This is a genomic window from Alteromonas sp. MmMcT2-5 (genome assembly GCF_022348315.1).
Lineage (GTDB): Bacteria > Pseudomonadota > Gammaproteobacteria > Enterobacterales > Alteromonadaceae > Alteromonas > Alteromonas macleodii.
This window is the reverse complement of sequence record NZ_JAKRFB010000002.1, coordinates 1-57,671: the sequence shown is the minus strand read 5'-3', so window position 1 is coordinate 57,671 and position 57,671 is coordinate 1. Positions and strand designations below refer to the sequence as shown.

The window sequence follows — 57,671 nt, the reverse complement described above, 5'->3', positions numbered from 1 at the left end:
AGTTAATAAGTGCGATAAACGTTCAAAAGAGAATAAAGAAATTCAGTTATGCGCCTTTATTGTGAACACTGTGGATATCCTCAAAAAACCTGTATTTGCTCTCACATTAACACAGTAGATACATCGTTAGAGATTGTGATAATTCAACACGAAAAAGAAGCACTTCACGCCAAGAATACGGCGCGCTTAGTTTCATTGTGTATTCCTTCGACGCGAATCATACTTGCTAATGATGTCGTCGCTATGCAATCCCTATCCGAACACTGCTCACGTCGACATTCAGTGCTTGTTTACCCAAGTGAATGCAGTACACCGATAGAAAATGTCGATGCCGTTGCACGTTCTGAGATCACAACGCTAATTCTAATAGATGGAAGTTGGAAACAAGCATTTGGTTTAGTTAAACAGAACCCATGGTTAACAAAGTTACCAGCGTTTCACTTCATTTCTGCACCCACTTCTAACTATGCTATTCGTCATACAACATTAAGCAATGCACTTTCCACGCTAGAAGCAACAGCTTATGCACTACAGTGCTTAAATCAAATCGACGTTTCTGAGCTTTACAGAGCACAGACAGCCTTACAAGATAAGTGGCAAGGCCCTATGTCACATAGAAGGCATTTGTAGCGTAGAACTTCGTTTAGCGCACATTACGCGTTCATGGGAATGAAGCCCTTTTGATCTTTGACTAAACTTATCCAATTTCGAATGGCAGGATAGGCGGAAAGGTCAAACCCGCCCTCGTGGGCAACGTGGGTATACGCAAACAATGAAATATCCGCAAGAGTTAACATGTCACCTAGCAAAAACGGCGTAGTTTTAAGTTGATGCTCCATGACAGCTAGTGCGCGATATCCACCCGCTTGTTTAGATTCGTACTCCGCTTTCCTGTCCTCGGGTAGCCCTAAATAAACATTGATGTAACGAGCAACGGCGATATAAGGCTCGTGACTGTATTGTTCGAAAAACTGCCACTGTAAAAGCTGCGAGAAACTATAGGGAGAAGAGGGGATTAAAGGAGTGTTAGATGCTAGATAGTGCATGATGGCATTGGATTCTGACAACACCCTGCCGTCGTCTAGTTCAAGCAACGGAATTTTCCCATTAGGGGTCTTTTCTAGGAAAGAAGGAGCCCGTGTTTCTCCTTTCATAATGTCCACATCAATCCATTCGCAGGTTTTACCTAACAAAGAAAGAAGCAGTTGGAGCTTGTAACAGTTTCCTGAACGCGTGTCGCCGTATATTCGCACAAGATGAGTTCCTTAAATGTAGAGATTTAAGTAGCCATAGCTTTTAATCATTTTGACTTTTTGCTAAGTGTCAAACGAGTAAAATGCACTACGCTTCGCTAAAAATTCCAAAATGGATTTGTATCACAGAATGTTTCTTTTACGTACAATAGCCTTTCAATTTCTTTGCTTTTTTCTGCTACCAAGCTCTGTTTAATTAACTCTGCTATTCTTTCATCGATCTCTTCCGATAATGTGTGCTTTATCTTTCTGATTTGATGATAAAAATATATTAGTGGAGTGAACAGAAACACCGCAAAAAATACAAACAGGCTGCAAATAAAAATCAAATCAAAAAGGTGAATTGGCTGGTTTATCCAAAAAATAGGAATGACCAAAAAAACTATAGACGTAGTCATTAGTGTTGTTACGGTAAGGCTTATTACGTACTTATAAAGCTTTAATTTCCCCATAGCATCAACAGTATCGTTAGACAAAAACTTCCATAAATACCTGTTTACTGTCGTCAACTGCATGACAAAAAGAGATAGGAGCAACCAAAAAGGTATCGCGCTCATTGCAACAATAAACACTTCTTTCTCGTCGATCCGTTCTATAACACCTTCCGAGATCATGTATAGCAAAGGCATCATAAATCCTACAGATATCGCCCATACCAGTTGCTTTTTAAACTGCTCAGACAAGATTCTTCTATGCAAGCCAAATTCATTGTGTTTTTTAATAGTATTAAGAATTAATAGAAGGTTATTAGCCACTTTTTGTTGAAGTACTCTGATTGCTAACAGAAAGACTCCGCTAAGCAGAGATGTCCCTATGGCTGTATTTAGATCTCGTTGCGCATCACTAGATTCTACGGGGAATTGAATAGTGCCAGAAAAGCAATGCAAAACAATCATGAAAAGGATTAGCAGTACTGGGTACATCAGGTTGTCGAATAAAACATTGTGTTTCATATGTTTAAACGTATTAGCTTGCTCATGGTTACCTATCAAACTTAGGAAACAAAAAGCGCTAAACTCCACATTATTGTTATGAAGGATAGGCAAGCAGCTAGCCTTACTTTATCCCGCCTTTCGAATAGCCTCATTGAAAGAATACTTAGCCTTTCCAGCTCTTGATCACATCTTTCATATTGCTCTAGCTTATCAGACGAAATCTTACATTCCATTTCTTCTAGAAGTTTACTGCTTACATTCGACTTCTCCTTTAACCACTGAGACTTCAGCCTCACGACAGGAAAAAAGAGATAAACACCGATTACTAGCGAAAATAAAAGCGTCATCAAAATGTCGTAGATAGGTATGTTTTTTCCTAACCAAAAAATGGGGAATAGTGAAATAGCCCCTAGTGAGAGGGTAGCATTCACTAAGGAGAGTCTTGCTAAAGAAGAAAGAGAGTTTAAGTGGTCGTAATAGTTCTCGGTTTGGATAAGTACATGATCTTTTAAGTAACTAACATTCGACGAGGATTGCGCTAAGAAAAGAAAAAACAAAAACCAAAATAAAACAGCACTAATCGTTATTATATATTGGTAAAACTGTACGTCATTAAGAAGAAGGTTCTCAACAAGAACATATACAACGGTATTTAAGATGGCGATAAATAGGCAATTGGCTGATTGTAGTTGAAATTTGCTTGATAACTTTTGCCTGTGCTTATTCAAATGACTCAACTGACTTGTTTTTACAAGAATTGAGATCAAAGTACTTACTACATTTTTATGATTTAGCTGAATACAAAACCAAAAATAGCCTGATAGTAAACTCATAGCTATTGCAGTGTTGAAATCTCTTAAGCCCCCCTCTTTAATGGGTAAAACTAATGCTCCCGAGAAGTAATGCACCATAAGGAGTACAGCAACCAACAATGCTGGATACAGTCCTATAAATGCACCGTTGTGTACATTAGCGTAGGGATTGAGCTTCATTAATAATATTTTTACTAGCAGATAAAGTAGAGCACCTAAGCCGTATTTCTGACTCAGTGCACTAGTGTACTTTAGATCAAAGAAAACCTTACAACCTTAAGCGCTAATAACGATGTAAGCAATAAAAATAAACGTAAGAGAATGTGAACGACCACTTTTCGTTCGGCAATAAAAAACCCGCCATTTGGCGGGTTTTTTCAAAGCTGTGCTTTTTACTTGCGTAACTTCTGAATAAGACGAAGTTGAGCAATAGCTTCTGCAAGCTCGTGAGCTGCTTCAGCGTAGTTAAAGTCAGCGCCTGGGTTGGCGATGTGCTCTTCTGCACGTCGTTTGGCTTCTTCTGCTGCCTGCTCGTCAAGATCTTCAGCTCGAACCGCGGTATCAGCCAGTACGGTAACATTGCCAGGTTGTACTTCTAGTACACCACCAGCAACATAGATTACTTCTTCTTCACCGTGCTGTTTAACCAAACGCACCATACCAGGTTTAATAGCAGAGATAAGTGGCGCGTGCCCTGGGTGAATACCCAGCTCACCTTCGCTACCTGTCACTTGAATCGTTTCAACAAGACCCGAGAAAATTTGTTTCTCAGCGCTTACTACGTCCAAATGTACTGTCATTGCCATGTGAACCTCCTGATTAGGTACGTTAGCATGATGCTAGGCTAGCCACTGCTAGCCTCGTCATTATGCTTTCTTGGCTTTCTCTAGCGCTTCTTCGATAGAACCAACCATGTAGAAGGCTTGCTCTGGAAGGTGATCGTACTCACCGTCTAGAATGCCTTTGAAGCCACTGATTGTGTCTTTTAGCGATACATATTTACCAGGTGCACCAGTAAATACTTCTGCTACGAAGAACGGCTGAGATAGGAAACGCTGAATCTTACGAGCACGTGATACCACTTGCTTGTCTTCTTCAGATAGTTCGTCCATACCTAGGATCGCGATGATGTCTTTCAGCTCTTTATAGCGCTGAAGAACAGTCTGTACGCCACGTGCTACGTCATAGTGCTCTTGACCGATTACTAACGGGTCTAGCTGACGAGACGTTGAATCTAGTGGGTCTACCGCTGGGTAGATACCAAGAGACGCGATATCACGAGAAAGTACAACCGTTGCATCCAAGTGAGCAAAGGTTGTCGCTGGAGATGGGTCAGTCAAGTCATCCGCAGGTACGTATACCGCTTGGATTGAAGTGATTGAACCTGTCTTCGTTGACGTAATACGTTCCTGAAGTACACCCATCTCTTCTGCAAGAGTAGGCTGGTAACCTACCGCAGATGGCATACGACCTAGAAGTGCTGATACTTCAGTACCTGCTAGGGTATAACGATAGATGTTATCTACGAAGAATAGAACGTCACGGCCTTCGTCACGGAACTTCTCAGCCATTGTTAGACCGGTAAGTGCAACACGTAGACGGTTACCCGGTGGCTCGTTCATCTGACCGTATACAAGCGATACTTTATCAAGTACGTTTGAATCATTCATTTCGTGATAGAAGTCATTACCCTCACGCGTACGCTCACCAACACCAGCGAATACTGAGAAACCGCTGTGCTCGATTGCGATGTTACGGATAAGTTCCATCATGTTTACGGTTTTACCTACACCCGCACCACCGAATAGACCAACTTTACCACCTTTAGCGAATGGACAAACCAAGTCGATTACTTTGATACCAGTTTCTAGTAGTTCTACCGAGCTAGACTGTTCTTCGTAGCTAGGCGCTTCACGGTGAATAGACATACGCTCTTCTTCACCAATTGGGCCTGCTTCGTCGATTGGGTTACCCAATACGTCCATGATACGACCAAGTGTCTTCGTACCAACTGGAACCATGATTGGGTTACCGGTATTTTCCACTGTAAGACCACGTTTTAGTCCGTCAGTAGTACCTAGTGCGATGCCACGAACAACACCGCCACCTAATTGCTGTTGCACTTCCAGGGTTAGACCTGACAAGTCACCTTCGGTAACTCGTAGTGCGTCATAAACTCTTGGTACCGCATCTTGTGGAAACTCAATATCCACAACGGCGCCAATGATTTGGACGACCTTACCTTGACTCATAATTTGTCCTCGTTATCTCTTTTAAACCTTTGCCTACACCGCTGCGGCACCGCTCACAATCTCACTGATTTCTTGTGTGATTGCAGCCTGACGCGCTTTGTTATATACCAGTTGTAACTCATCAATAAGGTTACCGGCGTTGTCGGTTGCTGCCTTCATGGCAACCATTCGCGCAGCTTGTTCTGACGCCGCGTTTTCTACAACACCCTGATACACCTGAGACTCAATGTAACGAACCATTAGTGCTTCCAAAATTTCTTTTGGATCTGGCTCGTAAATGTAGTCCCAACGATGTTGATATTCTTCGTCTTCTGACTTTGGCAAAGGCAATAACTGATTGATCACAGGTTTCTGTGTCATGGTGTTAACGAAGTCATTGAATACCAAGAATACTCGGTCAATTTGTCCTTCGTCGTACGCTTTAAGCATAACGCGTACAACACCTACAACATCGCTCACAGACGGCTTGTCACCTAAACCAGATTCAGCAGCAAGCAACTTGCCACCAAAGCGGTTGAAGAAACTGCACGCCTTAGAACCTAATGCAGCGAAATCCACTTCTACACCCTGTTCACGCCATTTTTTGACGTCTTGGGTGACGAGCTTAAATTCATTGGTGTTCAAGCCACCACATAAGCCTCGGTCAGTGGAAATCACAATGTAACCGACGCGCTTGACTTCACGCTCTTCCAAATAAGGATGGCGATATTCAAGGTTACCGTTTGCAATGTGACCAATCACTTTAAGCATATTTTGTGCATATGGACGGCCAGAAGCCATGCGTTCCTGCGCCTTTTTCATTTTAGACGCAGCAACCATTTCCATCGCACTGGTAATCTTCTGAGTATTTTTGATACTCCCAATCTTACCTTTTATTTCTTTACCGCTGGCCATGACTATCTCTCCGATTACTCAACGAATTGCGCTGGTGGTTAAACACCAGCACCATTGATTACCAAGTTTGTGTCGCTTTAAAGCTTGTTAAAGCGTCGTTCAACTTAGAGGCAATCTCGTCGTTGTAGTTACCTGATTCGTTGATAGTCTTCATAAGGTCAGCGTGTTCGCTGTTCATGTAAGAGTGAAGAGCGGCTTCAAAATCTAGGATTTTATTAAGCTCAATACCCTTAAGGAAACCTTTTTCTACCGCGAACAGAGATACACCCATGTTAGCAATTGATAGTGGAGCGTACTGCTTCTGCTTCATTAGCTCAGTTACGCGCTCACCGTGCTCAAGTTGCTCACGAGTTGCATCATCAAGGTCAGAAGCAAACTGCGAGAACGCCGCAAGTTCACGATACTGAGCTAGGGCTAGACGGATACCGCCACCCAACTTCTTGATGATTTTAGTCTGTGCAGCACCACCAACACGAGATACCGAGATACCAGCGTTAACCGCCGGACGGATACCTGCGTTAAACAAGTCAGTTTCTAGGAAGATCTGACCGTCGGTAATTGAGATTACGTTAGTTGGTACGAATGCAGAAACGTCACCAGCTTGCGTTTCGATAATTGGAAGCGCAGTCAATGAACCTGTCTTACCTTTCACTTCGCCGTTTGTGTAACGCTCAACGTATTGTTCGTTTACACGTGCAGCACGTTCTAGTAGACGTGAGTGAAGGTAGAATACGTCACCTGGGTAAGCTTCACGGCCTGGTGGACGCTTAAGTAGTAGTGAGATTTGACGGTAAGCAACAGCTTGCTTAGACAAATCATCATATACGATTAGCGCGTCTTCACCGCGGTCACGGAAGTATTCACCCATAGTACAACCAGAGTAAGGCGCTAGGTATTGAAGCGCTGCAGACTCAGAAGCAGATGCTGCTACCACGATAGTGTGGTCAAGGGCACCGTGCTCTTCTAGTTTACGTACTACGTTAGCGATAGTAGACGCTTTCTGACCAACCGCTACGTACACACACTTAATGCCTGTACCTTTTTGGTTGATGATAGCGTCAACAGCCATTGCTGTTTTACCACACTGACGGTCACCGATGATAAGCTCACGCTGACCACGACCTACTGGGATCATGGCATCAACTGACTTATAACCAGTTTGTACAGGCTGGTCTACTGATTGACGTTCAATTACGCCAGGAGCAATTTTTTCAACTGGCTCGAAACCAGCTGCGTCGATTGCGCCTTTACCATCAATAGGCTCACCTAGTGTGTTTACAACACGACCAAGAAGTGCGTTACCTACTGGTACTTCAAGAATACGGCCAGTAGATTGTACTTTATCGCCTTCTTTCAGGTCCGCATAAGGACCCATAACAACTGCACCTACAGAGTCTCGCTCAAGGTTTAGTGCAATTGCGTAACGGCTTCCAGGAAGCTCGATCATTTCACCTTGCATTACATCTGCAAGGCCATGAATGCGGATAATACCGTCAGTTACTGCGACGATAGTACCTTCATTACGTGCTTCACTGCTTACATTGAACTGTTCAATTCTTTTCTTGATCAGTTCAGCAATTTCAGTGGAATTAAGTTGCATGCTCTTATCCCCGTTATGCTTGCAACGCGTCTGCTAGACGGTTCAATTTCGACTTTACGGAACCATCAATAACTGTATCGCCGGCATTAATTACCATTCCAGCGATCAGGGCAGGGTCCACGTTACAATTAAGCTTCACTTTACGTGCCAAACGTTTTTCCAAAGATGCAACCAACTCATTTTGTTGCGCATCAGTCAGCGTAGATGCTGAGGTTACGTCCACTTCTATTTCTTTGTCGTAATCTGCTTTAAATGCATCAAACAAAGTAGAAATTTCAGGCAACGCGGCTAAACGTTTATTCTCAGCCAAAACCTTAACCAGGTTTTGGCCGTGTTCGTCGAGTTGCTCACCACAAACATTGTTAAAAATGTCGGCAAGCGTGTCAGCGGCAACCGCACCAGACAAAAGCTGGTGCATGTCATCGTTCGCTGCTACAGCGCCTGCAAAGGCGAGCATTTCTTGCCATTTTGCAACGGCATCTTTCTCGACAGCAAAATCGAAAGCAGCTTTAGCATAAGGACGAGCAACGGTTGTCAATTCAGACATGGCTCATCTCCCTATTAAAGCTCAGCGACAAGTTTTTCAACAATGTCGTTTTGTGCGTTTGCATCGATTTCACGTTGTAAGATTTGCTGTGCGCCAGCTACTGCAAGTGCAGAAACCTGCTTGCGCAAATCTTCTTTGGCACGATTGCGTTCAGCTTCAATCTCGGCATAACCAGAAGCGATAATCTTTTCGCGTTCCGCATGGCCTTTTTGCGTTTCTTCGTCAACCAATTGGTTGGCACGCTTTTTAGCCTGCTCGATAATTTCAGCTGCTTGCGCTTTCGCATCTTTCAATTGCTCAGTAGCTTTCGCTTGAGCAAGCTCTAGGTCTTTCTCTGCACGCTCAGAAGCTTCAAGCCCATCGGCAATTTTCTTCTGACGTTCTTCAATCGCTGCCATTAGTGGAGGCCATACATATTTCATGCAGAACACCACGAACACAGCGAAGGCGATTAATTGACCAATAAAAGTGGCGTTAAAATTCACAATCGCCCCTCCTCTTAAAGTTCGCTAAAAAAGTGTTTAGTAGAATTAGGCACCAACAGCGAACAATAGGTATAGAGCGATACCAACACCGATCATCGCGATGGCGTCGATAAGACCCGCTACGATGAACATCTTAACTTGTAGTTGAGGTGCTAGTTCAGGTTGACGAGCAGCAGATTCAAGGAATTTACCACCTAGTAGACCGAAACCAATAGCGGTACCTAGGGCACCAAGACCAATCAGTAGTGCAACAGCGATGTATAACATTTACGTCTCCGATTTAAGTTAAATTTAAAGTTAATGTTTAAAAGTCAAACTCTGTAAAAACGGTGTCGATTAAAAATCAAAACCGACACCCGTTAATGCTTAGTGGTCTTCACACGCCAGGCTTAAGTACACGATGGTAAGCATCATGAAAATAAACGCTTGAAGCGGAAGTACCAGAATATGGAACACAGCCCACATGAAGTGCAGTGGAAGCTGGAAATAACCAATTGTAGCAATCAAAATGAAGATTAGCTCACTGGCATACAAGTTACCGAACAAACGCAGTGCTAGTGAAAGCGGACGCGCAAGCAAAGTAACGGTTTCAAGAATAAAGTTCACCGGAATAAAGATAGGGTGACCGAAAGGCTGCATAGTCAGTTCTTTTGCAAAACCGCCAATGCCTTTCATCTTGATTGAATAGAAAAGAATAAGAATAAACACGCCTGAAGCCAGTGCGAACGTTAAGTTAAGGTCAGTGGTTGGAACTGCCTTGTTGTAAACGTCGTGTGGATCCATGCCAAAAGCCGCTTGGCCGATAAGACCAGATACCCATGGAATAAGATCAACTGGCACCAAGTCCATAAGGTTCATTAGCAATACCCATACAAAGATAGTCAGTGCTAATGGCGCAATAAGTGCGCTCTTACCATGGAAAGTGCTTTTAACGTTGTCGTCAACAAACTCAACAACAAGCTCAACAAACGCCTGCATTTTGCCAGGTACGCCGGTTGTCGCTTTTGAAGCAACGCTTCTAAAGATAATTAGGAAAAGAAGACCAAGACCGATAGACCATGCCAGTGTATCAACATGCCATGCCCAAAAACCGGCGTCAGAACACGCTTTGTTAAAAGCAATTCCGTTGTCAGTTGAGCACATGGTGGCATTGGTCAAGTGGTGCTTGATGTATTCTGAGGTAGTGTATTCAGATGCCATTGTTTAACCCAAGTTGTAAAGTGTAAAAATTTGGTGACTGGTTCTTTTGTCTCAATCGGTCGAATACGTTGTTTTCGTTATCGCAACGCCTCGCGCTGTCTTTATTCTTTCGTACCGTAATGAAACATGGCTAGCCCGTGGCTAGCGGTTGTAATCACAAATGCCATGAAAATCTCTAATGGCGCGGCGTTTAAGCCTTTAAAAGCAATTACAAATAAAATGATTGTCAGTGCCAGCTTCAATTTTGAGCCTTGGCTAAAACTCCGTGCAACAAGGTCGTTTTTACTGGCACCTGCGTAACGAAACGCGAAAGCCATAAAAACACTGTTCGGCAAAATGCTGATTAAAGCGCCTGCCGCTGCCGACATGGCGGAATGACTTCCTCCTGCGGCGCCTGCGAAAGCGGTAACGACTAGGGCCGTGACAGCCTGAAAAAGTAGCCCTTTCTTGGCGAGGTCTAACCCGCGTTTTGCTAACTTGTTCGTCACTTTTACTCGCAGCTTGTTCACGTCTTACAAAAAGCGTCAGAAGTATACTGTTTTACCGACAATTTTCAACAGTACAACGCTTTTTGAAAGTTATTCTGAAAATTTTCTATTGCTATAACCGGAAAGGAGAGTGTCCGGCGTTTGCACCGAACAGCGTATCAATTGCGGGTAGGCAAAGGGGATTTCTCTACTAATTTTATTTTAAGTTATTGAATTTTAGAGATAATTCCATCTAATTGTTCAAGGTCGCTAAAGCTAATTGTCAGCTTGCCTTTGCCTTTCGCATTGTGGTCAATACTCACAGGAGTGCCTAAATTTTCTGAAAGTCGTGTCATAAGGTTTTGTACATCAGGATCAACTTTCTTCTCAGGCTTAGGTTTAGCTGGCTCCAAAAGCTTTTTAACAAGCTTTTCTGTATCGCGCACGGTAAGACCTTTGCCCGATACTACTTGCGCAGTTTCCGACTGGGTATCACCTTCTAGCGCTAACAGCGCTCTAGCATGACCCATTTCAATATCGCCATGCTCGACTAACAGTTTCACGTCGTCGTTCAAATTATTCAGACGAAGTAAATTTGTCACTGTGGTGCGTGATTTGCCCACCGCTTCAGCAACTTCTTGATGGGTAAGCGCGAACTCATTCATTAAACGGTCGAGGGCTTGCGCCTCTTCCATGGCATTTAAATCTTCACGCTGAATATTTTCGATAAGCGCAATGGCCACTGCCGCTTCATCAGGCACGTTCTTAACCAAACAAGGCACTTCGTCTAGCTGTGCCAGTTGTGATGCTCGCCAGCGACGTTCACCGGCAATGATTTCATAGCGGTGCTCGTCGACTTTTCTCACTACGATAGGCTGAATAATACCTTGCGCACAAATGGACGATGCCAATTCTTCTAATGCCTCAGGTGACATGTCTTTACGAGGCTGATACTTGCCCGGCACTAAGTATTCAATAGGGAGCTTGCTTAACTCACCGTTGGTTGAATTTACCTCGGCGGCATCTTGTTCTTTTTGAGCAGATGATTGGCTGGTTGCGAGTAGCGCATCTAAACCGCGGCCAAGGCCTCTTTTACGTGCTGACATAGTGTCCTCTATGGCATGTGCTGATAGTGTTCAGCTTATTGTCGTTTAACTTGCTTTTGCCTGTGCAGGCGTTGTTTTGTCCCTACGACGCAGTATTTCACCCGCCAGTGCCAAGTAGGCTTTAGCGCCTGTCGATGATTTATCATAATACATCGCTGGCGTACCGAAGCTTGGCGCTTCAGCTAGGCGAACGTTACGCGGAATAACCGTGCGATAAACTTGTTCACCAAAATGGCGCTTCAATTGTTCTGAAACGTCGTTAGCAAGGCGATTGCGCGGGTCGTACATAGTACGCAATACGCCTTCAATCTTCAATTCTGGATTCACTACGGATGCCAATTTTTGAATGGTATCCATAAGGGCAGTGAGGCCTTCTAGTGCGTAATATTCACACTGCATAGGCACCATTACTGAATCGGCAGCCGCCAGGGCGTTCACAGTTAACTGGTTTAGCGAAGGCGGGCAGTCAATAAAGACAAAATCGTAGTAATCCATAACGGGCTTCAGCGCATTGCGAAGCCTTACTTCACGGGCAAACATTTCCATCAGCTTGATTTCTGCCGCGGTTACGTCACCGTTCGCCGCGATGAGGTCATACTTGCCGCTTGTCGCTTTAACGATAACATCGTTAATTGGCTTTTCTTCAATCAACAATTCAAATGCCGTAGATTCAACGTCGTATTTATCAACGCCGCTTCCCATGGTCGCATTACCTTGTGGATCGAGATCAATCAGCAACACCTTACGTTTGGTTGCTGCCATTGACGCTGCCACGTTAACTGCAGTGGTTGTCTTTCCAACACCACCTTTTTGATTCGCGATCGCGATTACCTTAGCCACGTTAGATCCTGTTCTCGTCTATTTCTATTTTTCGGCTATTTCTTTTTTAGCCAAACCAGATGTCGTTCGCCTACCAAATTTGGCACAGTGAGGTTTTCCGTTTTGCTCACATGGAAGTGATCACTCACTTCGTCTATCTCATCTTGTGGAAACTGACCTTTAAGCGCCAAAAATTGACCTTCTGAATCTACCAGATGCTGACACCAGTGCAACATATCTTTTAGCGAAGCGAAAGCTCGGCTTAGCACAATATCGTAAGGCGTATCGCCATTGTGCTCTTCAACGCGGCTTTGCACAGGAGTTACGTTAGTTAATCCAAGCGTGTGCACACATTGGGTCATAAACCGTACACGCTTGCCCAATGAGTCAAGCAATGTGAATGATTTATCTGGAAATGCGATTGCCAACGGCATACCTGGAAGGCCAGGGCCCGTTCCAACATCAATGATATTGTTACCATCAAGAAAGGGCACAATCGCCAGCGAATCTAGAATGTGTTTTACCATCATTTGCTTAGGATCGCGCACAGAAGTCAGGTTGTACGCCTTATTCCATTTGTCCATAAGCAGCACATAGTCAACTAACTGCTGCTGTTGCTTATCACTTAAATCTAGTGAAAGGGCATCGAGTCCAGACACCAAAATGGTGTGCAATTCTTGCTGTATCGTCATCGAAAAATCTGTCTGTTCGCGTTAATGTTTTTTGCTCTACACAGTCCATACCATAAACCCCCGTGGCGAATCGTTATTTGCCGCTCATTTACAGCCGTTTCTTAATGCAGCTCTTCATGCTCGATACAAGTGCACTTGAAGAAGGCACATAAATTAATCAAAGCCGCACAACGAATGTAAATTGGTGCAATGGGACAGTGTGAAAAGCGCCGAGTTTTTCTAGTTTTCGCATAGTTTAGGCAATTATGATTATCATAATACGCGAATAAATAGGAAAAACTAAGCGCTGCGAGTAATGTGTTGAGTTAAGCGCGTGTTTTACGCACTGATTTTCTCTTGCTTGCGCAACATGCCGTGTTTTTTAAGGTAAACCAGCAGTAAAGAGATGGCCGCCGGGGTAATGCCCGAAATACGCGATGCTTTACCGATAGTTTCCGGTCTGGCTTCGGTTAACTTGGCTACAACCTCGTTCGACAAGCCGGAAATCTTGCTGAAGTCCATATCAACCGGCAACAGGGTGTTTTCGTGTCGCTGCGTTTTCGCGATTTCATCCATTTGACGGGCAATGTAGCCGGCGTACTTAATTTGAATTTCCACTTGCTCTGCAGCAATCGGATCTTCAAGACCTGGGCCAACACTTTCAATTTCCATTAACTGACCGTAAGTCATTTCAGGTCGACGGATTAGCTCTTCAAGAGAATGTTCACGACTCACCGGATTTTTCAGCATGGTATTAAGTTCCGGCGTTGCCGCGTGATCAGGGTGGATCCACTGACCGCGTAAACGCTGTAGCTCACTTTCTACCGCTTCCATCTTGTCGTTAAATTTCGCCCAGCGCGCATCATCAACAAGACCAATCTCTCGGCCCATCGCGGTTAAACGGCTATCGGCATTGTCTTCACGAAGCAGTAGTCTGTATTCAGCACGGCTAGTGAACATGCGGTACGGCTCTTTCGTACCCATGGTAGCCAAGTCGTCGATAAGTACGCCCATGTATGCTTGGTCGCGGCGTAAAATCATCGGGTCTTTTTCTTGAACTTGTAGCGCTGCGTTTGCGCCTGCTACTAACCCTTGCGCACCCGCTTCTTCATAGCCAGTGGTACCGTTAATTTGGCCAGCAAAGAACAAACCTCGAATAAACTTCGTTTCCAGTGTTTGTTTCAGATCGCGTGGATCAAAGAAATCATATTCAATCGCATAACCCGGGCGAACAATGTGCGCATTTTCAAAGCCTTTGATCGAGCGTACAAGGTTCATCTGTACGTCAAATGGCAAACTGGTTGAAATACCATTTGGATAAACTTCAATGCTGTTTAAACCTTCTGGCTCAACAAAAATTTGATGCGATGTCTTGTCTGCAAAACGGGTGATCTTATCTTCGATACTTGGGCAATAGCGCGGTCCGATACCTTCGATAACCCCAGTAAACATGGGTGAGCGATCTAATCCCCCACGAATGATATCGTGGGTTTTTTCGTTAGTGTGGGTGATATAGCACGGGATCTGTGTAGGGTGCATGGTTCTATCACCCATGAACGAAAATACCGGCGTAGGATTGTCACCAGGTTGAGGCTGCATTACAGAAAAATCTAACGAGCGAGCATCAAGTCTTGCTGGTGTCCCAGTTTTTAAACGGTCAACACGAAACGGAAGGGCACGTAGTCTATATGCAAGTGCGATAGACGGTGGATCGCCGGCACGACCGCCGCGATAGTTTTCAAGGCCAATGTGAATGGTTCCGCCAAGGAAAGTACCCACTGTCAGTACCACTGACTTAGCTTTAAACTTCAAGCCCATTTGCGTAACAACACCGCATACCTGATCGTTTTCAACAATCAGATCGTCAACGCTCTGTTGGAACAAGGTTAGGTTTTCTTGATTTTCAACAATGTCGCGAATAGCGTTTTTGTAAAGCGTACGGTCCGCTTGCGCACGCGTTGCACGAACAGCTGGGCCTTTAGAAGAATTCAATGTTCTAAACTGAATACCACCTTTGTCGATAGCCAGTGCCATTGCACCGCCTAACGCATCGATCTCTTTTACAAGATGGCCTTTACCGATCCCACCAATTGCAGGGTTACACGACATCTGGCCTATCGTCTCAATATTGTGAGTGAGCAACAGCGTATTTGCACCCATGCGAGCAGCTGCAAGTGCCGCTTCTGTACCTGCATGTCCACCACCTACAACGATGACATCAAATGCTTCAGCATAAAACATGGTTAAACCTCACTATTAACTTACGATAAGCCGATTAAAAACTAATTTTTCTTACGCAGAGACTGCTGAAAAAAGGGCGCGTATTTTATCTGACTTATTGGATAAAGAAAATGATTAAATTTTCCTCAAAACCTGTTTTTGAAAAGGTGTGATCGAATTATAAGATCTTAAGATCTCTTTTAGATCTGTTTATTTTTACTTTTATTAGGAACATCAAGATCTGTGGGTAACCGATCAAAGCACATAAAGATCATCAAGTTACGCGATCAATAACATTGGGAAACCCCGATCCATAACCCTACCTCAAACTTGTGTATAAATGGCCTTTTTATCCACACCCCGAATCGTTTGAAAAGTTATTCTTTTTTCGATCAAAGCTTATGCACAGTGGTTTGTAGGATCCTATCCACAGGGGTGATCAAGATGTGATCCAACTGGGGATAAAATGTTTGCTATTTATGTATCGCGATCAAAAGATCGTGTAGTTACGTGCGTTATAGCGTGATCTCATTGTGGAGGAGATCTTTTCCAAAAGCTGTGATTAGATCGCCCAATCGCATTTATCAACATCTTCAAAAAATGTGCAGGCTTTTATGAACGACAAGATTATTTTTTCAAAACAGCCCATTTTTCAGGAGAAAAACATAGGAGTTGACCAAAATACAGTCACTTTTATAAGGTAGAAGTGGGTCTGAAAGAATGGTTATTTGTTTAACTGAAGGAGATCGTTGAGTGTATCTATGAATTGAAACCGTATCGTTTTGGTAAAAAGCGGGATCAACAGACTAAGTGATTCGCTATTACTTAGCACAACAGGAACATGCAATAAGGTTTAATTAAGGAAAAGACCTAGCAGAGTAAGGGCAAGGTTTTGAGAGAGATAGGAAACCAGGTGCTATTAGCGCACCTGGTTGGGTTGATAGCGTGGCTGTGAAACAGAGCCTTGCATGTCTTCTTGTTCAATGGTTAAGCCTTCACGGCGGCTTGGGCCTTGGAACCTAACCTTGTAAGTATCGTACTCTTTAATCGACTCAAAACAGTAAGGACCAAGGGCATTTTCAAGTTCGGCTAAATTGTGATTGGTGATCAAAATACAGTTTTTCTTGTTTACTAAGCGCTGTCTTAGCAGGTTACCAAACCAGCTCTGCGCATTTTTCTTTAACACGCTTTCGTTTACACACACCTCATCGAGAATAAGCAGATCAACGTCTAGCAGTTCCTGATTGATCTCCCTGAAGCGCTGCCCCGCGTTGTCCGAAGCCCCAAAATCAAACGAGAAATTGCGCATTTCAAGCAGTGTAGACAGTTGACGATAAAGTACTGAAATTTCGTACTGCTCTATAAGTTGATGGGCTATGGCGCCGGCGATATGTGATTTACCACGTCCGTAATCGCCGTAAAACAGCATCATATGCGAGCCGCTTTGACGCCATGCAGGGTCGTCATGGGCAGCTATGAAAGACTGAGCAATTGATACGGCTTCAATCACATCATCACTGTCTTCAACCAAGTTGGCGAAGGTCCATTTAGGATTCAGATCAGAACGGCCATGAATAGCCTCTACACGGGCTTTTTTACTACGCTGCTGTAGTTGTGATACTTCTTCGTTCGCTTTCGCCTCGTACTGCTTTCGAAGCGTTTTATAGTCGATGTATTCACGATTGGGATCGACGTCTTTGTTGAGCGCTCTCGCTAAATTAGCAATTTTGTCGGTTATACGATCCATAACGAATTAACTCTTCTTAGTTGCGGCATACTTTTCCACCAGCTTTCTAGCATTATCATCTGCTTCTATGCCGGCTGCAACTTTCACTTGTTGCGTTCCCACCACCTTTGTTGGGGCGTAGCCTGAAGCGAGACGCTTGCGCTTGATATTGTTGGCAAACTTTTGTGTCCATTGGAATTCGCTAAACACTGAACTAGGTCTTCCTAACCAATAGGCAATGAATTCACCCACCTCGTTGTCGTCAAATGTTTTATCGATAATACCAAGTAGCGAGGCCATTTCTTCAAACAACGCCTTGTTGGGTGCCCAATTAGGGGTCATGGCGCTGTGACGGGCATGTAGTTGGTCGAAGTCTGACTGCGGCTCGCTTAGAAGCGGAAGAAGTAAGGTTTTCCCGTTGATTGTGTGCTCAAGGTCAAGTTCAAGGGGCAGGGCAACCAAACCCACTTGTTCAAGCTGCTTAACCAAGCTATTGATTTGACGACCGCGTTGATAAGGTTCGTCTTTGCTGTCGCCGTTTAGCAAGTTCAATAATTGCTTATAATCAATAGGGGCGGACGATGTCGTTGCCGCATTTGCACCTGTTCGAAGCCCAAGTAAATACAGTACCCGGCAATCGTTAGAGAGGGGAGATTGCAACGCCGCCAGTTCAGCTTGGGTAAGGTTGCTGTTCATCGCATTGGTTCCACGTAAAAACGCTTGTTAAGCATTGGCCAGCTTTTCGTCAAACCATTCTACGGCGGCATCTTCAGGGATAGGGTGTTCTAGCACATCGATGTATAGCGCGTCGGTAATTAACGTGCCACCTGCGTTTTTAATATGCTTTTCCATTTCTTTTGCGCCGAAACAAAAGGTGTCGTAACTGGTGTCACCTAGCCCAATAACATAGGCATTTACTGCGCTTAAATCCGCGCCCTCTAGCTGTTTTGCGAACGGCTGGATGTTGTCAGGTAATTCGCCAGCACCGTGTGTTGATGTACACACGATCCACGTTGATTCCGTTTTAATCTCATCTAAATTTGGTTCAGCATGAATAGTGTGGGTGTGCCCGCTCGCATCAAGTTTTTCCGCAATGGCATCTGCCACGTATTCTGCGGCGCCTAACATGGTGCCAACGATGATTTCAAAATGCTTGCTCATTATTAGGTTGCTTCTCTATTTACGATTGTCGTCTTAACGTAAGTGCGGCTTATCCCGTAGGTTATTCACCTTCTTACTTTTATGGTCACGCTATTTGCCGATACAGAACGATGAAAAAATCTTACCAAGTAGATCGTCTGACGTGAATTCACCGGTTATCTCACATAGTGCCTGGTGAGCCAAGCGCAATTCTTCAGCAAGCAACTCACCCGCCATAGCATCATGCAGTTGTTGTTCGCCAGTGCTTACATAACTGTAGGCTTGGTCGAGTGCATCTATGTGTCGTCTGCGCGCAATAAATTGACCTTCAGTTGTAGTATCGAAGCCCATGGTTTTGGCTAGATGTGCTTTTAGCGTGTCGACGCCGCTACCTTCTTTGGCTGATAGATTGATAACTGAGATATCACCTTGCTCGGTGGCAACTGTGCTTTGTCCAATATCTAAGGTACTAAGGTCGGCCTTGTTGCGAACTACGGTAACGGGGATGCCTTGTGGCAATCGGGCCATAAATTCTGGCCATATTTCATAAGGGTCGATAACAGCAGTTGCGGTAGAGTCTACAACGAATAATACGTGGTCAGCTTCATTAATGGCTTGCCACGCGCGCTCAATACCAATTTGTTCCACTTTATCTGGGCTTTCTCGAAGTCCTGCTGTGTCGATAATGTGCACCGGCATACCATCAATGTGTATATGCTCTTTAAGCACGTCTCGCGTGGTACCGGCTATATCGGTAACAATGGCGCTATCTCGTCCTGCCAGGGCGTTTAATAAGCTCGATTTACCGGCGTTAGGTCGCCCCGCAATCACCACCTGCATACCTTCGCGCAACAAGGTGCCTTGTTTAGCCTGTTCGCGCACTTTGGTTAAGCTTTGCATAATTGCGCTTAAGTCACCTGATACTTTCCCATCAGATAAGAAATCAATTTCTTCTTCAGGAAAATCGATGGCCGCCTCTACGTACATACGAAGATGCACGATTTGGTCAGATAGCGTTTGAATTTGTGTAGAAAACTCACCCTGTAGCGAGCGCAGCGCACTTTTTGCTGCCTGTTTAGAACTTGCATCAATCAAGTCGGCAATCGCCTCTGCTTGCGCAAGGTCTAATTTATCATTTAAAAAGGCTTGTTCACTGAATTCACCTGGATTGGCAAGTCGGGCATCGCCCGTTGCAAGCACGGCATCAATCAGCATGTCCATGACAACTTGACCGCCATGGCCCTGCAGTTCAAGTACATCTTCACCGGTAAATGAGTTAGGCCCTTTAAAAAACAGTGCTATGCCCTGGTCTATTACGCTGTTGTTAGCATCAACAAACGGCGTATAGGTCGCAAGACGTGGTGTTAGTGCGCTTGGTACTAACGCCTCTGCGATAGCTTTAGCCTTAGGACCTGAAACACGCACAATACCTACGCCGCCACGACCGGGTGCTGTCGCTTGTGCGGTAATAGTGTCGGTAGAAAGGGTGAGTGATTCCATAATTAGTCGCGGAAGTTCTTAAATTGGAAAGGTTGGCCTAAGTTCGACTCTTTAACCAGCGAAATCACTTGCTGCAAATCATCACGCTTTTTACCTGTTACGCGAAGTTCTTCGCCTTGAATAGCCGTTTGCACTTTGATTTTGGCGTCTTTCACCAGCTTCACAATCTTCTTCGCCATCGGCTGCTCAATACCTTCTTTAAAGGTAATGGTCTGACGGTAAGTTTTACCGTGGGCATCGTAGGGTTTAACATCCATAGATGAAGTGTCGACGTTACGTTTAGACATCGCCGTTCTAAACATGCTTTCCATTTGCTGAAGTTGGAATTCAGCTTCAGCTTTCATGACCACGGTTTTATCTTTGTACTCAAAGCTCGCGTCAATACCGCGAAAGTCGAAACGCGTTGATAGCTCACGGCTTGCGTTTTCAGTGGCGTTGCGTACTTCTTCCATGTTGATTTCAGAAACAATATCAAATGATGGCACAGGTTATTCCTCTTAAGACAAAACAGCCCGCATAGGCGGGCTGTATAATTCATTGATCAGCGTGTTATTTACTGCTGATGCCCCGCTTCTCCATTGAAGCATAAATCATTTTGGCTTGAACCAAGGTAATCACGTTACTGACTAGCCAGTATAGTACCAGACCTGCAGGGAACCACAGGAAGAATACACTCATTGCTACCGGCATCCATTGCATGATTTTCTGCTGCATTGGATCAGTAATGGTGGTTGGCTGAAGTTTTTGCAATAGGTACATACTTGCGCCAGTTAGAATTGGCAGCACAAAGTATGGGTCTTTTGTAGAAAGGTCAGTGATCCAAAGCACAAAGTCTGCATGGCGTAGTTCAACACTTTCCATTAGTACCCAATAAAGCGCAAGGAAGATTGGCATTTGCAGAAGAAGAGGTAAGCAACCGCCCATAGGGTTTACTTTCTCTTTGCGGTAAAGCTCCATCATAGCTTGAGACATTTTTTGTCTGTCGTCGCCAAAACGGTCTTTTAGCTGCTGCATCTTAGGTGCTAAGTTGCGCATACGTGCCATTGACTCGTATTGCTTCTTAGTTAGCCAGTACATCGCGCCTTTTACTACAATAGTGATAAGGATAATTGCCACACCCCAGTTATTAACTAGGCTATGAAGGAAGGTAAGAAGGGCGAACAGCGGCTGTGAAATCCAGAAAAGAATACCGTAATCAACGGTTAGGTCTAATCCGCGCGCAATCTTCGCTAGGCTTTCTTGATCTTTAGGACCCATGTAAAGGGTAGATGCAAGGGTTTTGGTTTCACCAGGCGCTACGCTTTCAGACGGCGATAATACACCAATTACCGCATACTGATTTTTCAGGTTACGAGAATAAAGCGTGTTAGTTTGCTCTTGTGAAGGTACCCATGCTGATACAAAGTAATGTTCAAGCATGCCAACCCAACCCGCTTTCGTGGTTTCGCGTAGGTTGTCATCTTCAATCTCGTCGAACGAGTACTTCTGGTAGCGGTCATCTTCTGTTGAATATGCAGCACCACGGTACGTTGGCATAAACATGTTGCTGTCGTCTTCAAACTCCATCACTTGCTTAAGCTGTGCGTACGGTTGAACCGTTGCTGCGCTGCCAGTACCATTTTCCACGCTATAGCTTACGTTTACGTCGTACTGACCTTTAGTGAAAGTGAAGGTTTTGGTAACTGACAAGCCTTGGTTGTTTTTCCATGTAAGAGGAATAACAAGGGTGTCGCCAGTCATTTCATAATAGTCACTTTGTGCATTATACACCGGGCGGCCACTGCTGCTTGCATCAGGCCCTTGAGCACCGATTAGGCCACTTTGCGCTACATAAAGACCGTTGCCAGAGCGAAGTAGGCTGTAAGGAATATCCGAACCTTGCTCTACCGGAAACTTCAGTAAGTCTGCTGATACTACATCGCCGCCTAGCAAATCGATGCGTAAATCGAGCGTATCGGTTTTTACTTCAATAATGCGGTTTGAGCTTTGCGCCGCTGCGATAGGTTGTGCAGCAGGAACGCTATCACTACTAGGTACATCTTCGCTGCCATTTTCATTAAATGACGGTACGCCTTGTGATGTCTCTTGCGTTTGTTGTTGCTCAACAGGCACAACTGGCTGTGGCCCATAATCTTTTTGCCATGATTGCCAAAGCAAAAAGCTAACTAGCGCAAGGCCAATTATCAGAAAACTACGTTGCGATTCCATAGAGGTCTCTTTATTTTGAGTGTTTATCTTGTTGTTTTTCCGGCACTGGATCATATCCGCCGGCATGCAAAGGGTGGCATTTTAATATGCGTTTAATAGATAACCAACCGCCTTTTACTAATCCGTGCGTTTTTAATGCGTCTATAGCATACCAAGAACAAGAAGGATGGAAACGACATCGTTGCCCTAACATAGGGGAAATGAACCATTGATAGAATTTTATCAATGCCAAAGGCACTGCAATTAAGAGTTGCCGCAACGCTTGTTTAATTTTTTCCATAGCTTGTCCAATGTAGCGAAAACTTCTTGGTTGCTAAGGTTGTCAGCGCCAGACTTGCCAATAACGATAATATCGACATTGGGTAAGTTGTGCTGTTTATGCCTAAAACTTTCTCTGACTAATCGCTTCAAACGATTTCTATCGTGAGCTTTACGGATACGTTTTTTCGCGAGCGTAATGCCTAAACGAGGAGTTGAAAGTGTATTTTTTCTGGCTAGGACAGTAAAAGAGGGAGATACAGCTGGGGTTGCGTTATCAAACACATAGGTAAAGTGGGTGGGAGTTAACAGACGTAACTCCCTAGAAAAATTATTCTCGCCCACTTTGGCGTCTTTCAATTAAGCTGAAAGACGAGCGCGGCCTTTTGCACGGCGAGCTGCTAGTACTTTACGACCATTTTTAGTCGCCATACGAGCACGAAAACCGTGAGAACGCTTGCGCTTTAGATTGCTCGGTTGAAATGTTCTTTTCATGACCAAAGTCTCACTTATATTTAGTTAAACATAGGCGTTTTTGGTAACACATTATGCTGTTGCCAGAACAATGTGGTGTTTTCACCAGAAAAGCCCATCGAAAAAGGACGCTGAATTCTAGAGATCTCGGGGCGTGCTGTCAATGCATATTCTCGCTTTTCGGATGAATAAGTGAACAATTTTTGCATTTTCTAATCGATAGCTTAATCGATAACGCAGTTTTCGTACAAATCGTCTGTGAATAACGCGTAAAATTTGGTTAGGTTATCCACAGTGCGTTGTGAAAAACACAGAGATATATATAAAAAGCAAGGTGATCTAACGGTTTTTTAGCACAAATTTAGAATGAATTTTTCTCGTTATAGTTTGATTTGATCTAAAAGAAAAAAGCTTGCTAATCAGTTGCTTGTTGTTTTGATCGAAAAGATCGATCGGGATCGCCATTTACATTGTGTTGATAAAGTAAGATAATCCACAGCGATTAAAACGATAACTTAATTTCTCGCTGCTACCCAACACTTCCAACGCTATTTTCTTCTAATGGCGCTTTTTAGTGCCTGCTTTCTTTATGCTTGGCTTTTCAGGAGTTGGTTTTTCTAGCGAGTTACGGGAGCTAACTACGTACCATGTCCTTGTGGAACCAATGCCTTGAAAGATTGCGTCAAGAATTACCAACGCAGCAGTTTAGTATGTGGATACGACCGCTTGTTTGTGAAGAACAACAAGGCGTGGTTGCACTCTATGCTCCCAATCGTTTTGTACTTGATTGGGTAAGAGACAAGTACCTGAATAATATTACCGCACTACTAAAAGAGTTTGCCGGAAGTGACGCACCACAATTGCGTTTAGAAGTGATGAATCGTCACAGCGTAAGCCGTAGTCAGCCTGTAAGTACCAGCGGATCTTCGCCTGCTCCAAATACGCCTAATAATCAACCAAGTAAGCCTAGTGCACCTGCGGGCGGTCAAGGGTATCAGAACTATAATCCTAGTAATCAGCCTGTTCACAGCGGCAGTAATGGGCAGCACACATCGTCTTATTCACCAATGTCGAATAGCGGTATGCCATCATCGGCAAGCCAAGCGGGTGATCAAGGACAAAACAATGCGTTTTCAAAATCACCTTCATACACACAGGGTATGGATCTAAATGATCGCGGTGCGCAAAACCACGACCGTAATGGATATAATGCATACGCAGATCAAGCGCCAAGATCGTCTACACCGCCGAAAGTGATCCCGATCCCTGAGGCGATGAAGCATAAAAGTAATATTAATCCGACTTATCAATTCGACAACTTTGTCGAAGGTAAATCTAACCAGCTAGCACGTGCGGCTGCAACTCAAGTTGCAAATAACCCAGGCGGTTCTTACAACCCACTGTTCATTTACGGTGGTACGGGCTTAGGTAAAACTCACTTATTACATGCAGTGGGTAATGGCATCGTAGCTAATAACGGTGACGCTAAAATTGTGTATATGCATTCAGAGCGTTTCGTGCAGGATATGGTTAAGGCACTACAAAATAACGCTATAGAGGACTTTAAGCGCTTCTATCGCAGCGTTGATGCGTTACTTATCGATGATATTCAATTCTTTGCTAATAAAGAGCGTTCACAAGAAGAGTTCTTCCACACGTTCAATGCGCTTCTTGAAGGTAACCAACAAATCATACTTACTTCTGATAGATATCCTAAAGAGATTGATGGGGTAGAGGATCGATTGAAATCGCGCTTCGGTTGGGGTTTAACTATTGCTATAGAGCCACCAGAGCTTGAAACCCGAGTGGCTATTTTGATGCGCAAAGCGGCAGAGAACCGGATTCACTTACCTAATGAAGTGGCGTTCTTTATAGCTAAGCGATTGCGTTCAAACGTACGTGAGCTCGAGGGTGCACTTAACCGTGTTATTGCTAACGCAAACTTTACCGGTCGCCCTATCACTATTGATTTCGTTCGTGAAGCGCTTCGAGACCTTCTCGCACTTCAAGAAAAATTGGTAACCGTTGATAATATTCAGAAAACCGTCGCAGATTATTATAAGATAAAAGTAGCTGATATTTTGTCTAAACGACGTAGTCGTAGTGTGGCGCGTCCTCGCCAAGTCGCGATGGCGCTGGCCAAAGAACTTACCAACCACAGTTTACCTGAACTAGGAAACGCGTTTGGTGGACGAGACCACACTACGGTTTTACACGCTTGTAGAAAAATAGAGCAGCTAAGAGAAGAAAGTCATGATATAAAAGAGGACTATAAGAACCTCATTAGGACTTTGTCTTCCTAACACCACGACCTTAGAGGCGAGATAGCACTGCGATGAAATTTACTATAAGCCGCGAACAATTTTTACAACCCCTACAGTTGGTATCTGGTGCTGTAGAGCGTAGACACACACTGCCAATTCTTTCCAATGTTCTCATCAAAGTAAGTGAGGACGCACTTTGGCTTACTGGTACAGATTTAGAGGTAGAACTAATTTCTAGCGTGAAATTAGAAGGTGAATTCACGGAAGGTGAAATTACTGTTCCTGCTAAAAAGCTGTTTGATATTATTCGCGGTATTTCTGAAGGAACAGATATTCATTTCTCGTTAGACGGCAGCAAAGCACTTATTCGTGCCGGTCGAGGTCGTTATACGCTTTCTACTTTATCTGCCAACGACTACCCAAATTTAGAAGACTGGGAAGGTGAAGTTGAGTTTGAATTATCGTGCAGTGATCTAAAACGTCTTATCGATGCAACGAGCTTTTCAATGGCTCAACAAGACGTACGTTATTACTTAAATGGTATGTCCCTTGAAACGGAAGAGAATATCATTCGTACCGTTGCAACAGACGGTCACCGTCTTGCTCTTTGTCGCCTAAACTACGAGACCGCTTTGCCATCTCGTCAGGTGATTATTCCACGTAAAGGCGTGTTAGAAATTTCTCGTCTTATTAGCGAAGATGATAAATCTCTTAAGGTGCAAATAGGCGCCAACCATCTTCGAATTTTCTCAAACGATTTCATTTTCACTTCGAAATTAGTTGATGGCAGATTTCCTGATTATCGCCGTGTTTTACCTCAAAATGGCGACAAGGAAATTATTGCGAGTAAAGCCGTATTAAAAGAAGCATTTTCACGTGCGGCCATTCTATCTAACGAAAAGTTTAGAGGCGTACGATTAAACTTGTCTTCTGGTGAGCTTAAGATAACGGCTAATAACCCAGAGCAAGAAGAAGCGGAAGAAATCGTTGATGTTCAATATCAAGGTGACGATTTAGAAATTGGCTTTAACGTTGCCTATTTAATTGACGTGTTGAATGCGCTTGGATCTGATGGTGTTAAAGTTAGCCTATCAGACTCAAACGCAAGTGCGCTAATCGAAGATGATGCTGATGACGCCGCGTTATACGTTATTATGCCAATGCGACTGTAGTCACTACTACATTAAGTGTTTGCAGCGTTTCGCATATTCCACGTTATTTTGTTATTTAAATTATCAATTCAAGAAGCGATGAGTGTTGATACTCCTCGCTTCTTTTCTTTCATCAGTGTGACCTCATGAAACTGGACCGCGTCCAGATTACACAGTTTCGTAATCTTACTTCCGTATCACTTTCTCCTTCACCAGCGTTGACTATCATTAAAGGCGTGAATGGGAGTGGAAAATCCTCGTTAATCGAAGCACTTTATTACCTGGGCTTTGGACGTTCTTTTAGAACAAATAAACACAGTTCGGTTATTCAAAATGAGAAGGACAGCTTCAGTGTTTTCGCGTCATGCAAAACTGAAGAAGGGGATGAATTAAAGCTAGGTTTTCAACGAAGTAGAAATGAGACATTCACCTGTAGTATTAACGGTGAACATTCAAATAAGTTATCAGATTTAGTTAGCTTGGTACCACTTCAACTTTTTACTCCGCAGAGTACTGACCTTATAATTGGTTCGCCTTCCGAGCGTCGACGTTTTTGTGATTGGGGATTGTTTCACGTGGAACATCAGTTTCAATCACTTGCTAATCAGTATGGTAAATTTTTAAAACATAGAAATGCCTTACTGAAACAGCAGGCAAATTTAAGCGCACCACAAAATCAATATTGGGAGTCTCAGTTCTCAGAACTAGGTGAATCTCTATCGGCTACGCGTCAGGAATATGTGGATACCCTTACGCCTATTTTTAAGCAATATGCGCAAGAATTTCTTCCTAACTTCGATGTGGAATTAAGTTACTATAAAGGGTGGGAAAAAGATGTCGGTTTATCAGAAAGCCTAGTTAAAAAACGTGAGTATGATGGTAAAATAGGACATACCTCTTCTGGGCCCCATAAAGCCGATTTAAGGCTTAAAGTGAATGGAGTAAACGCCCAGGAGCTTTTATCGAGAGGGCAGCTTAGAATGGCTGTGGCAGCGCTTCAAATGTCACAGACTAAGCTATTTAATAAGGCAACGCAGCGTAAAAGTATCTTTTTACTTGATGATGTAGGTGCCGAACTAGATGCCGATAAAAGAGAACAATTTATTGATGGGTTGCTCAAAATGGATACGCAGGTTTTCGTTACTGCAATAGAATCCACGCAGCTCGCTTTTATACAAAAATACAACGAAAAGAAAATGTTTCACGTGGAACATGGAAACGTGAAAGAGGAGTAAAAGCTAGTATGTCAGCAGAGAACAACTACGACTCGTCCAGTATTAAAGTACTTAAAGGATTAGATGCCGTAAGAAAGCGTCCTGGTATGTATATCGGTGATACTGATGATGGTACCGGATTACACCACATGGTTTTCGAGGTGGTCGATAACTCTATCGATGAAGCACTTGCTGGACATTGTTCTGAGATTACTGTGCTCATTCACAGCGATGGCTCAGTATCTGTGTCTGACGATGGACGTGGTATACCAACTGAAATGCACCCAGAAGAGGGTGTGTCTGCAGCTGAAGTTATTATGACGGTTCTTCACGCCGGCGGTAAGTTCGACGATAACTCTTATAAAGTATCGGGCGGTTTGCACGGTGTAGGTGTATCAGTAGTAAATGCACTTTCAAGCCGTCTGAAGCTTCGTATTCGTCGCGGCGGTAAAGCGCATGAACAAGAATATCATCATGGTGTTCCACAGGCGCCACTAGCCGTAACAGGCGATACTGACAAAACGGGAACTATGATCCGTTTCTGGCCAAGTTCAGACACCTTCACAGATACGCTTTACCACTACGATATTCTTGCTAAACGTCTTCGTGAACTATCATTTTTGAACTCTGGTGTGTCTATTCGCTTGAAAGACGAACGCGATGGAAAAGAAGACCACTTCATGTACGAAGGTGGTATCAAAGCTTTCGTTGAGTACCTAAATGAAAAGAAAACACCTGTTCACCAGAAAGTGTTTCATTTCAGCAGTGAACAAGAAGACGGTATTGCAGTAGAAGTAGCGATGCAATGGAACGATAGCTTCCAAGAAAACGTGTTCTGTTTCACCAACAATATTCCTCAGCGCGACGGCGGTACTCATTTGGCGGGCTTCCGTGGAGCGTTGACGCGTACATTGAATAACTACATGGAAAAGGAAGGCCTGAACAAAAAGGCTAAAACGAATGCCAGTGGTGACGACGCGCGTGAAGGTCTAACCGCGGTTATTTCCGTTAAAGTACCAGATCCGAAATTCAGCTCACAGACTAAAGATAAGCTTGTATCTTCTGAAGTTCGTCCAGCTGTCGAATCGGCAATGAATGAAAAGCTAGCAGAGTTCTTATTAGAAAACCCTGCAGAAAGTAAAATTATTGCGGGTAAGATTATTGATGCTGCTCGTGCTCGTGAAGCTGCACGAAAGGCCCGTGAAATGACACGCCGTAAAGGTGCGCTAGATTTGGCTGGTCTGCCGGGTAAGCTAGCTGACTGTCAGGAAAAAGATCCTGCACTTAGTGAATTATACATAGTGGAGGGTGACTCTGCGGGGGGTTCAGCTAAGCAGGGTCGTAACCGTAAAAACCAAGCTATTCTGCCGCTTAAAGGTAAAATCCTAAACGTTGAGAAAGCGCGTTTTGATAAGATGCTTTCTTCTCAGGAAGTTGCGACGCTTATCACGGCACTAGGTTGTGGTATCGGTCGTGACGAGTATGACCCTGAAAAATTACGCTATCACAGCATCATTATCATGACCGATGCTGACGTAGATGGTTCTCACATTCGTACGCTTCTACTCACATTTTTCTATCGTCAAATGCCTGAAATCATTGAGCGTGGATATGTATATATTGCACAGCCACCGCTATACAAAGTGAAGAAGGGTAAACAAGAGCAGTATCTTAAAGATGACGATGCGCTAATTAACTACCTAACATCAATCGCAATTGACGGTGCGTCTTTGCACACCAGCGATAAAGACCCAGGTATTAGTGGTGTAGGCCTTGAAAACCTTGTTAAGCAGTACCAATCGGTAGAGAAGATGATTGCACGTATGAAACGTCTTATGCCTGCATCTATCCTCTACAGAATGCTTTACACGCCTACGCTAAACCTTGAAGACCTTAAAGATGAGTCTGCACTAGAGCATGTGGCGAAACACTTCGTAGAGCAGCTTACAGAGCGCGAAAACGATGGTGCTACATACCGTTATGAAATTCGCACTGATGCTGAGCTTAGCGAGTACTACATTACAATCATTATGCGTATGCACGGAATTGATTATGAGTACATTATCGATCATGAGTTCATCGAGTCGTCGGAATACCAGCGTCTTAAAGAGCTTAACCTTGCCATTAACGACATGATGGGCAAAGACGCCTACATTCAGCGTGGCGAGCGTAGACAGCCAGTTGAGTCTTTCAAAGAAGCACTAGAGTGGCTAATGAACGAAGCGAAACGCGGCCAATACATTCAGCGCTATAAAGGGCTAGGTGAAATGAACCCTGAGCAACTCTGGGAAACCACCATGGATCCTGAAAGCCGCCGTATGCTACAAGTTACCATTGAGGATGCCATTGGTTGTGACCAGCTGTTCACTACATTGATGGGTGACCAAGTTGAGCCTCGTCGAGAGTTTATCGAAGCTAACGCGCTGAAAGTGGAAAACTTAGACGTGTAGAGCTTTTATTTATTTGAAAAAAGCGACCAACGGGTCGCTTTTTTTTTGCCTAAGCTCAGGTGAATTACTCGTACAAAACAGAGAACTTTTTATTGGCATTGAACGTGAGGCAAGAGTCTTTACAATGAAAAAAGCTTGGTGAATGCCGCTACTACTACACGGCACTCAAGTCTAAACTTTAGAAACAACCAGAGCGACTTCCCCCGCACTTGCTGCTGTTGCTGTAAAGCGATAGGTGCCAGTTGAGGAGGGGGTAAATTGCAAGTTCTCTGAGCCCTGTTCACAGACTAAATAAACAGTGGAGCCTAACATTACAGGCTGCCCTTTATATTTGCCGCCACAGCTTTGTGAGGGCGTCCATTTTGCATCGGACAACCTAAAATCATAAGGTTGTCCGTCGGCTATGAGTTCAACGTCCACTGTCCAGCCTGAATTTGATCGTTTGAACTTGTAACTTGGGTCAGCCTCCCACCAGTTAAATACACCTCTTAGGAACATGTTTTCGAATTGAATGCGAGGCACGTCCGGTGCTATTTCTGGAATTTTAAAACTTCCACTGCTTGAGCATGCTGAAAGTGCTATGCACATAGAAGCAATAGTTAGTAACTTTTTCACAGCGTCTCCATTTATAAAAAAAGCCCAACGTTAAGGCTGGGCTCTTTGTTTTTCGCGGCATAAAACCGCATTAACTCTTACTAGCCTACGACTTCGCGAGAATAGATATATCTGCGGTAGTAAGGAAAAGTTGCCTTAAAAGCGACAGTAAAGCAAGTCGGTTATTTTTAACCGCTTCGTCATCAGCCATAACCATTACGTTATCGAAGAAGTTATCGATTACATTACGTAAGGTTGCAAGCGCAGTAAGAATACGCGTGTAGTCCTGTGAAGGAACAGCAATATCAACTTCTTTCTGTGCGGCTTTCAGCTCAACGTAAAGCGCTTTTTCAGCTTCTTCAGCTAACAGTGACTCATCAATATTCACTGTGTCTGTCACTTCAACGTTCTGCTTAGCAAGGATGTTTGCAACACGCTTGTTAGCGGCAGCTAGCGCTTCGGCTTCTTCCAATGCTCTGAACTTATCTACCGCATGAACTCGGGCTAAGTAGTCAGCTGGCTTAGTAGGGCGACGAGCAGCAACGGCCTGAATAACGTCAATGGCGATAGCTTGATCTTGTAGGAGCGCAGTAAATCGACCCAATACAAAATCAACAACCTGAGATTGTGTTTCTGCATTCGTTAACTTATCGCCATACACATCGATAGCTTTGCTTACTAACGTTTCAAGATCTAGCGGCAGTGACAGCTCAGTGACAATACGTAATATACCGATAGCTGCACGACGAAGCGCAAATGGGTCTTTATCACCCTTAGGTAACTGGCCAATACCAAAAATACCCACAAGAGTATCTAGTTTGTCAGCAAGCGCGACCGACGCGCTAACGCCTGAACTAGGAAGTGCGTCACCAGCAAAACGCGGCATGTATTGTTCATACAGTGCTTCTGCAACGGGCGCATCTTCACCGTCGTTTAGCGCATAGTATTTACCCATAACACCTTGAACGTCAGGGAACTCCATAACCATGTTCGACATCAAGTCGGTTTTAGCTAGAAGACCTGCTCGTGCAGCTTGTGTTTCATTCGCATCTATTTGCGACGCGATAAACGCCGATAGGGCAGATATACGCTCAGACTTTTCTTTTAGCGTACCAAGCTGTTTTTGGAACAACACGGTTTCTAAGCTTTCAAGGCGGCTTTCTAATGTCGTCTTTTTATCGCTGTTAAAGAAGAACTCAGCGTCTGCAAGACGAGGGCGGATAACCTTTTCATTGCCAGAAATAACTTGAGACGCATCGCGACTTTCGATATTCGTTACGAATAAGAAAGTGTTTGAAAGTGCACCATCGCTATCTAGCAGCGGCACATATTTTTGGTCGTCTTTCATGGTATAGATAAGCGCTTCTTTCGGTACTGCCAAGAAAGCCTCATCAAAACCAGCTTGAAGTACAACCGGCCACTCTACAAGTGACGCGATTTCTTCTAGTAAGTCTTCATTATAGTCTGGCTTAAGCGACAAGCTTTGCGCTGCGTCTTCAAGCTGCTGACGCACTTTATCTTTACGCGCCTCAAAATCTGCCAGCACATATTGTTGCTCTAGGGCAGAGGCGTAATTGTCAGCATGATCCAGTTCAAAGCGACCTTCGCCGTGGAATCGGTGACCCTGAACAACGCGGCCGCTTGTTAGGCCCAATACAGAAACGTTAACCACTTCGCTTCCGTAAAGCACGCAAAGGGTGTGAACCGGGCGTATAAACTGAGTGTTGTAATTACCCCAACGCATTGGCTTTGGAATAGGTAGCTTGCTTACCGCTTGGTTTATCAGCCCTTCTAGAAGCTCTGCAACTAATTGCCCTGGAACGTGGGCTTTATGAAGTAACCACTCTCCTTTGTCAGTTACAAGGCGTTCTGCGTCAGCAACGTCAATGCCGTTACCGCGAGCCCAACCTTGTGCTGCTTTAGTGGGATTACCGTCGGCGTCAAACGCGGCTGATACTGCTGGGCCGCGTTTCTCTACTACTTTGTCAGCCTGACCTTCAGCAAGACCTGAAACATAAACGGCTAAGCGGCGAGGGGCTGCAAACCAGCTGACTGAATCAAAGCTTAAGTCAGCTTGCGTAAGCGCAGCTTCAAACTGCGTGGCGAAGGCTTCACCTAAAGACTTAAGCGCTTTTGGTGGGAGTTCTTCAGTACCTAATTCAACTAAACAATTTTCTGTACGCACGCTTATGCCTCCTTGTTACATAGTGGGAAGCCAAGTGCTTCACGTGCTTGGTAATAGCTTTCTGCACACGCTTTGGCTAGCGTTCGAACGCGAAGAATATAGCGCTGGCGTTCGGTCACTGAGATAGCATGACGAGCATCAAGCAAGTTAAATGCGTGTGACGCCTTCATAACCTGCTCATAGGCAGGAAGTGGAAGGTTGTTTTCGATAAGCTTTTTGCTTTCTGCTTCACATTCGTCGAAGGTTCTAAATAAAGCTTCAACATTGGCGTGTTCGAAGTTATACGTCGATTGTTCTACTTCGTTTTGATGGAACACATCGCCATAGGTCACTTTGCCCATAGGGCCGTCAGTCCAAACCAGGTCGTAGATACTATCGACACCTTGAACGTACATGGCGAGTCGCTCTAAGCCGTAGGTAATTTCGCCGGTAACAGGCTTACACTCTAGACCGCCTACCTGCTGGAAGTACGTAAACTGAGTTACTTCCATGCCGTTTAGCCACACTTCCCAACCTAGACCCCATGCACCAAGCGTGGGTGATTCCCAGTTGTCTTCTACGAAGCGAATGTCATGAACCAGCGGATCGAAACCTAACTCTTTCAAAGAGCCCAAGTACAACTCCTGAATATTGTCAGGTGAAGGCTTAAGCATTACTTGGAACTGATAGTAATGTTGTAAGCGGTTTGGGTTCTCACCGTAACGACCATCGGTCGGTCTACGGCACGGTTGAACATAGGCGCTACTCATTGGCTCTGGACCTAAAGAACGTAGGAACGTCATAGGGTGAAAAGTACCGGCACCCACTTCCATATCCAGAGGCTGAATAATAACGCAGCCCTGACGCGCCCAATAATCTTGAAGCGCAAGGATCAACCCTTGAAAGGTCTTAATATCGTATTTCTGCATACATCCGCTGCTTATTAGTTATCTGACTTAAAATAAAGGTGGGATAGTATACAATTTGTGAGGCATAGTATGTAGGTGTAAAGGGTGAAAAAACGTCACGAATAAAGCCAATATGCCACTTCACAACAAGGATTTAATCTTAAGCCATGCCCAATCAAACAAAAATAGAAAAAAATATGCCTTTGCATCGCTGCGGTTGGGTAAGCAGCGACCCTATTTATTTAGCGTATCATGATAACGAATGGGGGGTACCCGAGCTAGATAGTCGCGCGTTGTTTGCTAAGTTATGCCTCGATGGACAGCAGGCTGGTTTATCTTGGCTGACCATTTTGAAAAAACAGCAGAATTTTGAACAGGCATTCTACCAGTTCGACCCTGAGAAAATTTCGAAAATGGGCCCCGATGATGTCGACAGACTTATGCAAGACAGCGGCATAATCAGAAACAAGCTCAAAATAGAGTCGGTTATCAAAAATGCCAAGGGTTTTTTAGCTATTGAAGCGTCGCAGCCATTCAGTGATTTTATTTGGCAATTTACAGATGGACGTACGGTCATTAATGCGTGGGAAGACTTCAGGCAAGCACCCACATCAACTGATGCGTCTAAAGCAATGTCAAAAGCACTTAAAAAGCACGGATTTAATTTTGTAGGTGAAACGATTTGCTATGCTTTTATGCAAGCTGTGGGTATGGTCAATGACCACGAAGTAGGGTGTCATTGTTACGAACGTACCTGCGAGCTCGCGATAAAGTGACATAGGCAAAGGTAACCGGGTTAAAAAAATGGCCGACTACATACTGTACTCGGCCATTTTCGATATTGATTGCATTAGTTTTTATCTTTTAAATCAGCGTCGCGCTTACTCGTTATTTAGTGGCTACGAGTGTCTCACAATACGCCTTCAGCGGTGGTAATTCGTCCAGCACCTTAGATTCGTATTCCGATTCAATCTGCTCGCGAGCGATATCTTGCTTTCTTCGCTCATTCTTAGGTAGCTGTTGCCTTGCTTCTAAAATCGCAAAACCGCTTACCTCTGTGAATAGTGCATGAATGTTGGGATACTGCGCTTTAAAATCAGGCGGAGTACTTATTGGAAGCGCGTTAAGCAAGTTCACGATGCGAATTACGCCTTCTGACAAATCACATTGCTGCTGCTCCATCGCCTTAGCTATTACTATAATACTGTCGGTTATAGTGGCTACGCGCGACTGCCTTGCCGCTTCTTGTCGCTCTTTTTGTTGTTTTAACATAAACAGCAGTTTGCCTGCGTAAAAACCTAGCGCAAGAATAATTAGTAGCGCGATGCCTGAAAGTACTGCCCAAAGCATGACTCTTTCCCGTTTTTTATTAGTGCTTAAAGTCGTCGATATTAATAGCGTCTAAATCATTAAACGGATCCATATCGTCGTCTTCATCATCCTCTTCTACTATTCCTAATAGATCACAAAGAATGCGGTGGCGTGCCATTTTCTCGTCGACATAAGCTTGTTGCTCACGGGTGAGCGGTTTATCGTCGTCAAGTTTGTCGAGTAAATCTGACAAGCGTTGATCTGCTTCAAGCGCTGCCAGTTCTTGGGCTGGTGTGGCGTACTTTTTCTTTTGAGCAGGGGTGGGCGTCACTGCTTTTACAAGCTGAATAGGCTTTTTACTGCCGTGGCGCGGATCTTTATTCTCTGCACTCTTTTTGCCCGTCACTTTTTTCTGTTCAACATTGTGGCGATTACCAGCGGGCTTACCTTTATGCTTTTTAGGGCGAGGCGAGTCTGATTTACGGTTTTCGCTTGGTTTAAAGTCAGGATCTTTACGAACGCCGATTAGGCCGACTTTACGTGATTTCTTTGAACGTGCCATAATTTCCAAATAACAAAGAGAGTGAAAAAACAGCGCTATTATAGCGCGAATTAGTGTCTACGTATTGATCTTTGGGTATGCAGTGCAAAATCAATACGGGGAACATAAAGTATTACGGGAATTTGTTTCAGCGCTTTCTCAATAGAACGACATCGCTGGCAGGAAAAGTGACATCATAGCCATCTCGTTGTGCCAAATATTGAAAGGTTGCTTCGCTGAAAAAGCTAACGTGGGTGACGTCGTTTTTATAGTGCCAATTTGCAAACCTGGCTTTATCAAGTACGCGCTTGGTCATGATGGCAAGAACGCCACCAGAAGCTACAAGTTTGTTAAAAAGCGCCCATTCCACATGAGGGGCGTGAAAGTGTTCTATAGCCTCTGTACATGTCACTATGTCATAGCTTTGCTCAAGTACCGATAAGTTGTGTGCATAGAAGGGATCGTACATATTCATCCTAACGCCTTCTTCTTCCAGCATACTTGCTAAAACAGGCGCAGGGCCACAGCCAAAGTCTAGTCCTCGGAGTTCACCAAATTTCATGTCTTTTATAAAAGGTGTAAGTGGCGTTAAAACCTTTCCTAAAAACTTTCGATACCCTTCGTCTTCAAAGCTATTCTCGTGAAGGTCATACTCCTGCTTTTCTACTTCTTTAGATGGCAAGAATTCAGGAGAAACATAAACGAGTTTGCATTGATTGCATTGGAGGTAATCGCGCTTTTTATCTGAGTGATAGTGAGATGGCGCGTTAGCGCTTTTGCATAAAGGACAGTACATAGGAAAGTGAACAATAATAAGGGGCTTAAAAAAGAAAAAGGTGATGGTTCTCACCATCACCTTACATTGTATGAGTGTCAGATGACACCTCTCCCGTTATACACTTCTATGTGTATTTTGCTTCCCTAGCCGTGCTCCCCTTATTTTTATTGTTAGCAGAGCTGTATTGTTGTTTTTGGCCCTCGTGGCTCTTTATCCCGTCTTCCATGCTGCATTTTTATTATTATTCTTGTTATTTAGCTTGTAGCTTTTCAAAGGCACCTACAAACTACGCCGTTAGATTACACGAATAATTTCAAAATACAACTTTTTCGGTAACAAATTTTTAACAACAATGTGCAAAAACGGTAATGCTTAGTGTAAGCCCGCGATATAGTTAGATAAAATCTCAATATCTTCGTCGGTTAATTTCATCGCAATATCACGCATCATGCCATTCATGTCATTGTGACGTTGGCCTGAACGGAATGCTTTCAATTGAGCTGCAGTGTAAGTTGCATGTTGACCGCTGATATCCGGGAAACCTGCTAAGCCCATGCCGTTGCCCTTAGGACCGTGACACGCGATACATGCAGTTACGCCTCGAGACTCGTCGCCACCTTGGTACAATGCACGGCCAGCTTCAACGTATTGCTCTGGTGTTTCACCCGCCTTTGGCTCTTGGCTTGAGAAATAAGCGGCTAGGTCTTTCATGTCTTGCTCTGAAAGTGGGGCAGCCATGCCGTTCATCACAGCATTGTTACGACCTTCCTCGCCACCTGTTTGAGAGGCAAGTTTAAATTCGGTTAATTGCTTAACAATGTACTTCTCATGCTGGCCAGCAATCTTTGGGTTCATGTCAATCATGCTGTTGCCATCAGGGCCATGACAGGCTGCACATACTGCAGATTTCGCTTTACCTGCCTCGGCGTCGCCTTCTGCCATAGCAGTTGCGCTTAAACCTAAAGACATACATACCAACAAACACAGTTTTTTCATAATAAATCTCTTAAATGGATCCAACGGCTCGCGTGATATACGTGATATCATGCGTATTTTACACATTTAACGCGTCAGAAAAACCTATTCCATGATAAAACTATGGTTTTTAGTTGGTTTATTCATTAAAAAACTGTAAACCGAAGGTTGAGACGCATGTGGAGGTAAGTCTAGATGTCGTATTACACCAAAGCAAAATTCTTTACGAGCGCACCTGATATTCGTCATTTAAAGAATGATACCGGAATTGAAGTAGCGTTCGCGGGCCGCTCTAATGCGGGTAAATCGAGTGCACTTAACACGTTAACTCGTCAGAAGAACTTGGCAAGAACCAGTAAAACACCGGGTCGCACCCAATTGATCAACGTCTTTGAATTAGAAGAAGACTTACGCTTGGTTGATTTGCCAGGATATGGCTTTGCAAAAGTGCCAGTAGCCATGAAAAAGAAGTGGCAGGCGTCACTTGGTGAATATCTTCAAAAGCGCAAGTCCCTTAAAGGATTAGTCGTTTTAATGGATATTCGTCACCCCTTCAAAGATTTAGACCAAGATCTTATCCATTGGGCAGTAGCGTCAAATATTCCTGTACTGGCATTACTTACTAAGGCCGACAAACTTAAAAGCGGTAAGCGAAAGGCACAGCTGTTAATGGCGCGTGAAGCTGCGATGGCATTTATGGGCGATGTTACCGTGCAAACCTTCTCGTCATTAAATAAGCACGGGTTACCCGAATTAGAGCGTATTTTGGATACGTGGTTTGGCTTAGATAAACAAGACGAAACAGAAGAGTCTGATAGCGAAGTACAGTAGCGCAATTCACCCTTACCGTTTGTGCTGATCTGACGTGCCCGATGGATAGGTATGATGGGGTGTTAGAAAAAAGAACGCCCCGCATAGAGCGAGGCGTAAACTGAGAGAAAACACATAAAAACCGTAGATATAGAGTCGTGATAAATAGAGAAGTTCAGAAAAATTAAAATAAAATTCGCTTTATTTTTTAAGTTATTGATATTTATGAATTATTTATTTTCCGCAGATATAAAAAAACCCCGACAAAACTGTCGGGGTTAAAGCAAAGGTTTGAAAACAGCTTTCTCACCTCTGTACCCTACATGTGTAATATTACAACAAAGCACAGAAAAGGCAAGGGTGTTATGTAATTAAATTACCAAATTTAATGAATATAACGCGCCTTTTAATGTAAAAACTGTAATCTAATTACCAAACTAGTGCGCTTCATCCCAGTTTTCGCCCACACCAGCCTCAACAACCAGCGGAACATTTAGCGTAGCTGCGCTTTCCATAAGAGCAGTAATAGTAGAGACATAGGTTTCCACTTTGTCTTCTTTTATTTCAAAAACCAATTCATCGTGCACCTGCATCATCATTGTCACATCATCAGATGCATTTTTTCTAATCCAGTCATCAACTTTGATCATCGCCATCTTAATAATGTCTGCCGCTGTGCCTTGCATAGGCGCGTTTATCGCTGCGCGCTCTGCGCCTTTTCTACGTGCACCATTACTGGCTTTAATATCAGGCAAATAAAGTCTGCGACCAAATACGGTTTCTACATAACCTTTTTCTTTCGCGCTCTCACGTGTTGAATCCATGTACTCAAGCACGCCTGGGTAGCGCTCGAAGTAAAGATCCATATATTTCTGTGCTTCATTACGTGGAATATTAAGTTGCTTCGACAACCCAAAGGCACTCATACCGTAAATTAAGCCAAAGTTAATCGCTTTTGCACTGCGACGCTGTTCAGTGGTTACTTCATCTAGTGGAACACCAAACACTTCAGACGCTGTAGCTTTATGAATATCTTTGCCATGTGCAAAGGCGTCTAATAGACCCTTATCACCCGAAAGGTGAGCCATTATTCGCAATTCAATTTGCGAGTAGTCGGCAGCGACGAACTTATTTCCTTCTCTTGGTACAAATGCCTGACGTACGCGGCGACCTTCCTCATTTCGGATAGGGATGTTCTGTAAGTTAGGATCGGTGGAAGAGAGTCGTCCCGTGGCGGTTACTGCTTGGTGATAAGAAGTATGCACTCGACCCGTACGATGATTGATCATCTTAGGAAGTTTATCCGTGTAGGTATTCTTTAGCTTGGTTAGGCCACGGTATTCCATGATCTTCTTCGGCAACGGGTACTCAAGCGCAAGTTCTTGCAGTACGTCCTCAGAAGTAGACGGCGCCCCTTTAGGTGTTTTCTTTATGATCGGTAGCGACATTTTTTCGAACAAGACATGTTGAAGCTGTTTAGTAGAACCTAAGTTGAATGGCTCGCCAGCTTCCTCATGTACTTCACTTTCAAGCTCGGCAATCCGGGTGGCAAGATCCTGGCTTTGCTGAAGCAGCCTTTGGCTGTCTATCAATACGCCTTCCTGTTCCATACGAGAAAGTACACAGGCTAGGGGAACCTCAACATCTATCAATAGATTTTTAAGCTCAGGAATTTCTTTCAACTTAGTCCAAATAGCGTTGTGTAAGCGAAGTGTGATATCAGCATCTTCTGCGGCATAAGGCCCTGCTTCTTCAAGGCTAATTTGATTAAACGTTAGCTGCTTTGCGCCTTTACCCGCAATCTCTTCAAAGTGAATAGTTTTATGACCAAGGTAGGCTAGGGCAAGCGAGTCCATATCATGGCGCTGCGCAGTACTGTTTAGTACATAGCTTTCAAGCATGGTGTCAAAGCCGATGCCGTTTAAGGTAATGTCATAGTTCGCTAACACATTTTTGTCGTATTTTATGTGTTGACCTACTTTGATCACGGTGTCCGATTCTAAAATAGGCTTTAATGCGTCTAATACAAATTCTCGTGATAGCTGGGCGGGTGCATCTGGATAATCGTGAGCAACAGGCACATAAGCAGCTTCACCTTCCTCTATACAAAATGAAACGCCAACTAACTCCGCATCCATGTAGTTAAGGCTGGTTGTCTCGGTATCAAAAGCGATGAGTTCGGCTTTTTCTAGCTTCGCTACCCAAGCGTTAAAACGCGCCTCATCAAGCACGGTCTCATACTTCGACTTATCTATTTCTACCGCTAAACTTTGTTCGGTATCTTCTACGCTGTCACTTTTGCTTTCGTCGGCGCTTGAATTGGCAGCTGAGGTATCTCCGCCAACTATTAGCGCGCTTACTTCTGCATGCCAGCGTTTGAACTCGTATTCGGCAAACAGATCGCGAAGTTGTTCGTTATCTGCCTGACACGGCATTAACGTCTCAACGTCGTAGTCAAGGTCAAGATCGATGCTGATAGTAGCTAGGGTATAAGATAGCCGAGCTTGCTCTTCGTATTCCTGCATTTTAGCCGCCATCGACTTACTGCCTCTAAACGATAGATCTGCAATTTTATCCAGGTTCTTATATATGTCGTCGATACCGCCAATACCGTTTAACAAGGCTTGAGCACTTTTATCACCTACACCAGGTACACCTGGAATGTTATCGACTTTATCGCCCTTAAGCGCAAGGAAGTCGATCACAAGCTCCGGTGGAATACCAAACTTCGTATTTACACCTTCGACATCCATCAGTTGGTTTGTCATGGTGTTGATTAAGGTGACATGTTCATTAACTAGTTGCGCCATGTCTTTATCGCCGGTGCTGATAAGGGTATCAATACCTTTTTCTGTGGCGTGTTTGGCTAACGTGCCAATCACGTCATCAGCTTCTACACCCGACTCAACAATAACAGGTAAACCCATTGCCTTAATGATGGCGTGCAACGGTTCGATTTGGCTTCTTAGCTCATCCGGCATCGGAGGACGGTTCGCTTTGTACTCTTTATAGATGTCATCGCGAAAGGTCTTGCCTTTAGCATCAAAAATCACCGCCATATGCGTCGGGTTGTATTGTTTGATCAAGCTTTTAAGCATGTTCACAACACCATAAATAGCACCGGTGTCTTGACCTTTTGAGTTGGTTAATGGTGGTAAACCGTGAAAGGCACGAAAAAGATATGACGATCCATCGACAAGAATAAATGGAGGCTTTTTAGAATCAGGCATAGATGGCGATTTTCCAATAGAGAATATGAGCGCAAGGATGCCACAGGCTAGGGCAGATCGCCATATCATGAAGGAACATTAAGGTCGATAGCGGATCGCATTTCGCCTGTGGATAACTTTGTGATCTAAAATTTTGGGCACAGTGATCCGGATGATCTTTGTCAAGTTAAAGATCACCTTTCAAATCAAGAAAAATAAGGGAATGAGACTTAGGTGTGAAAACAGCGTACCTGCTACTTACCATTCCATTTTATGTGGATAACTTGGTGTACGTTTATTTTTGGTTTAACCAAGTTGGTCAAGTAATGTAGCATAACCATTAACAATGTATACACGTATTATTAAGAACTTTTTTTGAACAGTTGTGTGTTTAATAGCCAAATTTTGAATAAGTAGATGGCATAGCGTCTAGGAGGACAATATGAAACAAGTAGCCGTTATTTTAAGTGGTAGTGGTGTGTTTGACGGGGCTGAGTTACACGAAGCGGTATTGACACTTTTAGCCATTGAGCAAGAAGGTGCGTCTTACCAGTGTTTTGCTCCAGATGTAAACCAACTGCATGTAGTCAATCACTTAACCGGTGAGGTATCAGAAGGTGAAACCCGAAATGTGTTAGTAGAATCGGCCCGTATTGCCCGAGGTGATATAAAACCCGTGACTGAGTGCGACGTAACTGCTTTTGACACACTTATTTTACCTGGTGGTTTTGGCGCTGCGAAGAACCTGTGCACGTTTGCTGTAGACGGTGAAAATTGTACCTTTAACGAAGAGGTGCTGACAGTGTGCAAAGCCTTTGCTCAAGCTAAAAAGCCCGCAGCGTACGCGTGTATTGCACCTGCGCTAGCAGCAAAAGTGTATGGCAACAAAACTAAACTGACCATTGGCAATGACGAAGCCACGGCTGGTGGGCTGAATGCCTTAGGAGCAACGCATGTAGAGTGCCCAGTTGATGAGGTGGTTGTTGATAATGACGCGAAGCTTGTTACTACACCTGCGTATATGCTGGCGCAAAGCATTAGTGAAGCCAATGCGAGTATTGCTAAGATGGTCAAAACCGTGCTTGCTATGAAATAGAAAACTAAAAAAATAAAAGTGGTTGGTTTTTTCCTAGTGAAAAGATCAGGTGCCTTTATGTGTAATTAGCCTAATGTAGTGGGGAGACAAAGGTTTCCCCTTGTTCATTATAGTCCTATAATCAAAACCCTATGCGTAACGTATAGGATTTCATCTACCTTGTTTCACGTAGATAGATTCGCTTTTTGAAACCATATCAAAAAGCACATTGTAACTAGGGCTCAGTAGTCCTTATGCGCACTATAAAAATAAAGGCATAACAAACAATGCACTACCGTGCCATCATACGAATACTTGGGTTATTAATTGCGCTTTTTAGCGTAACCATGATCCCACCCGCTATCGTGTCGTTGATTTATCAAGATGGCAGTGGCCTGCCTTTTATCCTCGCATTTATATTTTGTGTCATCGGCGGTATGGCATTGTGGTATCCCAACCGTCAGCAGAAAAATGACTTAAGAGCACGAGAAGGGTTTCTGATTGTTGCGCTGTTTTGGTCAGTACTAGCAAGCGTGGGGGCAATTCCACTTATCTTGCTAGAGCAACCAAGCATGACGGTAACCGATGCTTTCTTTGAGTCATTTTCTGGCCTGACTACCACTGGAGCTACGGTTATTGAGGGGATAGATTTTCTTCCTCACTCAGTACAGTTTTACCGTCAACAACTTCAGTGGTTAGGTGGCATGGGTATCATCGTACTCGCAGTTGCCATTTTACCTATCCTTGGAGTAGGGGGAATGCAGCTTTATCGGGCAGAAACTCCTGGCCCAGTTAAAGATAATAAAATGACTCCGCGTATTGCCGATACGGCAAAGCATTTGTGGTACATCTACCTATCCATAACCATTGCATGTGCCGGTGCATACTGGCTTGCGGGAATGAATGTTTTTGATGCGATTTGCCATTCTTTCTCAACGGTTGCTATTGGTGGCTTTTCGAACCACGACGCCAGCTTAGGCTATTTTAATAGTCCTATGGTAAACGTGGTGTGTACCGTGTTTTTGCTTATTGCTGCGTTAAACTTCTCATTACACTATGCGGCGGTGAGCTCTCGTTCGGTTAAAGGCTATTTTAACGATCCAGAGTTTAAGGCGTTTTTTATCATTCAAGCCTCACTCATCGGGATTTGTTTCCTAGTACTTACGCTATCAGGCTACTATAGCTCGGCAGAGCAGGCTTTAGACCAAGCTATGATCCAAGCGGTATCTATTAGTACCACTGCCGGGTTTGCAACCACTGATTTTTCAGTCTGGCCGGCATTCCTCCCTATTATGCTTATTTTTTCAAGCTTTATCGGCGGGTGCGCAAGTTCCACGGGTGGGGGCTTAAAAGTAGTACGCGTCTGCTTACTGTTTCTACAAGGCAAGCGTGAGGTTGATAGGCTAATTCACCCGAAAGCGGTATACAGCGTTAAGTTTGGCGACCGTGCCATGCCTGACAGAGTAGTAGAGGCCGTATGGGGGTTCTTTTCAGCTTATGCAGTGGTGTTTGTTATCATTATGATAGGCTTGATTGCCACGGGTTTAGATAACCTAAGCGCCTTTACCGCTACTGCGGCCATGCTGAATAACTTAGGTCCGGGATTGGGGAGCGTAGCGGCCAACTATGCTGATGTTACTGACGCAGGCAAATGGATACTGGTGATTGCCATGGTATTTGGGCGACTAGAGGTCTTCTCATTGCTGGTCTTGTTCTCACCAACGTTCTGGCGCAGTTAACAAATAAACCGGTAGTTTTGATACGAGCTAAAAAAAAGGGCGATAAATATCGCCCTTTATTTTTATGTCTTCAACTTTTAATCTTGCGGCACCTATGACGCTTTGCAAAAGCGCTAGCCAAAGAAAAATGCGCTGGGTTGGAACAGCTTTTCCACGTCGTTGATGTACTTCTTATCAACCAAGAACAAAATTACATGGTCGTTTGCTTCAATCTTGGTATCGCTGTGAGCAATAATCACCTGATCGTCTCGAACAATAGCCCCAATCGTGGTACCTGGCGGTAGTTTAATATCGCCTATTTGTTTGCCAACCACCTTAGAGGTATTTTCATCACCGTGCGCTATCGCTTCAATAGCCTCGGCAGCACCTCGTCGTAATGAGTACACGTTTACAATGTCACCTCGACGTACGTGAGTCAGTAGCGCCGAGATAGTGGCTTGTTGAGGTGAAAACGCGATATCTATCTCACCGCCTTGCACCAAGTCCACATAAGCACTTCGCTGGATAAGCACCATGGCTTTTTGTGCACCCATACGCTTTGCCAGCATGGCTGACATGATATTCGCTTCATCGTCGTTGGTAACGGCTATGAAAGCGTCAACTTGCTCGATATTTTCTTCACTTAGCAATTCAGGGTCAGACGCGTCACCGCTAAATACAATGGTTTTATCTAAGTTCGCAGATAAATATTTGGCCCTTTCTGGGCTGTATTCAATAAGCTTAACGTTATGATTGTGCTCTAACTTTTTCGCAAGGCCTGCGCCAATCAAGCCACCACCGGCTATCATAATTCGTTTGTAGCTTGATTCGAGCTTTTGAAGCTCACTCATTACTGCGCGAATGTGCTTGGTAGCGGCAATGAAGAACACTTCATCATCGGCCTCAATAACCGTGGTACCTAACGGGCGAATAGGGCGGCCGCGTCGGTAAATGGCAGCAACCCGAGTTTCAACGTTAGGCATGTGGTCTTTAAGCGCAGATAACGCGTGGCCTACCAATAAGCCACCGTAATAGGCTTTAACCGCAACAAGGCTGGCCTTGCCTTCAGCAAACTCAACCACCTGAAGTGCACCCGGGTAGTCAATAAGACGTTTGATGGCCTTAGTTACCAACTGCTCAGGAGCGATAATGTGGTCAACGGGAATGTCTTGCTGCTTATATAGCTGCTCTTGGTAAATGATGTACTGTTCAGAGCGCACGCGAGCGATTTTAGTGGGTGTTTTAAATAGGCTGTAGGCCACCTGACAGGCCAACATATTGCTTTCATCACTATTGGTTACGGCAATCAGCATATCTGCATCTTCCGCACCGGCCTTACGCAACACATCAGGATGTGATCCCACGCCTGTTACTACTTGTAAATCAAGACGGTCTTGAAGTGCGCGCAATATAGTGGGGTCAGAGTCAATAACCGTTATTTCGTTATTCTCACCCACTAAGTTTTCAGCAAGTGTTCCGCCTACTTGGCCGGCCCCTAAAATGATGATCTTCATCGTTATTATTTTGCCTTCATATTCGTGCAAGTCTTAACTGTGTGACGTTGCACAACTATTGAACTCAGTCTGCTGACTTTACCAGCCTCGCATAATAGAAACCATCCATTTGTTGCTCCCCTGGCGTTATCTGGCGCCCGGGTTTATCAACGGTTTCTGTTTTCACTATGGGCGATAACGAGGCATCTGGAGTGTCGGCGAGAAACTGCTGTATTTGCGCCATGTTCTCTTTTGGCAAAATAGAACATGTTGCATAAAGCAGCGTGCCGCCTGGCTTTAATAGACCCCACAACGTTTCTAATATACGCCGTTGAAGCTGTGCTAAATTGTCGATGTCATTGGCTTTTCGAAGCCAGCGAATATCTGGGTGACGTCGAATCACGCCGGTAGCAGAGCAGGGGGCATCCAGTAATATTCTGTCGAAGGGCTTTCCGTCCCACCAGGTATCAGGATTAGCTGCATCACCTTGCTTGATATCGACAGTGTGCTTAAGGCGAGTCATGTTTTCTTCTACCCGTTTTAGGCGGGTAGCATCAGCATCAAGCGCTAATACGTACTGCGTATCAGGTGCAGACTCAACAATGTGCCCTGTTTTTCCGCCTGGTGCGGCGCAACAGTCTAGAATGCGTTCGTTCGCTTGAGGCTTTAGGTAATGTGCGGCTAATTGCGCTGCCCCATCTTGTACCGCAAAGTGACCTTTTTCAAAACCAGGCAGGGCAGTAATATCTTCTCGCTTAGTCAGAATTACCGCATCAGCGTGGTTTGCGCTAAGGGTATATTCAACCCCTGCTTTATCTAACGCCTGAGTAAATGCTGCCAAGGATGTTTGCAACTTATTTACGCGAAGCCAAATGGGGGCCATGGCATTCGTTTCAGTACGTACCTGCTCGGCGTCGTCACCATAGGCGTTCTCTATTGCCTTAAACAACCACTTTGGCAAGCCGCTGTTTATGATTGCGTCGTCTACAGGTTTGTCTGCAAGGTTCTCTCGCTGAAAATTACGCAGTACTGCATTAACTAACCCTTTTAATCCTGCGGCATTTAAATAAGACGCTGCAGCGACGGTTTCACCCACGGCGGCGTGGTTGCTAACGCGGGAAAAATTAAGCTGGTACAAACCAAGAAGAATAAGATGTTCTATGACTTTTTTGTTGCCTTTTAGAGGCCTATCCAACAAAGAGCGCAGCCAGTGCTGTAAAAGGGGAAGGCGACGCATTACCCCTAGTGACATCTCTTGAATCCATGCGTTATCTTTGGCGTTGTGTCTGCGCTGAACGCGCTCTAAGCACTCACGCGATGACTTGCCTTGCTCTAAAATTTGATAGATGACCCACGCACAATCTGCGCGCAGGTTCTTTTGTTTGGGAAGGGGTAATGGTTTCACGTTTAGTCCGCTTGTGTCAGACAACGGCCCACTTCAAACCACGTTTGGCGAGCATTGATAACGTCTGACGCTGGAAGCGCCTTTTTGCCAGGAATTTGAAGAGTTGTAATGCAAAGCGCATCGCGCCCCGTAGCGATAGTAATGCCCTCTTTATTGGCACTGACTACCGTACCTGGCGTGGCACCTTTATTTAAAGGAACAACGCTGGCAGACCATACTTTAACGTTCTGATCTTCGACCTGCATCCACGCTACAGGCCAAGGGTTGAAGGCGCGGATATTTCGCTCTATTTGCTCAGCATCGTCTGCCCAATTAATCAGGGCTTCTTCTTTTGATAGCTTTTTCGCGTAGGTCGCTTGAGAGTCGTCTTGTTTGGTGGGCGTGTAACGATCAAATTCATTAACGACCTCAACCAACGCTTGTGGTCCTAGCTCTGCAAGCTTTTCATATAAGGTGGCGCTGGTATCTTCAGAGGTAATAGGCAATGTTGCTATGTGAAGCATGTCACCCGTATCTAAACCTTCGTCCATTTGCATTATAGTTACGCCGGTCTCAGCGTCACCCGCCCAGATTGAACGCTGTATTGGTGCCGCGCCTCGCCACTTAGGCAGAAGAGAGCCGTGCACGTTAATGCACCCTAGCTTAGGTGCATTTAACACCGCGGTAGGCAGTATCAGTCCGTAAGCAACAACTACCATTAAATCGGCATTGAGCGAGGCTAATTCTTCCTGAGCGTCTTGAGCTTTAAGCGACTGAGGCTGGTAAACTGGAATGGCGTTTTCTTCTGCTAATACTTTAACCGGACTGGCGGTAAGCTTTTTACCTCGCCCTGCGGGTCTATCAGGCTGAGTGTAAACAGCAATGACTTCGTGCTCGCTCTCGAGTAACGCTGATAGATGTTTAGCTGCAAAATCCGGAGTACCGGCAAAAATCACTTTCAATGGAGTTGTCACGTTATTCCTTAGGTTTTTGCAGCAAGACGCGCTTCTTTCTCAAGCTTTTTACGAATACGTTGGCGCTTAAGCGGTGAAAGGTAATCAATAAACAATTTGCCTTTTAGATGATCCAGCTCGTGCTGAATACAAATCGCTAACAAACCTTCTGCATCCAACTCAAAGCTTTCGCCATTCTGATCTAGCGCTTTTACGGTAATTGATTCGGCGCGCTCAACTTTCGCGTAATTACCCGGCACTGATAAACAGCCTTCTTCGCTAATCGTGGAGCCATCTTTACGAATGATTTCAGGGTTAATAAATACGCGTGGCTCGTTTTGATCTTCCGATACGTCCATTACAACAACTTGAACGTGGCGGTTAACTTGCGTTGCAGCAAGGCCAATACCGTTCTCGTCTTTCATGGTTTCGAACATGTCCGATACCAATTGTTTAATTTCGTCGTTAACCTCTTCAACCGGCTTAGCTACCGTGCGAAGACGTTCATCAGGAAAACTTAATACGTCTAAAATTGCCATTTCTCGCTTACTTCACCTTTTCGCTGTATAAATTCATATACGATCTAATTGCCAGCACACTTTACAGTGCTTATTAAGTTACTATTCTAACGTATATCGGGCTGTTTCGTGCAGTTTTTTACCGAAACCCTATTAGAATACCTAGTTATGCCGATATAGTGCTATTGTCTGAAAAATCAACAATGAGTGACAGTGAATAATTTGCAGGTGGTTAATTTGAAAAAGCGATTGATTTACGCGCGTCGTGCAGCATTGTTTATCTTAGGTGTACTGCTTTCTTTGCCTACCTTTGCGCTGCAGCTAAAAGAGAGCGCGCCAGAAACCTACACAGTAAAGCGTGGAGACACGCTATGGGCAATCGCTAACGTTTTTCTCAATGAGCCTTGGCTCTGGCCTGAATTATGGCGAACCAACACCCAAATTGACAATCCACACCTTATTTACCCGGGCGATGTTATCGTCGTTGGGTATGTTGATGGGCAGCCTGTATTAAGTGTAAAGCGCGACAAACCTTCCTATAAACTTTCTCCGGCTACCGATAAGCGAGTAAAACCGAAGCCTGTTGATGTGTTGTCGTGGACATCTATCTCTCCATTCATTAGACAACACATGCTGCTAGACGAGGAAAGCTATGCTTCGCTACCTAAATTGCTGGGTAATCAGGATGGAAACGTAAGGTTTGCGTCTGATGATTTTGTGTTAAGCCAGCAACAATTCAGTACCGACGATCAGTACAGAGTTGTAAGAAAGCACGCTACGATTAGAAATCTTGATGGGGAAATCCTTGGTATTCAAGTTACCCATGTTTCAACAGCTTCACTAGTGGAAAAAGATGAAGGTAGCAACACGATGTTGCTTTTCATCGACGATGCGAACCAAGAAGCTAAGCGCGGTGATAAGTTAATGGCGGGTGGATTTGAACATCCTGAAGGCTTTGAACTTGTTCCGGCTACTTCGCAGCGAGGCGCAATAGTTGGAGATTTGCATGATCACGATTTACTTGGCAAATACGACGTTGTCATTCTTGATTTAGGCAGTATGGAAGTAGCGCCAGGTACGGTCCTGGGGCTTTACTCACAAGGTCCAGCCATTATTGACGAAGAAAGTCCACGCTATGTAGATGAACCCGGCGCTAACACTGGTGGTGAGTGGTTTATCGATACAGTATCGCAACCCGCGCTTAAAGTAGGTGAAGTTGTTGTGTTTAAAACATTTGATGCGGCAAGTTACGGATTAATTACGCGAGCGAATAAGGGGATAAAGCGCGGCTTCATTGTCGCCAAGCCTTAAACGTTGCATGGTTCATTGTCGCTCGCATTAGGAGCGATAATGGCACCACAATCTTCTCAGTTAGACAGCGAAACATTAGCATGGATAGCGCTGGCTTCCGCTCAGCGTGTTTCACCTAAACTATGGCTACAGGCTCTCGAAAAATATCAACTTTCTACTGTCGATTTAGGCAGCAACACGTCTTCGCTGCCTAACGAGGTTAAACAACTCACCAACAACATTTCACCGCCTCTGATTGATGCAGCAATAAACTGGCTGCAAGCGAGCGACAATAGACACATCGTGCCGTTGTCATCGCCTCACTATCCAGAATTACTTAAGCAATTGGATAGTCCGCCCCTCGCGCTATTTGCCACGGGAAACAAAGCGCTATTTCAAAAACCACAGATTGCTATAGTGGGAAGCAGAAGGGCCAGCCTTCAGGGTAAGCGTACCGCAACCGACATTGCTTATGGGTTATCTAGTAGCGGAGTTGTAGTGACGAGCGGCCTTGCCATGGGCATTGATAGCGCCGCACACCAAGGCGCCCTGTCTGGTAGCACCGGAACCATTGCGGTAATGGGTACGGGACCTGAAAAGGTATATCCGGCTAAAAATAGTAAGCTCTATGAAGCTATCAACAATGACGGAGGTGTCACCGTTACAGAGTTTTTTCCGGGGCAGGGACCTAAGCCTTGGCATTTTCCAAGGCGAAATCGAATTATCGCAGCGTTATCCCTTGGAACCTTAGTGGTAGAGGCAAAAATTAAGAGTGGCACCTTGATAACTGCGAATTTGGCCGCAGATATGGGGCGAGAAGTATTCGCTGTGCCAGGCAATATCGCTAACGCTTACGCTGAAGGTTGCCACTGGTTAATCCAACAGGGCGCCAAATTAGTAACAAATATAAGCGATATTCTAGATGAAGTTGGCGTTCAACCTGAACAACTAGGCTTGAATGTTGACGAGCAAAACGAAAAAAGTACAGCGAATAGCTTGGCAACCGATAAATTATTAGCTAGTGTGGATTATGACATCACCGCTATTGATGTCATAGCCCAGCGCAATGCCTTATCTGTATCGCAAGCAATGGCATCATTATTAGAATATGAGTTGCGTGGTTTAGTGGCCGCTGTCCCTGGTGGTTACGTTAAATTGAGGGGAAAATAATATGTTCGATATCCTCATGTATCTGTTTGAAAACTTCATTCACAGTGAAACGGAAATTCGTGTTGACCAAGACGAGTTAACGGAAGAGCTTGTGCGCGCAGGATTTCATCACGATGAGATTTATAAAGCCCTCGCATGGTTAGAAAAGTTAGCGGCACTGCAAGAGACGGACATCAAACCGTACTTTTGCAAAGGTATTAGCACTAGCTTAAGCCGTATTTACACGCATGAAGAACAAATGCGTTTAGATGTGGAATGTCGCGGTTTTCTTATGTTCTTAGAACAGGTTAATGTGTTGGATGCCTCCACACGCGAAATGGTTATAGATCGCGTTATGGAAATTGATTCCAATGAATTTTGCTTGGAAGACCTGAAGTGGGTTGTGCTAATGGTACTATTCAACGTACCTGGCAAAGAGAAAGCCTACGCACAAATGGAAGATCTTTTGTTCGAAGAGCCAGATGGTGTTCTGCATTAATGCAGTTGTAGTCACTGGTATTTGAATCTTTACTTAAAAATGCGCTGTGAAATTGCAGCGCGTTTAAGGCCTTAACGTCCAATACATGTCTAAAATAGACCATTCACTCTTTTCAGCGCACGAGCACGCTCTCGATGATAATTTCGGAGATTGCCCCGAGTGCGGTAAACCTCTTCATATAAAGAATAGTAAATCGGGTCCTTTTATCGGTTGTACAGGCTATCCTGAATGTAGCTTCAGCAAGCCACTTCACGATAAACAAACCACCATACTTAAAACCTTGGACGGCGTAGCCTGCCCTGAATGCGCATCCGACTTAGCCATAAAGAAAGGGCGGTTTGGCATGTTTATCGGCTGTACCAATTTTCCTTCATGCCATCACATAGAGCCCATTAAAGAAAAAGAGGATACTTTGGTGGATTGTCCAAAGTGTAAGAAAGGGCATCTAATCTCGCGTACTAACAAATACGGCAAACAGTTTTTTGCGTGCAACCATTATCCACAATGTCGATATGTGCTAAATTTCACGCCGGTTAATGAAAGCTGCCCAGATTGCGGTTGGGGAGTATTGATAGATAAAAAGGGGCAGTTACAGTGTCCTCAGCCTAGTTGTGGCTTTAAAAAGTAATAATACGAACAACTAAACGAAGAACTATACGTAGAGATTAAAACCATGTCTGATATCCAAAATGGGAACGTAAACACGTTTACCCCCGTTGAGGCTAACTCACCTGAAGTAGACCCTGTTGTTGCCGCATTCCAAGCTGGCAGTTTAATCGTTTATCCAACCGAAGCGGTAATGGGCATCGGATGTGACCCCGACAATGAAGCCGCTGTAAATGCGCTGTTAGAGATAAAACAGCGACCGGTAGAAAAGGGCGTGATCTTGATTGCTGCAAACTACAGTCAGCTACTGCCTTATGTTAACGATAACGCCATTCGCCCTGACAGACGCACCGATATTTTTTCGAGCTGGCCAGGCCCTAATACTTGGCTATTACCTAAGTCGTCATCTGCGCCAGTTTGGTTAACCGGCAAGCATAGTAAAATAGCGGTGCGCGTAACTAATCACCCTGTAGTAGTGGAATTGTGCAACAAGTTAGGTAAACCGTTAGTTTCTACAAGCGCTAACCTGACCGGCCAACCGCCAGCCACCACCACTGAAGAAGCAAAAGCCGTATTCGCTGATTCCGTTTTCTATGTCGAAGGGGAAGTAGGCGGTGCAACTAAACCCAGTACCATTCGCGATGGTGACACAGCAGAGGTAATAAGAGCATGACATCAGCAGAATTACTGGACGGTAAAAATGCCGCTGAAGTAATAGAACAAGTAAAAAGCTATTTACTAGGGCTGCAAGACACCATCTGTCAAACCCTTGAACTTGCCGACGGTAAGGGCCAGTTTGTTGAAGACAGCTGGCAGCGAGAAGAAGGTGGCGGTGGCCGTTCTCGAGTACTAAAAAATGGTGCGGTGATTGAACAAGGCGGCGTTAACTTTTCCCATGTGTTTGGCAGTCAAATGCCGGCATCAGCAACGGCTAATCGGCCTGAATTAGCAGGAAGAAACTTTCAGGCTATGGGTGTATCACTCGTTATTCATCCACATAACCCGTATATCCCCACGTCACACGCTAATGTTCGCTTTTTTATTGCAGAAAAAGAGGGCGAAGCACCTATCTGGTGGTTTGGCGGTGGCTTCGACTTAACGCCATTTTATCCGTTTAAAGATGACGTTGTACACTGGCATGATACTGCTAAAAAATTATGTAAGCCGTTTGGCGATGATGTCTACCCTAAGTATAAAAAGTGGTGCGACGACTACTTTTATCTAAAGCATCGCAATGAAACCCGCGGAGTGGGCGGTTTATTCTTCGACGACCTGAATGAATGGGGCTTTGAACAGTCATTTGCATTTATGCAAGCTGTTGGTAATGGCTTCATCGATGCTTACGTTCCTATTGTTGAACGTCGTAAGCAAACCGATTTCGGCGAAAGAGAGCGTGATTTCCAACTTTACCGCCGGGGCCGTTACGTTGAGTTTAACCTTGTATTCGACCGAGGCACTTTATTTGGACTGCAAACCGGCGGGCGTACTGAATCAATTCTAATGTCGATGCCGCCGCTCGCGCGCTGGGAGTATTGTTATACACCTGCACCGGGTAGCGCCGAAGCCAAGCTGACAGACTGGTTAAAACCTACTGATTGGTGATTAATTATTAAATAAGGCAGCGCTTAAATCCTTACGCGGACCGCCGACAGCAGCTTTCATCTTTAATGACTAAAAAACGCCGTATTAACGTTAATGCGGCGTTTTTTTGATCTACATCAAGGTGGAATATCATCTGTGTTTCAGTGAGTTATCAAACTTGCGCTGGATCAATGTTTCTCTTAACCACAGGCGTAAAGTATCGCCATCTTAGTTAAACACAAAAGAGACACATCATGCGCAAACACTTTTTTTCTGCATCTGCACTTTGCTTTACTCTTGCTGCACTCTCACCTTTAGCTAGCGCTCACCAGCAGGGCGACTGGATTGTTCGTGGCGGTCTTACTACCGTTGCTCCTGACGAATCTACCTCTAACATCGTCGCGGGTGGAACTGATCTTGGCGTTGCCCTTAATATCGATAACGATACTCAGCTAGGTCTAAACGTAGCGTACTTTATTACTGATAACATTAATATTGAGCTGCTTGCCGCAACGCCGTTTAAGCACGACGTGAATTTTTCTGTTGCTGACCCGTTAGGGACGGGTAACCAGCTTGGAGAAGTCACGCACCTTCCACCTACGCTTACCGCAAACTACTATTTTAATGATGCCAGCTCTGCGTTTCAGCCGTACATTGGTGCTGGTATCAACTATACCTTTATCTTTGATGAAGAGTTTACAGGTGCAAATGAAACAGCTGGCTTAAGCGACCTTTCGCTTGATAATTCATTTGGCTTGTCAGCACAGGTGGGAATGGATTACCAAATTGATACCAAATGGCATGTCAATGCATCGATTCGATTCATTGATATAGATACCGAAGCAACCTTCAAAGTGGGTGATGCTGCTGGAAAGGTAAGTGATATTGAAATAGATCCTTGGGTGTATACCTTATCGGTGGGTTACACATTCTAATTCTTAGTTTCATCACCTTATTAACTATGAGGCTTTCACAATTGCACTACTTTATGCGCCATAAAGAGCGTAGACAGTAACAGGGGAGTTGCGCGTTAAAAGGTTAATCCTTTCAACGCGCTTTTTTATTTTGTATTCACCATGTGATTGGCGAGTTGATCAAGTGCGTCTATCAACTGTTGAGCTAAGGCGATATCTTCAACCGTTTTAAACATGGCTTTTCGCATGCAATACATCCACTGCGCTTTTAACTCTGGTGTTACGGTATAAGGTAGGTGGCGTGCACGCAGACGCGGGTGGCCATACTGCTGCTGGTAATCATCAGGACCACCAAGCCATAAACTTAAATATAGAAAGAACACGTGGCGAATTCTGTCTAATGGCTGGGGGTGAATAGCTAGCAGTTCATTGGCGAGTGGATCGGTTTCCATTATGTCGTAAAACGTATTTGCTAATTCCCGTACTTTCTCCTCTCCACCTATACGTTCATATGGTGTACTCTGCGAAGCACGATTATCGCTTTTCTTCTTTATATTAAATAAGTCTCGTATTCCCATGAAAAAATTCGCTGTATTCGGAAATCCTATTGCACAGAGTTTATCACCAACTATCCATCAAATGTTTGCTGAACAAGTGGGAGAAAATATTTCTTATGAAAAGATACTTGCGCCCGTAGACGGTTTTGTAGATGCCGCCAACGCGTTTTTAGCTCAGGAAGGCGCTTTAGGTTGTAACGTCACCATGCCTTTTAAGCTTGATGCATTCAACTTGGCAATGGTAGATGACCAAGCAGCCAAAGATGCACAAGCTGTTAATACGCTAATGAATGGTGACAGCGGTGAAATATGGGGATTCAACACTGATGGTGTAGGGCTGGTAAACGATCTGCTTAACAGCGGTGTGGAAATTAAGGGTAAGCGCGTGTTGCTTATTGGTGCCGGCGGCGCAGCCCGTGGCGTAATCTCCCCGTTATTAAAAGCAGGGGCCGCCTCTTTAATCATCACCAATAGAACCAAAGCGAAAGCTGAGGAAGTGGCAAGCGCCGCTTCAAACGCTAAAGTGCAGGTGGCTGCGCTTGAAGATATCGCAGATGTTGCGCCTCATATTATTATCAATTCAACAGCCGCCAGTTTAAGCAATGAATTGCCGTGCCGTTTAAATGATGGTGTTTTACAAAACTGTGAAGTGGTGTACGACATGGTTTATAAAAACTCACCCACGCGCTTTATGAGAGAGGCGGCCGAACTTGGTGTTAAAACACAAATAGATGGGTTAGGGATGCTGGTTGAGCAAGCGGCTGAAGCATTCTACATATGGACACAAAAGCGCCCCGATACTTCAGATATTGTAAAACGTGTCAGGGCTATCGTTGAGCAAGGTGAGAAGCGAAACTAGTTCGCTTCTTCAAGGTACTCATCTTTCAATACAACATAGTTAACGGCAGATTGTTTCAGGAATGCCATTTCGGCGTCGTTGAGCGGTCTTTTCTTTTGCATGGGGTTTCCAACGTAAAGAAATCCGCTTTCTAATCTTTTGTTCGGCGGCACTAATGTACCTGCACCAATAAACACATCGTCTTCAACAACAACACCATCCATTACAATAGCGCCCATGCCAACGAGAATTCGATTACCCAACTGGCAGCCGTGCAGCATACACTTATGCCCAACGGTAACGTCCTCACCAATAATAAGTGGGAAGCCGTTGGGGTTTTTCTCAGATTTACGGGTAACGTGTAAAACACTGCCATCTTGAATATTAGAACGGGCACCAATACGAATTTTGTTCACGTCGCCACGAGCTGCTACCAGCGGCCAAATACTCGCATCATCTTCTAAAACTACATCACCGACGATTCTTGCCGAGCCATCAACATAGACATTCTTTCCTAATGTAGGAGAAACACCTTTAAAACTGATTACAGGTTGTGCCATAGAACTCTCTTTAAGCGAAATTATGCAGGACATGGTAAGCCTTTTTTAAAGAAATGCATAAAACACATTAACACTTGATGATTAATCTTGTTATCGATAGCTAGCTTCAATCTTTTAAAGCAACAATGCTGATATACTATAGAAAAAAATCAAAATGCTATTTCTACGGAGAGTTCATGTCAAAGCGCTATGTACTATTTGCGGCACTGCCTTATTCCTATTCAATATTGCGACCTATTCAATCTGAGATAAGAAAGCGTGGTGGTGAAGTAGCGTGGTATCTGGAGCATAGCTGTGAAGACTTGTTACTTGCCGATGAGAAAAGATTAGCAACAGTTGAAGAGCTTGTTGAGTTCAATCCCGACGCGACTTTGACTCCCGGTAATTACATTTATCATTTTATTCCTGGTATTAAGGTAGGCGTATTTCATGGCTACTTTATTGGTAAGCGTGGCGAACAGACCTATCAAGAAGATTCCCATTTCCGCATTCGCGGGTGGTTTGACTTAATTTGTACACAAGGACCAAGCAGTACAGCACCCTATAAAATTCTAGAACAGCAGCATGGTAGCTTTAAGGCTTATGAAACAGGATGGTGCAAGGTCGATACCTATATAAAAGGAAAACGCCCGCCGGCATCAAATCCTCCAACGATACTTTACGGAACAACGTTTACTAAAGGTATTAGTTCGGCCGAGTCGGTTTTTGAAACTATCGAGAAATTAGCTAAAGAAAGAGACTGGAACTGGATCCTTACATTTCATCCTAAACTGCACGGCTCCGAAATTGTGGAACGTTATAAACAATTAGCTGCGTCTATAGATAACGTTAAATATCTACATAACGTTGACTTAGACAGTGTGAACGAAGCAAGTGTGCTTCTTTGCGATAGTTCATCCATCATTCTAGAATTTATGATGCAAGAAAAACCGGTGGTGACGTTCCGCAATACTAATCCAGGTCCTCATCTAATAGACGTGACAGAAACAAGTGAAATTGAAGCGGCTATAGATTACGCGCTTACGAAGCCTATTGAAGTAATTGATGCAATAAATGCTTATGTAGATCTCCATGAGAAATACAGGGATGGTCGTAATAGCGAGCGCGTTTTAGATGCTATTGATGACTTTATTCTCAAATACAAAGGAAAGCTAAAGCCGCATAAGCCTGGAATATGGCGTAAATTTCAGATGAGAAAGAAGACGGGATACTGGAAATAGGGTGTTTTTGCTGAATAAACGAGCATTCAAAACGAATATGACACTTTTTTTAAAATAAGTGTTGACGTGAGCGCTCATTTCCCTAAAATTCGCATCCGCTTCGGGGGAAAAGCAAAACAGCAAGCCTCCTGAAGTAAGTCTCTACTACCTTTGTAGGCCAGTAAGGACGGGAGTTTAGGAGAGGCGCTTCAGAAAATAAATTTTCAAAAAGTGTTGACAACGAAAACTTCCAGCGTATAATGCGCACCTCACTCGAACAGGGTGAGTCACTAAGAAGCAAAGGCTTCTAGTGAATGTTCTTTAAAAATTTAGACAAGACAATCTGTGTGGGCACTCGTTAAGAGTGTCACAACGACGATTCATATTTCGATATATTTAAT

At 44.3% G+C, this 57,671-nt stretch carries 58 protein-coding genes; 18 read left to right on the top strand and 40 right to left on the bottom strand.

All coding sequences use genetic code 11. The features are described 5' to 3' along the window. Positions 1–48 precede the first annotated feature (48 nt). Positions 49–630, top strand: a complete 582-nt coding sequence (locus MHN09_RS02290; RefSeq protein WP_239238884.1) for a tRNA-uridine aminocarboxypropyltransferase — start codon at positions 49–51, stop codon at positions 628–630. Positions 631–653: 23 nt separating this feature from the next. Here MHN09_RS02290 and MHN09_RS02285 read toward each other — a convergent pair whose 3' ends face one another. The 26 genes from MHN09_RS02285 to MHN09_RS02160 all read right to left on the bottom strand — a co-directional run bounded on the left by MHN09_RS02285 (position 654) and on the right by MHN09_RS02160 (position 22,776). Then, a complete protein-coding gene (locus MHN09_RS02285) occupies positions 654–1,253 on the bottom strand; it encodes a glutathione S-transferase family protein (protein ID WP_239238881.1) in 600 nt (199 codons plus the stop codon). A 98-nt stretch (positions 1,254–1,351) separates the two neighbouring features. After that, on the bottom strand, positions 1,352–2,206 hold the full coding sequence (locus MHN09_RS02280) for a hypothetical protein (RefSeq protein WP_239238878.1): 855 nt from the start codon (positions 2,204–2,206) through the stop codon (positions 1,352–1,354). Between the two features lie 41 nt (positions 2,207–2,247). Continuing rightward, entirely contained in the window at positions 2,248–3,180 is a 933-nt protein-coding gene (locus MHN09_RS02275) for a hypothetical protein (protein ID WP_239238876.1), read from the bottom strand. A 212-nt stretch (positions 3,181–3,392) separates the two neighbouring features. Beyond that, complete coding sequence (locus MHN09_RS02270) at positions 3,393–3,806, bottom strand: F0F1 ATP synthase subunit epsilon (RefSeq protein ID WP_061096276.1); 414 nt, start codon at positions 3,804–3,806, stop codon at positions 3,393–3,395. Between the two features lie 60 nt (positions 3,807–3,866). Continuing rightward, positions 3,867–5,252, bottom strand: coding sequence for a F0F1 ATP synthase subunit beta (gene atpD / locus MHN09_RS02265; RefSeq protein ID WP_239238874.1), 1,386 nt, complete (start codon positions 5,250–5,252; stop codon positions 3,867–3,869). Positions 5,253–5,285: 33 nt separating this feature from the next. Continuing rightward, positions 5,286–6,146 carry a F0F1 ATP synthase subunit gamma gene (atpG, locus tag MHN09_RS02260; protein ID WP_012520217.1) on the bottom strand — a complete coding sequence of 287 codons (861 nt, stop codon included), beginning with the start codon at positions 6,144–6,146 and terminating at the stop codon, positions 5,286–5,288. Between the two features lie 58 nt (positions 6,147–6,204). Beyond that, entirely contained in the window at positions 6,205–7,746 is a 1,542-nt protein-coding gene (atpA, locus tag MHN09_RS02255) for a F0F1 ATP synthase subunit alpha (RefSeq protein WP_025257160.1), read from the bottom strand. Between the two features lie 13 nt (positions 7,747–7,759). Next, the gene (atpH, locus tag MHN09_RS02250; RefSeq protein WP_014951451.1) at positions 7,760–8,293 is read right to left on the bottom strand and encodes a F0F1 ATP synthase subunit delta; all 534 of its coding nucleotides are present in this window, start codon (positions 8,291–8,293) and stop codon (positions 7,760–7,762) included. Positions 8,294–8,307: 14 nt separating this feature from the next. Next, positions 8,308–8,778 carry a F0F1 ATP synthase subunit B gene (atpF, locus tag MHN09_RS02245; RefSeq protein ID WP_014951452.1) on the bottom strand — a complete coding sequence of 157 codons (471 nt, stop codon included), beginning with the start codon at positions 8,776–8,778 and terminating at the stop codon, positions 8,308–8,310. A gap of 45 nt (positions 8,779–8,823) precedes the next feature. Next, positions 8,824–9,045, bottom strand: coding sequence for a F0F1 ATP synthase subunit C (gene atpE / locus MHN09_RS02240; protein WP_012520222.1), 222 nt, complete (start codon positions 9,043–9,045; stop codon positions 8,824–8,826). A gap of 99 nt (positions 9,046–9,144) precedes the next feature. Further along, positions 9,145–9,978, bottom strand: a complete 834-nt coding sequence (gene atpB, locus MHN09_RS02235) for a F0F1 ATP synthase subunit A (protein WP_012520223.1) — start codon at positions 9,976–9,978, stop codon at positions 9,145–9,147. A gap of 101 nt (positions 9,979–10,079) precedes the next feature. Further along, positions 10,080–10,466: an ATP synthase subunit I gene (locus MHN09_RS02230; RefSeq protein WP_014977839.1), complete on the bottom strand. Its 387-nt coding sequence runs from the start codon at positions 10,464–10,466 to the stop codon at positions 10,080–10,082. Positions 10,467–10,672: 206 nt separating this feature from the next. After that, positions 10,673–11,551 (bottom strand): ParB/RepB/Spo0J family partition protein, encoded by an 879-nt coding sequence (locus MHN09_RS02225; protein ID WP_239238872.1) that lies wholly within the window; start codon positions 11,549–11,551, stop codon positions 10,673–10,675. Positions 11,552–11,596: 45 nt separating this feature from the next. Then, on the bottom strand, positions 11,597–12,391 hold the full coding sequence (locus tag MHN09_RS02220; RefSeq protein WP_014951455.1) for a ParA family protein: 795 nt from the start codon (positions 12,389–12,391) through the stop codon (positions 11,597–11,599). A 35-nt stretch (positions 12,392–12,426) separates the two neighbouring features. Beyond that, a complete protein-coding gene (rsmG, locus tag MHN09_RS02215) occupies positions 12,427–13,062 on the bottom strand; it encodes a 16S rRNA (guanine(527)-N(7))-methyltransferase RsmG (protein ID WP_014951456.1) in 636 nt (211 codons plus the stop codon). A gap of 318 nt (positions 13,063–13,380) precedes the next feature. Next, a complete protein-coding gene (gene mnmG / locus MHN09_RS02210) occupies positions 13,381–15,282 on the bottom strand; it encodes a tRNA uridine-5-carboxymethylaminomethyl(34) synthesis enzyme MnmG (RefSeq protein WP_239238870.1) in 1,902 nt (633 codons plus the stop codon). Between the two features lie 898 nt (positions 15,283–16,180). Next, complete coding sequence (locus tag MHN09_RS02205; RefSeq protein WP_014951458.1) at positions 16,181–17,008, bottom strand: ATP-binding protein; 828 nt, start codon at positions 17,006–17,008, stop codon at positions 16,181–16,183. Between the two features lie 6 nt (positions 17,009–17,014). Further along, positions 17,015–17,683, bottom strand: coding sequence for a DnaT-like ssDNA-binding domain-containing protein (locus MHN09_RS02200; RefSeq protein WP_039228884.1), 669 nt, complete (start codon positions 17,681–17,683; stop codon positions 17,015–17,017). 27 nt (positions 17,684–17,710) lie between these two features. After that, a complete protein-coding gene (gene mioC / locus MHN09_RS02195) occupies positions 17,711–18,148 on the bottom strand; it encodes an FMN-binding protein MioC (protein ID WP_014977843.1) in 438 nt (145 codons plus the stop codon). A gap of 90 nt (positions 18,149–18,238) precedes the next feature. After that, positions 18,239–19,627, bottom strand: a complete 1,389-nt coding sequence (mnmE, locus tag MHN09_RS02190; protein WP_014951461.1) for a tRNA uridine-5-carboxymethylaminomethyl(34) synthesis GTPase MnmE — start codon at positions 19,625–19,627, stop codon at positions 18,239–18,241. Positions 19,628–19,629: 2 nt separating this feature from the next. After that, complete coding sequence (locus MHN09_RS02185; RefSeq protein ID WP_039228889.1) at positions 19,630–20,112, bottom strand: YajQ family cyclic di-GMP-binding protein; 483 nt, start codon at positions 20,110–20,112, stop codon at positions 19,630–19,632. Between the two features lie 64 nt (positions 20,113–20,176). Then, a complete protein-coding gene (gene yidC, locus MHN09_RS02180; protein ID WP_171337503.1) occupies positions 20,177–21,835 on the bottom strand; it encodes a membrane protein insertase YidC in 1,659 nt (552 codons plus the stop codon). Positions 21,836–21,845: 10 nt separating this feature from the next. Beyond that, a complete protein-coding gene (gene yidD / locus MHN09_RS02175; RefSeq protein ID WP_014951464.1) occupies positions 21,846–22,094 on the bottom strand; it encodes a membrane protein insertion efficiency factor YidD in 249 nt (82 codons plus the stop codon). Beyond that, positions 22,079–22,438, bottom strand: coding sequence for a ribonuclease P protein component (gene rnpA / locus MHN09_RS02170; RefSeq protein ID WP_015000154.1), 360 nt, complete (start codon positions 22,436–22,438; stop codon positions 22,079–22,081). Before rnpA ends, yidD begins: the two co-directional genes overlap by 16 nt. Before the next feature lie 15 nt (positions 22,439–22,453). Beyond that, on the bottom strand, positions 22,454–22,588 hold the full coding sequence (gene rpmH, locus MHN09_RS02165) for a 50S ribosomal protein L34 (RefSeq protein WP_014290886.1): 135 nt from the start codon (positions 22,586–22,588) through the stop codon (positions 22,454–22,456). 20 nt (positions 22,589–22,608) lie between these two features. Beyond that, positions 22,609–22,776: a hypothetical protein gene (locus MHN09_RS02160; RefSeq protein WP_155279887.1), complete on the bottom strand. Its 168-nt coding sequence runs from the start codon at positions 22,774–22,776 to the stop codon at positions 22,609–22,611. 438 nt (positions 22,777–23,214) lie between these two features. Here MHN09_RS02160 and dnaA point away from each other — a divergent pair, with 438 nt between their 5' ends. The 4 genes from dnaA to gyrB all read left to right on the top strand — a co-directional run bounded on the left by dnaA (position 23,215) and on the right by gyrB (position 29,646). Next, positions 23,215–24,870 carry a chromosomal replication initiator protein DnaA gene (dnaA, locus tag MHN09_RS02155; RefSeq protein WP_049586370.1) on the top strand — a complete coding sequence of 552 codons (1,656 nt, stop codon included), beginning with the start codon at positions 23,215–23,217 and terminating at the stop codon, positions 24,868–24,870. Positions 24,871–24,902: 32 nt separating this feature from the next. After that, on the top strand, positions 24,903–26,003 hold the full coding sequence (gene dnaN, locus MHN09_RS02150) for a DNA polymerase III subunit beta (RefSeq protein ID WP_012516526.1): 1,101 nt from the start codon (positions 24,903–24,905) through the stop codon (positions 26,001–26,003). A gap of 125 nt (positions 26,004–26,128) precedes the next feature. Then, a complete protein-coding gene (recF, locus tag MHN09_RS02145; RefSeq protein WP_101563203.1) occupies positions 26,129–27,217 on the top strand; it encodes a DNA replication/repair protein RecF in 1,089 nt (362 codons plus the stop codon). An 8-nt stretch (positions 27,218–27,225) separates the two neighbouring features. After that, a complete protein-coding gene (gene gyrB, locus MHN09_RS02140; protein ID WP_239238868.1) occupies positions 27,226–29,646 on the top strand; it encodes a DNA topoisomerase (ATP-hydrolyzing) subunit B in 2,421 nt (806 codons plus the stop codon). Between the two features lie 171 nt (positions 29,647–29,817). Here gyrB and MHN09_RS02135 read toward each other — a convergent pair whose 3' ends face one another. From MHN09_RS02135 to glyQ, 3 genes are all read right to left on the bottom strand, one after another. Then, entirely contained in the window at positions 29,818–30,261 is a 444-nt protein-coding gene (locus MHN09_RS02135) for a hypothetical protein (RefSeq protein WP_039234509.1), read from the bottom strand. An 85-nt stretch (positions 30,262–30,346) separates the two neighbouring features. Beyond that, positions 30,347–32,425, bottom strand: coding sequence for a glycine--tRNA ligase subunit beta (glyS, locus tag MHN09_RS02130; RefSeq protein ID WP_239238866.1), 2,079 nt, complete (start codon positions 32,423–32,425; stop codon positions 30,347–30,349). Between the two features lie 2 nt (positions 32,426–32,427). Beyond that, positions 32,428–33,333: a glycine--tRNA ligase subunit alpha gene (gene glyQ / locus MHN09_RS02125; RefSeq protein ID WP_014947716.1), complete on the bottom strand. Its 906-nt coding sequence runs from the start codon at positions 33,331–33,333 to the stop codon at positions 32,428–32,430. Positions 33,334–33,479: 146 nt separating this feature from the next. On the opposite strand from glyQ, the gene MHN09_RS02120 reads away from it, so the two are divergent. Next, entirely contained in the window at positions 33,480–34,088 is a 609-nt protein-coding gene (locus MHN09_RS02120) for a DNA-3-methyladenine glycosylase I (protein ID WP_187446856.1), read from the top strand. A gap of 112 nt (positions 34,089–34,200) precedes the next feature. Here the strand turns inward: MHN09_RS02120 and MHN09_RS02115 are convergent, their stop codons facing one another. The 4 genes from MHN09_RS02115 to MHN09_RS02100 all read right to left on the bottom strand — a co-directional run bounded on the left by MHN09_RS02115 (position 34,201) and on the right by MHN09_RS02100 (position 36,938). After that, entirely contained in the window at positions 34,201–34,662 is a 462-nt protein-coding gene (locus MHN09_RS02115) for a DUF2489 domain-containing protein (protein ID WP_039222303.1), read from the bottom strand. 19 nt (positions 34,663–34,681) lie between these two features. Next, positions 34,682–35,185, bottom strand: a complete 504-nt coding sequence (yihI, locus tag MHN09_RS02110) for a Der GTPase-activating protein YihI (RefSeq protein WP_014947719.1) — start codon at positions 35,183–35,185, stop codon at positions 34,682–34,684. A gap of 127 nt (positions 35,186–35,312) precedes the next feature. After that, entirely contained in the window at positions 35,313–36,014 is a 702-nt protein-coding gene (locus MHN09_RS02105) for a class I SAM-dependent methyltransferase (RefSeq protein ID WP_080986387.1), read from the bottom strand. A 300-nt stretch (positions 36,015–36,314) separates the two neighbouring features. Beyond that, positions 36,315–36,938: a c-type cytochrome gene (locus MHN09_RS02100; RefSeq protein ID WP_014947721.1), complete on the bottom strand. Its 624-nt coding sequence runs from the start codon at positions 36,936–36,938 to the stop codon at positions 36,315–36,317. A gap of 174 nt (positions 36,939–37,112) precedes the next feature. Here MHN09_RS02100 and yihA point away from each other — a divergent pair, with 174 nt between their 5' ends. Next, the gene (gene yihA / locus MHN09_RS02095) at positions 37,113–37,748 is read left to right on the top strand and encodes a ribosome biogenesis GTP-binding protein YihA/YsxC (protein WP_014947722.1); all 636 of its coding nucleotides are present in this window, start codon (positions 37,113–37,115) and stop codon (positions 37,746–37,748) included. A 416-nt stretch (positions 37,749–38,164) separates the two neighbouring features. On the opposite strand, the gene polA is transcribed toward yihA, so the two are convergent. Continuing rightward, positions 38,165–40,957: a DNA polymerase I gene (polA, locus tag MHN09_RS02090; protein ID WP_239238864.1), complete on the bottom strand. Its 2,793-nt coding sequence runs from the start codon at positions 40,955–40,957 to the stop codon at positions 38,165–38,167. Positions 40,958–41,378: 421 nt separating this feature from the next. Here polA and elbB point away from each other — a divergent pair, with 421 nt between their 5' ends. Together elbB and MHN09_RS02080 are read left to right on the top strand one after the other, a co-directional pair. Next, entirely contained in the window at positions 41,379–42,032 is a 654-nt protein-coding gene (elbB, locus tag MHN09_RS02085; protein WP_239238861.1) for an isoprenoid biosynthesis glyoxalase ElbB, read from the top strand. Positions 42,033–42,298: 266 nt separating this feature from the next. Further along, positions 42,299–43,750, top strand: a complete 1,452-nt coding sequence (locus MHN09_RS02080) for a TrkH family potassium uptake protein (protein ID WP_014947725.1) — start codon at positions 42,299–42,301, stop codon at positions 43,748–43,750. Positions 43,751–43,863: 113 nt separating this feature from the next. Here the strand turns inward: MHN09_RS02080 and trkA are convergent, their stop codons facing one another. From trkA to def, 4 genes are all read right to left on the bottom strand, one after another. After that, positions 43,864–45,243 carry a Trk system potassium transporter TrkA gene (trkA, locus tag MHN09_RS02075; RefSeq protein WP_014947726.1) on the bottom strand — a complete coding sequence of 460 codons (1,380 nt, stop codon included), beginning with the start codon at positions 45,241–45,243 and terminating at the stop codon, positions 43,864–43,866. Positions 45,244–45,307: 64 nt separating this feature from the next. Further along, complete coding sequence (gene rsmB / locus MHN09_RS02070; protein WP_014975252.1) at positions 45,308–46,627, bottom strand: 16S rRNA (cytosine(967)-C(5))-methyltransferase RsmB; 1,320 nt, start codon at positions 46,625–46,627, stop codon at positions 45,308–45,310. A gap of 2 nt (positions 46,628–46,629) precedes the next feature. Then, positions 46,630–47,580, bottom strand: a complete 951-nt coding sequence (gene fmt, locus MHN09_RS02065; RefSeq protein ID WP_239238858.1) for a methionyl-tRNA formyltransferase — start codon at positions 47,578–47,580, stop codon at positions 46,630–46,632. A gap of 8 nt (positions 47,581–47,588) precedes the next feature. Continuing rightward, the gene (gene def, locus MHN09_RS02060; RefSeq protein WP_239238855.1) at positions 47,589–48,098 is read right to left on the bottom strand and encodes a peptide deformylase; all 510 of its coding nucleotides are present in this window, start codon (positions 48,096–48,098) and stop codon (positions 47,589–47,591) included. A gap of 216 nt (positions 48,099–48,314) precedes the next feature. Here def and MHN09_RS02055 point away from each other — a divergent pair, with 216 nt between their 5' ends. The 7 genes from MHN09_RS02055 (at position 48,315) to MHN09_RS02025 (ending at position 54,137) form a co-directional block, all read left to right on the top strand. Then, complete coding sequence (locus MHN09_RS02055) at positions 48,315–49,388, top strand: LysM domain-containing protein (protein ID WP_052247445.1); 1,074 nt, start codon at positions 48,315–48,317, stop codon at positions 49,386–49,388. A gap of 39 nt (positions 49,389–49,427) precedes the next feature. After that, positions 49,428–50,537, top strand: coding sequence for a DNA-processing protein DprA (gene dprA, locus MHN09_RS02050; RefSeq protein ID WP_239238849.1), 1,110 nt, complete (start codon positions 49,428–49,430; stop codon positions 50,535–50,537). 1 nt (position 50,538) lies between these two features. Then, positions 50,539–51,015 (top strand): DUF494 family protein, encoded by a 477-nt coding sequence (locus MHN09_RS02045; protein ID WP_014947732.1) that lies wholly within the window; start codon positions 50,539–50,541, stop codon positions 51,013–51,015. Positions 51,016–51,100: 85 nt separating this feature from the next. Beyond that, positions 51,101–51,643 (top strand): type I DNA topoisomerase, encoded by a 543-nt coding sequence (locus MHN09_RS02040; RefSeq protein WP_014975256.1) that lies wholly within the window; start codon positions 51,101–51,103, stop codon positions 51,641–51,643. Between the two features lie 45 nt (positions 51,644–51,688). Continuing rightward, positions 51,689–52,294 (top strand): Sua5/YciO/YrdC/YwlC family protein, encoded by a 606-nt coding sequence (locus MHN09_RS02035; RefSeq protein WP_014947734.1) that lies wholly within the window; start codon positions 51,689–51,691, stop codon positions 52,292–52,294. Continuing rightward, positions 52,291–53,223 carry an oxygen-dependent coproporphyrinogen oxidase gene (gene hemF / locus MHN09_RS02030; RefSeq protein WP_075177132.1) on the top strand — a complete coding sequence of 311 codons (933 nt, stop codon included), beginning with the start codon at positions 52,291–52,293 and terminating at the stop codon, positions 53,221–53,223. The genes MHN09_RS02035 and hemF overlap by 4 nt, the downstream gene beginning before the upstream one ends. A 233-nt stretch (positions 53,224–53,456) precedes the next feature. Beyond that, entirely contained in the window at positions 53,457–54,137 is a 681-nt protein-coding gene (locus MHN09_RS02025; RefSeq protein WP_239238846.1) for an OmpW family outer membrane protein, read from the top strand. A gap of 125 nt (positions 54,138–54,262) precedes the next feature. Here MHN09_RS02025 and MHN09_RS02020 read toward each other — a convergent pair whose 3' ends face one another. Beyond that, the gene (locus MHN09_RS02020; RefSeq protein ID WP_014947737.1) at positions 54,263–54,694 is read right to left on the bottom strand and encodes a group II truncated hemoglobin; all 432 of its coding nucleotides are present in this window, start codon (positions 54,692–54,694) and stop codon (positions 54,263–54,265) included. Here MHN09_RS02020 and aroE point away from each other — a divergent pair. Next, positions 54,693–55,532, top strand: coding sequence for a shikimate dehydrogenase (gene aroE / locus MHN09_RS02015; RefSeq protein WP_061438874.1), 840 nt, complete (start codon positions 54,693–54,695; stop codon positions 55,530–55,532). The genes MHN09_RS02020 and aroE overlap by 2 nt on opposite strands. Here the strand turns inward: aroE and MHN09_RS02010 are convergent. Beyond that, positions 55,529–56,071 carry a gamma carbonic anhydrase family protein gene (locus tag MHN09_RS02010; protein WP_014977871.1) on the bottom strand — a complete coding sequence of 181 codons (543 nt, stop codon included), beginning with the start codon at positions 56,069–56,071 and terminating at the stop codon, positions 55,529–55,531. The two genes, aroE and MHN09_RS02010, sit on opposite strands and share 4 nt — an antisense overlap. A gap of 176 nt (positions 56,072–56,247) precedes the next feature. On the opposite strand from MHN09_RS02010, the gene MHN09_RS02005 reads away from it, so the two are divergent. Next, entirely contained in the window at positions 56,248–57,291 is a 1,044-nt protein-coding gene (locus MHN09_RS02005; protein WP_014977872.1) for a UDP-N-acetylglucosamine 2-epimerase, read from the top strand. The last annotated feature ends 380 nt before the right edge of the window (positions 57,292–57,671 follow it).

Bases quoted from the DNA above. Each gene is read 5' to 3' on its own strand.
- MHN09_RS02290 (WP_239238884.1), top strand. From the start codon at position 49: ATGCGCCTTTATTGTGAACACTGTGGATATCCTCAAAAAACCTGTATT.
- MHN09_RS02280 (WP_239238878.1), bottom strand. From the start codon at position 2,206: ATGAAACACAATGTTTTATTCGACAACCTGATGTACCCAGTACTGCTA.
- MHN09_RS02275 (WP_239238876.1), bottom strand. From the start codon at position 3,180: ATGAAGCTCAATCCCTACGCTAATGTACACAACGGTGCATTTATAGGA.
- MHN09_RS02270 (WP_061096276.1), bottom strand. From the start codon at position 3,806: ATGGCAATGACAGTACATTTGGACGTAGTAAGCGCTGAGAAACAAATT.
- atpD (WP_239238874.1), bottom strand. From the start codon at position 5,252: ATGAGTCAAGGTAAGGTCGTCCAAATCATTGGCGCCGTTGTGGATATT.
- atpG (WP_012520217.1), bottom strand. From the start codon at position 6,146: ATGGCCAGCGGTAAAGAAATAAAAGGTAAGATTGGGAGTATCAAAAAT.
- atpA (WP_025257160.1), bottom strand. From the start codon at position 7,746: ATGCAACTTAATTCCACTGAAATTGCTGAACTGATCAAGAAAAGAATT.
- atpH (WP_014951451.1), bottom strand. From the start codon at position 8,293: ATGTCTGAATTGACAACCGTTGCTCGTCCTTATGCTAAAGCTGCTTTC.
- atpE (WP_012520222.1), bottom strand. From the start codon at position 9,045: ATGTTATACATCGCTGTTGCACTACTGATTGGTCTTGGTGCCCTAGGT.
- atpB (WP_012520223.1), bottom strand. From the start codon at position 9,978: ATGGCATCTGAATACACTACCTCAGAATACATCAAGCACCACTTGACC.
- MHN09_RS02225 (WP_239238872.1), bottom strand. From the start codon at position 11,551: ATGTCAGCACGTAAAAGAGGCCTTGGCCGCGGTTTAGATGCGCTACTC.
- rsmG (WP_014951456.1), bottom strand. From the start codon at position 13,062: ATGACGATACAGCAAGAATTGCACACCATTTTGGTGTCTGGACTCGAT.
- mnmG (WP_239238870.1), bottom strand. From the start codon at position 15,282: ATGTTTTATGCTGAAGCATTTGATGTCATCGTTGTAGGTGGTGGACAT.
- MHN09_RS02205 (WP_014951458.1), bottom strand. From the start codon at position 17,008: ATGGATCGTATAACCGACAAAATTGCTAATTTAGCGAGAGCGCTCAAC.
- MHN09_RS02200 (WP_039228884.1), bottom strand. From the start codon at position 17,683: ATGAACAGCAACCTTACCCAAGCTGAACTGGCGGCGTTGCAATCTCCC.
- mioC (WP_014977843.1), bottom strand. From the start codon at position 18,148: ATGAGCAAGCATTTTGAAATCATCGTTGGCACCATGTTAGGCGCCGCA.
- mnmE (WP_014951461.1), bottom strand. From the start codon at position 19,627: ATGGAATCACTCACCCTTTCTACCGACACTATTACCGCACAAGCGACA.
- yidC (WP_171337503.1), bottom strand. From the start codon at position 21,835: ATGGAATCGCAACGTAGTTTTCTGATAATTGGCCTTGCGCTAGTTAGC.
- rpmH (WP_014290886.1), bottom strand. From the start codon at position 22,588: ATGAAAAGAACATTTCAACCGAGCAATCTAAAGCGCAAGCGTTCTCAC.
- MHN09_RS02160 (WP_155279887.1), bottom strand. From the start codon at position 22,776: ATGCAAAAATTGTTCACTTATTCATCCGAAAAGCGAGAATATGCATTG.
- dnaA (WP_049586370.1), top strand. From the start codon at position 23,215: ATGTCCTTGTGGAACCAATGCCTTGAAAGATTGCGTCAAGAATTACCA.
- dnaN (WP_012516526.1), top strand. From the start codon at position 24,903: ATGAAATTTACTATAAGCCGCGAACAATTTTTACAACCCCTACAGTTG.
- recF (WP_101563203.1), top strand. From the start codon at position 26,129: ATGAAACTGGACCGCGTCCAGATTACACAGTTTCGTAATCTTACTTCC.
- gyrB (WP_239238868.1), top strand. From the start codon at position 27,226: ATGTCAGCAGAGAACAACTACGACTCGTCCAGTATTAAAGTACTTAAA.
- glyQ (WP_014947716.1), bottom strand. From the start codon at position 33,333: ATGCAGAAATACGATATTAAGACCTTTCAAGGGTTGATCCTTGCGCTT.
- MHN09_RS02120 (WP_187446856.1), top strand. From the start codon at position 33,480: ATGCCCAATCAAACAAAAATAGAAAAAAATATGCCTTTGCATCGCTGC.
- MHN09_RS02115 (WP_039222303.1), bottom strand. From the start codon at position 34,662: ATGCTTTGGGCAGTACTTTCAGGCATCGCGCTACTAATTATTCTTGCG.
- yihI (WP_014947719.1), bottom strand. From the start codon at position 35,185: ATGGCACGTTCAAAGAAATCACGTAAAGTCGGCCTAATCGGCGTTCGT.
- MHN09_RS02100 (WP_014947721.1), bottom strand. From the start codon at position 36,938: ATGAAAAAACTGTGTTTGTTGGTATGTATGTCTTTAGGTTTAAGCGCA.
- yihA (WP_014947722.1), top strand. From the start codon at position 37,113: ATGTCGTATTACACCAAAGCAAAATTCTTTACGAGCGCACCTGATATT.
- polA (WP_239238864.1), bottom strand. From the start codon at position 40,957: ATGCCTGATTCTAAAAAGCCTCCATTTATTCTTGTCGATGGATCGTCA.
- elbB (WP_239238861.1), top strand. From the start codon at position 41,379: ATGAAACAAGTAGCCGTTATTTTAAGTGGTAGTGGTGTGTTTGACGGG.
- MHN09_RS02080 (WP_014947725.1), top strand. From the start codon at position 42,299: ATGCACTACCGTGCCATCATACGAATACTTGGGTTATTAATTGCGCTT.
- trkA (WP_014947726.1), bottom strand. From the start codon at position 45,243: ATGAAGATCATCATTTTAGGGGCCGGCCAAGTAGGCGGAACACTTGCT.
- def (WP_239238855.1), bottom strand. From the start codon at position 48,098: ATGGCAATTTTAGACGTATTAAGTTTTCCTGATGAACGTCTTCGCACG.
- dprA (WP_239238849.1), top strand. From the start codon at position 49,428: ATGGCACCACAATCTTCTCAGTTAGACAGCGAAACATTAGCATGGATA.
- MHN09_RS02045 (WP_014947732.1), top strand. From the start codon at position 50,539: ATGTTCGATATCCTCATGTATCTGTTTGAAAACTTCATTCACAGTGAA.
- MHN09_RS02040 (WP_014975256.1), top strand. From the start codon at position 51,101: ATGTCTAAAATAGACCATTCACTCTTTTCAGCGCACGAGCACGCTCTC.
- MHN09_RS02035 (WP_014947734.1), top strand. From the start codon at position 51,689: ATGTCTGATATCCAAAATGGGAACGTAAACACGTTTACCCCCGTTGAG.
- hemF (WP_075177132.1), top strand. From the start codon at position 52,291: ATGACATCAGCAGAATTACTGGACGGTAAAAATGCCGCTGAAGTAATA.
- MHN09_RS02025 (WP_239238846.1), top strand. From the start codon at position 53,457: ATGCGCAAACACTTTTTTTCTGCATCTGCACTTTGCTTTACTCTTGCT.
- aroE (WP_061438874.1), top strand. From the start codon at position 54,693: ATGAAAAAATTCGCTGTATTCGGAAATCCTATTGCACAGAGTTTATCA.
- MHN09_RS02020 (WP_014947737.1), bottom strand. From the start codon at position 54,694: ATGGGAATACGAGACTTATTTAATATAAAGAAGAAAAGCGATAATCGT.
- MHN09_RS02010 (WP_014977871.1), bottom strand. From the start codon at position 56,071: ATGGCACAACCTGTAATCAGTTTTAAAGGTGTTTCTCCTACATTAGGA.
- MHN09_RS02005 (WP_014977872.1), top strand. From the start codon at position 56,248: ATGTCAAAGCGCTATGTACTATTTGCGGCACTGCCTTATTCCTATTCA.